Source organism: Actinoplanes philippinensis (genome assembly GCF_900113015.1).
Taxonomy (GTDB): domain Bacteria; phylum Actinomycetota; class Actinomycetes; order Mycobacteriales; family Micromonosporaceae; genus Actinoplanes; species Actinoplanes philippinensis.
On sequence record NZ_FONV01000021.1, the window covers coordinates 57,672 to 111,893 of the forward strand.

At 72.5% G+C, this 54,222-nt stretch carries 62 protein-coding genes, 1 pseudogene and 1 riboswitch (1 of these 64 cut by a window edge); of the genes and pseudogenes, 21 read left to right on the forward strand and 42 right to left on the reverse strand.

The features are described from left to right. From BM290_RS40685 to BM290_RS40700, 4 genes are all read left to right on the forward strand, one after another. Positions 1 to 177, forward strand: partial view of a hypothetical protein gene (locus tag BM290_RS40685; RefSeq protein ID WP_093621322.1) — the final stretch only. The gene continues 345 nt to the left of window position 1, outside the view; only the last 177 of its 522 coding nucleotides appear in the window; its start codon lies off the left edge, out of view; the stop codon is at positions 175 to 177. Positions 178 to 206: 29 nt separating this feature from the next. Continuing rightward, positions 207 to 1,052: a DUF4097 family beta strand repeat-containing protein gene (locus tag BM290_RS40690; protein WP_093621323.1), complete on the forward strand. Its 846-nt coding sequence runs from the start codon at positions 207 to 209 to the stop codon at positions 1,050 to 1,052. Positions 1,053 to 1,132: 80 nt separating this feature from the next. Next, entirely contained in the window at positions 1,133 to 2,101 is a 969-nt protein-coding gene (locus BM290_RS40695) for an ATP-binding cassette domain-containing protein (protein ID WP_093621324.1), read from the forward strand. Next, positions 2,098 to 2,880: an ABC transporter permease gene (locus tag BM290_RS40700; RefSeq protein WP_093621325.1), complete on the forward strand. Its 783-nt coding sequence runs from the start codon at positions 2,098 to 2,100 to the stop codon at positions 2,878 to 2,880. The genes BM290_RS40695 and BM290_RS40700 overlap by 4 nt, the downstream gene beginning before the upstream one ends. Before the next feature lie 49 nt (positions 2,881 to 2,929). Here the strand turns inward: BM290_RS40700 and BM290_RS40705 are convergent, their stop codons facing one another. Continuing rightward, positions 2,930 to 3,292 carry a MerR family transcriptional regulator gene (locus BM290_RS40705; RefSeq protein WP_093621326.1) on the reverse strand — a complete coding sequence of 121 codons (363 nt, stop codon included), beginning with the start codon at positions 3,290 to 3,292 and terminating at the stop codon, positions 2,930 to 2,932. Between the two features lie 289 nt (positions 3,293 to 3,581). On the opposite strand from BM290_RS40705, the gene BM290_RS40710 reads away from it, so the two are divergent. Both BM290_RS40710 and BM290_RS40715 read left to right on the forward strand, forming a co-directional pair. Then, the gene (locus tag BM290_RS40710) at positions 3,582 to 4,502 is read left to right on the forward strand and encodes a hypothetical protein (protein WP_203779559.1); all 921 of its coding nucleotides are present in this window, start codon (positions 3,582 to 3,584) and stop codon (positions 4,500 to 4,502) included. 51 nt (positions 4,503 to 4,553) lie between these two features. Beyond that, positions 4,554 to 5,057, forward strand: a complete 504-nt coding sequence (locus BM290_RS40715; protein ID WP_093621328.1) for a tetratricopeptide repeat protein — start codon at positions 4,554 to 4,556, stop codon at positions 5,055 to 5,057. Between the two features lies 1 nt (position 5,058). On the opposite strand, the gene BM290_RS40720 is transcribed toward BM290_RS40715, so the two are convergent. The 5 genes from BM290_RS40720 to BM290_RS40740 all read right to left on the reverse strand — a co-directional run bounded on the left by BM290_RS40720 (position 5,059) and on the right by BM290_RS40740 (position 7,583). Continuing rightward, positions 5,059 to 5,751: a SprT-like domain-containing protein gene (locus BM290_RS40720; protein ID WP_239143849.1), complete on the reverse strand. Its 693-nt coding sequence runs from the start codon at positions 5,749 to 5,751 to the stop codon at positions 5,059 to 5,061. Positions 5,752 to 6,117: 366 nt separating this feature from the next. Next, positions 6,118 to 6,405 carry an antibiotic biosynthesis monooxygenase gene (locus BM290_RS40725; protein WP_093621330.1) on the reverse strand — a complete coding sequence of 96 codons (288 nt, stop codon included), beginning with the start codon at positions 6,403 to 6,405 and terminating at the stop codon, positions 6,118 to 6,120. A gap of 2 nt (positions 6,406 to 6,407) precedes the next feature. Beyond that, positions 6,408 to 6,881, reverse strand: coding sequence for an SRPBCC domain-containing protein (locus tag BM290_RS40730; protein WP_093621331.1), 474 nt, complete (start codon positions 6,879 to 6,881; stop codon positions 6,408 to 6,410). 2 nt (positions 6,882 to 6,883) lie between these two features. Continuing rightward, complete coding sequence (locus BM290_RS40735) at positions 6,884 to 7,228, reverse strand: ArsR/SmtB family transcription factor (RefSeq protein WP_093621332.1); 345 nt, start codon at positions 7,226 to 7,228, stop codon at positions 6,884 to 6,886. Between the two features lie 4 nt (positions 7,229 to 7,232). Next, on the reverse strand, positions 7,233 to 7,583 hold the full coding sequence (locus tag BM290_RS40740) for a VOC family protein (protein WP_093621333.1): 351 nt from the start codon (positions 7,581 to 7,583) through the stop codon (positions 7,233 to 7,235). A 222-nt stretch (positions 7,584 to 7,805) separates the two neighbouring features. On the opposite strand from BM290_RS40740, the gene BM290_RS40745 reads away from it, so the two are divergent. Beyond that, positions 7,806 to 8,966 (forward strand): pilus assembly protein TadG-related protein, encoded by a 1,161-nt coding sequence (locus BM290_RS40745; protein ID WP_093621334.1) that lies wholly within the window; start codon positions 7,806 to 7,808, stop codon positions 8,964 to 8,966. Positions 8,967 to 9,228: 262 nt separating this feature from the next. Here the strand turns inward: BM290_RS40745 and BM290_RS40750 are convergent, their stop codons facing one another. The 4 genes from BM290_RS40750 to BM290_RS50990 all read right to left on the reverse strand — a co-directional run bounded on the left by BM290_RS40750 (position 9,229) and on the right by BM290_RS50990 (position 12,366). Next, positions 9,229 to 9,606 (reverse strand): PRC-barrel domain-containing protein, encoded by a 378-nt coding sequence (locus tag BM290_RS40750; RefSeq protein ID WP_093621335.1) that lies wholly within the window; start codon positions 9,604 to 9,606, stop codon positions 9,229 to 9,231. A 505-nt stretch (positions 9,607 to 10,111) separates the two neighbouring features. Further along, positions 10,112 to 11,272 carry a chromate efflux transporter gene (gene chrA / locus BM290_RS40755; RefSeq protein ID WP_093621336.1) on the reverse strand — a complete coding sequence of 387 codons (1,161 nt, stop codon included), beginning with the start codon at positions 11,270 to 11,272 and terminating at the stop codon, positions 10,112 to 10,114. Beyond that, positions 11,273 to 11,656: a VOC family protein gene (locus BM290_RS40760; RefSeq protein ID WP_093621337.1), complete on the reverse strand. Its 384-nt coding sequence runs from the start codon at positions 11,654 to 11,656 to the stop codon at positions 11,273 to 11,275. Continuing rightward, a complete protein-coding gene (locus tag BM290_RS50990; protein WP_342352064.1) occupies positions 11,656 to 12,366 on the reverse strand; it encodes an arsenate reductase/protein-tyrosine-phosphatase family protein in 711 nt (236 codons plus the stop codon). Before BM290_RS50990 ends, BM290_RS40760 begins: the two co-directional genes overlap by 1 nt. A gap of 42 nt (positions 12,367 to 12,408) precedes the next feature. On the opposite strand from BM290_RS50990, the gene BM290_RS40770 reads away from it, so the two are divergent. Further along, positions 12,409 to 13,416, forward strand: a complete 1,008-nt coding sequence (locus BM290_RS40770; RefSeq protein WP_093621339.1) for an AraC family transcriptional regulator — start codon at positions 12,409 to 12,411, stop codon at positions 13,414 to 13,416. On the opposite strand, the gene BM290_RS40775 is transcribed toward BM290_RS40770, so the two are convergent. From BM290_RS40775 to BM290_RS40805, 7 genes are all read right to left on the reverse strand, one after another. Then, positions 13,407 to 14,063, reverse strand: coding sequence for a histidine phosphatase family protein (locus BM290_RS40775; RefSeq protein ID WP_093621340.1), 657 nt, complete (start codon positions 14,061 to 14,063; stop codon positions 13,407 to 13,409). The two genes, BM290_RS40770 and BM290_RS40775, sit on opposite strands and share 10 nt — an antisense overlap. Position 14,064: 1 nt before the next feature. After that, positions 14,065 to 15,090 (reverse strand): phosphotransferase family protein, encoded by a 1,026-nt coding sequence (locus BM290_RS40780; protein ID WP_203779557.1) that lies wholly within the window; start codon positions 15,088 to 15,090, stop codon positions 14,065 to 14,067. Next, complete coding sequence (locus BM290_RS40785; protein WP_093621341.1) at positions 15,087 to 15,821, reverse strand: SDR family oxidoreductase; 735 nt, start codon at positions 15,819 to 15,821, stop codon at positions 15,087 to 15,089. Before BM290_RS40785 ends, BM290_RS40780 begins: the two co-directional genes overlap by 4 nt. Further along, the gene (locus BM290_RS40790) at positions 15,814 to 16,587 is read right to left on the reverse strand and encodes an SDR family NAD(P)-dependent oxidoreductase (RefSeq protein ID WP_093621342.1); all 774 of its coding nucleotides are present in this window, start codon (positions 16,585 to 16,587) and stop codon (positions 15,814 to 15,816) included. Before BM290_RS40790 ends, BM290_RS40785 begins: the two co-directional genes overlap by 8 nt. Continuing rightward, positions 16,584 to 17,774: an acyl-CoA dehydrogenase family protein gene (locus BM290_RS40795; protein ID WP_093621343.1), complete on the reverse strand. Its 1,191-nt coding sequence runs from the start codon at positions 17,772 to 17,774 to the stop codon at positions 16,584 to 16,586. Before BM290_RS40795 ends, BM290_RS40790 begins: the two co-directional genes overlap by 4 nt. 113 nt (positions 17,775 to 17,887) lie before the next feature. Next, positions 17,888 to 19,099, reverse strand: a complete 1,212-nt coding sequence (locus BM290_RS40800; RefSeq protein ID WP_093621344.1) for an RNA polymerase sigma factor — start codon at positions 19,097 to 19,099, stop codon at positions 17,888 to 17,890. Next, positions 19,087 to 19,458 carry a YciI family protein gene (locus BM290_RS40805; protein WP_093621345.1) on the reverse strand — a complete coding sequence of 124 codons (372 nt, stop codon included), beginning with the start codon at positions 19,456 to 19,458 and terminating at the stop codon, positions 19,087 to 19,089. Before BM290_RS40805 ends, BM290_RS40800 begins: the two co-directional genes overlap by 13 nt. Before the next feature lie 72 nt (positions 19,459 to 19,530). Here BM290_RS40805 and BM290_RS40810 point away from each other — a divergent pair, with 72 nt between their 5' ends. Next, positions 19,531 to 19,959, forward strand: coding sequence for a YybH family protein (locus BM290_RS40810; protein WP_093621346.1), 429 nt, complete (start codon positions 19,531 to 19,533; stop codon positions 19,957 to 19,959). Between the two features lie 58 nt (positions 19,960 to 20,017). Here BM290_RS40810 and BM290_RS40815 read toward each other — a convergent pair whose 3' ends face one another. From BM290_RS40815 to BM290_RS40830, 4 genes and pseudogenes are all read right to left on the reverse strand, one after another. After that, entirely contained in the window at positions 20,018 to 20,383 is a 366-nt protein-coding gene (locus tag BM290_RS40815) for a helix-turn-helix domain-containing protein (RefSeq protein ID WP_093621347.1), read from the reverse strand. Positions 20,384 to 20,393: 10 nt separating this feature from the next. Continuing rightward, on the reverse strand, positions 20,394 to 21,374 hold the full coding sequence (locus BM290_RS40820) for an alpha/beta hydrolase (RefSeq protein WP_203779555.1): 981 nt from the start codon (positions 21,372 to 21,374) through the stop codon (positions 20,394 to 20,396). Between the two features lie 117 nt (positions 21,375 to 21,491). After that, entirely contained in the window at positions 21,492 to 22,352 is an 861-nt protein-coding gene (locus tag BM290_RS40825) for a hypothetical protein (protein ID WP_093621348.1), read from the reverse strand. Positions 22,353 to 22,426: 74 nt separating this feature from the next. Then, positions 22,427 to 24,739, reverse strand: a pseudogene (locus tag BM290_RS40830) (ATP-dependent Clp protease ATP-binding subunit); the annotation flags it as partial. 211 nt (positions 24,740 to 24,950) lie between these two features. On the opposite strand from BM290_RS40830, the gene BM290_RS40835 reads away from it, so the two are divergent. Continuing rightward, the gene (locus tag BM290_RS40835) at positions 24,951 to 25,679 is read left to right on the forward strand and encodes a hypothetical protein (protein WP_093621349.1); all 729 of its coding nucleotides are present in this window, start codon (positions 24,951 to 24,953) and stop codon (positions 25,677 to 25,679) included. A 3-nt stretch (positions 25,680 to 25,682) separates the two neighbouring features. On the opposite strand, the gene BM290_RS40840 is transcribed toward BM290_RS40835, so the two are convergent. Together BM290_RS40840 and BM290_RS40845 are read right to left on the reverse strand one after the other, a co-directional pair. After that, the gene (locus BM290_RS40840; RefSeq protein WP_093621350.1) at positions 25,683 to 26,348 is read right to left on the reverse strand and encodes a response regulator; all 666 of its coding nucleotides are present in this window, start codon (positions 26,346 to 26,348) and stop codon (positions 25,683 to 25,685) included. Beyond that, positions 26,336 to 27,514 (reverse strand): sensor histidine kinase, encoded by a 1,179-nt coding sequence (locus tag BM290_RS40845; protein WP_239143848.1) that lies wholly within the window; start codon positions 27,512 to 27,514, stop codon positions 26,336 to 26,338. Before BM290_RS40845 ends, BM290_RS40840 begins: the two co-directional genes overlap by 13 nt. A 108-nt stretch (positions 27,515 to 27,622) precedes the next feature. Here BM290_RS40845 and BM290_RS40850 point away from each other — a divergent pair, with 108 nt between their 5' ends. Together BM290_RS40850 and BM290_RS40855 are read left to right on the forward strand one after the other, a co-directional pair. Next, a complete protein-coding gene (locus BM290_RS40850) occupies positions 27,623 to 28,027 on the forward strand; it encodes a DUF6069 family protein (RefSeq protein WP_093621351.1) in 405 nt (134 codons plus the stop codon). Between the two features lie 122 nt (positions 28,028 to 28,149). Further along, positions 28,150 to 28,761, forward strand: coding sequence for a transglycosylase domain-containing protein (locus tag BM290_RS40855; protein ID WP_177320103.1), 612 nt, complete (start codon positions 28,150 to 28,152; stop codon positions 28,759 to 28,761). A gap of 79 nt (positions 28,762 to 28,840) precedes the next feature. On the opposite strand, the gene BM290_RS40860 is transcribed toward BM290_RS40855, so the two are convergent. After that, complete coding sequence (locus BM290_RS40860) at positions 28,841 to 29,725, reverse strand: DNA glycosylase AlkZ-like family protein (RefSeq protein WP_177320104.1); 885 nt, start codon at positions 29,723 to 29,725, stop codon at positions 28,841 to 28,843. Positions 29,726 to 29,739: 14 nt separating this feature from the next. After that, positions 29,740 to 30,228, reverse strand: a complete 489-nt coding sequence (locus BM290_RS40865; protein ID WP_143134120.1) for a hypothetical protein — start codon at positions 30,226 to 30,228, stop codon at positions 29,740 to 29,742. A gap of 6 nt (positions 30,229 to 30,234) precedes the next feature. On the opposite strand from BM290_RS40865, the gene BM290_RS40870 reads away from it, so the two are divergent. Then, a complete protein-coding gene (locus BM290_RS40870) occupies positions 30,235 to 30,600 on the forward strand; it encodes a hypothetical protein (protein ID WP_177320105.1) in 366 nt (121 codons plus the stop codon). A gap of 7 nt (positions 30,601 to 30,607) precedes the next feature. Beyond that, entirely contained in the window at positions 30,608 to 31,009 is a 402-nt protein-coding gene (locus BM290_RS40875; protein WP_143134121.1) for a hypothetical protein, read from the forward strand. Positions 31,010 to 31,171: 162 nt separating this feature from the next. Here BM290_RS40875 and BM290_RS40880 read toward each other — a convergent pair whose 3' ends face one another. The 10 genes from BM290_RS40880 to mgrA form a co-directional block, all read right to left on the reverse strand. Beyond that, positions 31,172 to 31,936: a class I SAM-dependent methyltransferase gene (locus BM290_RS40880; protein ID WP_093621396.1), complete on the reverse strand. Its 765-nt coding sequence runs from the start codon at positions 31,934 to 31,936 to the stop codon at positions 31,172 to 31,174. A gap of 56 nt (positions 31,937 to 31,992) precedes the next feature. Then, positions 31,993 to 32,598 carry an alpha/beta hydrolase gene (locus BM290_RS40885; RefSeq protein ID WP_177320106.1) on the reverse strand — a complete coding sequence of 202 codons (606 nt, stop codon included), beginning with the start codon at positions 32,596 to 32,598 and terminating at the stop codon, positions 31,993 to 31,995. Next, positions 32,595 to 33,236, reverse strand: a complete 642-nt coding sequence (locus BM290_RS40890; protein ID WP_093621356.1) for a nucleotidyl transferase AbiEii/AbiGii toxin family protein — start codon at positions 33,234 to 33,236, stop codon at positions 32,595 to 32,597. The genes BM290_RS40885 and BM290_RS40890 overlap by 4 nt, the downstream gene beginning before the upstream one ends. Before the next feature lie 163 nt (positions 33,237 to 33,399). Beyond that, positions 33,400 to 33,741, reverse strand: coding sequence for a hypothetical protein (locus tag BM290_RS40895; protein ID WP_093621357.1), 342 nt, complete (start codon positions 33,739 to 33,741; stop codon positions 33,400 to 33,402). Positions 33,742 to 33,824: 83 nt separating this feature from the next. Further along, positions 33,825 to 34,919, reverse strand: coding sequence for a hypothetical protein (locus BM290_RS40900; protein WP_218163315.1), 1,095 nt, complete (start codon positions 34,917 to 34,919; stop codon positions 33,825 to 33,827). Next, positions 34,919 to 35,500, reverse strand: a complete 582-nt coding sequence (locus BM290_RS40905) for a pentapeptide repeat-containing protein (RefSeq protein ID WP_177320107.1) — start codon at positions 35,498 to 35,500, stop codon at positions 34,919 to 34,921. Before BM290_RS40905 ends, BM290_RS40900 begins: the two co-directional genes overlap by 1 nt. Before the next feature lie 20 nt (positions 35,501 to 35,520). Then, on the reverse strand, positions 35,521 to 36,537 hold the full coding sequence (locus tag BM290_RS40910) for an aldo/keto reductase (protein ID WP_143134122.1): 1,017 nt from the start codon (positions 36,535 to 36,537) through the stop codon (positions 35,521 to 35,523). Between the two features lie 30 nt (positions 36,538 to 36,567). Beyond that, entirely contained in the window at positions 36,568 to 37,347 is a 780-nt protein-coding gene (locus BM290_RS40915; protein WP_093621358.1) for a nucleotidyltransferase domain-containing protein, read from the reverse strand. Then, positions 37,344 to 38,018: a nucleotidyltransferase domain-containing protein gene (locus BM290_RS40920; RefSeq protein ID WP_093621359.1), complete on the reverse strand. Its 675-nt coding sequence runs from the start codon at positions 38,016 to 38,018 to the stop codon at positions 37,344 to 37,346. The genes BM290_RS40915 and BM290_RS40920 overlap by 4 nt, the downstream gene beginning before the upstream one ends. A gap of 17 nt (positions 38,019 to 38,035) precedes the next feature. Then, on the reverse strand, positions 38,036 to 39,037 hold the full coding sequence (gene mgrA / locus BM290_RS40925; protein WP_373871105.1) for an L-glyceraldehyde 3-phosphate reductase: 1,002 nt from the start codon (positions 39,035 to 39,037) through the stop codon (positions 38,036 to 38,038). 41 nt (positions 39,038 to 39,078) lie between these two features. Beyond that, positions 39,079 to 39,167, forward strand: a riboswitch (glycine riboswitch). 77 nt (positions 39,168 to 39,244) lie between these two features. Between mgrA and gcvP the strand changes: the two genes are divergently transcribed. Next, positions 39,245 to 42,052 carry an aminomethyl-transferring glycine dehydrogenase gene (gcvP, locus tag BM290_RS40930; protein ID WP_093621361.1) on the forward strand — a complete coding sequence of 936 codons (2,808 nt, stop codon included), beginning with the start codon at positions 39,245 to 39,247 and terminating at the stop codon, positions 42,050 to 42,052. Positions 42,053 to 42,165: 113 nt separating this feature from the next. On the opposite strand, the gene BM290_RS40935 is transcribed toward gcvP, so the two are convergent. Then, complete coding sequence (locus tag BM290_RS40935) at positions 42,166 to 42,366, reverse strand: DUF5999 family protein (RefSeq protein WP_093621362.1); 201 nt, start codon at positions 42,364 to 42,366, stop codon at positions 42,166 to 42,168. Positions 42,367 to 42,485: 119 nt separating this feature from the next. Between BM290_RS40935 and BM290_RS40940 the strand changes: the two genes are divergently transcribed. The 4 genes from BM290_RS40940 to BM290_RS40955 all read left to right on the forward strand — a co-directional run bounded on the left by BM290_RS40940 (position 42,486) and on the right by BM290_RS40955 (position 45,805). After that, the gene (locus tag BM290_RS40940) at positions 42,486 to 43,721 is read left to right on the forward strand and encodes a chorismate-binding protein (protein ID WP_093621363.1); all 1,236 of its coding nucleotides are present in this window, start codon (positions 42,486 to 42,488) and stop codon (positions 43,719 to 43,721) included. Positions 43,722 to 43,898: 177 nt separating this feature from the next. Next, the gene (locus tag BM290_RS40945; protein WP_093621398.1) at positions 43,899 to 44,441 is read left to right on the forward strand and encodes a sigma-70 family RNA polymerase sigma factor; all 543 of its coding nucleotides are present in this window, start codon (positions 43,899 to 43,901) and stop codon (positions 44,439 to 44,441) included. Positions 44,442 to 44,462: 21 nt separating this feature from the next. Then, the gene (locus tag BM290_RS40950; RefSeq protein WP_093621364.1) at positions 44,463 to 44,951 is read left to right on the forward strand and encodes a peptide deformylase; all 489 of its coding nucleotides are present in this window, start codon (positions 44,463 to 44,465) and stop codon (positions 44,949 to 44,951) included. Positions 44,952 to 45,208: 257 nt separating this feature from the next. Next, complete coding sequence (locus BM290_RS40955) at positions 45,209 to 45,805, forward strand: class I SAM-dependent methyltransferase (RefSeq protein ID WP_239143847.1); 597 nt, start codon at positions 45,209 to 45,211, stop codon at positions 45,803 to 45,805. A 184-nt stretch (positions 45,806 to 45,989) separates the two neighbouring features. Here the strand turns inward: BM290_RS40955 and BM290_RS40960 are convergent, their stop codons facing one another. The 3 genes from BM290_RS40960 to BM290_RS40970 form a co-directional block, all read right to left on the reverse strand. Beyond that, positions 45,990 to 46,622 (reverse strand): MBL fold metallo-hydrolase, encoded by a 633-nt coding sequence (locus tag BM290_RS40960; protein ID WP_093621365.1) that lies wholly within the window; start codon positions 46,620 to 46,622, stop codon positions 45,990 to 45,992. Between the two features lie 108 nt (positions 46,623 to 46,730). After that, positions 46,731 to 47,000, reverse strand: a complete 270-nt coding sequence (locus tag BM290_RS40965; RefSeq protein ID WP_093621366.1) for a hypothetical protein — start codon at positions 46,998 to 47,000, stop codon at positions 46,731 to 46,733. Between the two features lie 220 nt (positions 47,001 to 47,220). Further along, a complete protein-coding gene (locus BM290_RS40970) occupies positions 47,221 to 47,793 on the reverse strand; it encodes a TetR/AcrR family transcriptional regulator (protein ID WP_093621367.1) in 573 nt (190 codons plus the stop codon). 48 nt (positions 47,794 to 47,841) lie between these two features. Between BM290_RS40970 and BM290_RS40975 the strand changes: the two genes are divergently transcribed. Next, positions 47,842 to 48,687: a Vgb family protein gene (locus BM290_RS40975; protein WP_239143846.1), complete on the forward strand. Its 846-nt coding sequence runs from the start codon at positions 47,842 to 47,844 to the stop codon at positions 48,685 to 48,687. Between the two features lie 174 nt (positions 48,688 to 48,861). Here BM290_RS40975 and BM290_RS40980 read toward each other — a convergent pair whose 3' ends face one another. Next, a complete protein-coding gene (locus tag BM290_RS40980) occupies positions 48,862 to 50,877 on the reverse strand; it encodes a hypothetical protein (protein WP_093621368.1) in 2,016 nt (671 codons plus the stop codon). 105 nt (positions 50,878 to 50,982) lie between these two features. On the opposite strand from BM290_RS40980, the gene BM290_RS40985 reads away from it, so the two are divergent. After that, complete coding sequence (locus tag BM290_RS40985) at positions 50,983 to 52,596, forward strand: tetratricopeptide repeat-containing diguanylate cyclase (protein WP_143134123.1); 1,614 nt, start codon at positions 50,983 to 50,985, stop codon at positions 52,594 to 52,596. Here BM290_RS40985 and BM290_RS40990 read toward each other — a convergent pair. After that, positions 52,586 to 53,824 (reverse strand): RNA polymerase sigma factor, encoded by a 1,239-nt coding sequence (locus BM290_RS40990; RefSeq protein ID WP_093621370.1) that lies wholly within the window; start codon positions 53,822 to 53,824, stop codon positions 52,586 to 52,588. The genes BM290_RS40985 and BM290_RS40990 overlap by 11 nt on opposite strands. Next, positions 53,821 to 54,177 (reverse strand): YciI family protein, encoded by a 357-nt coding sequence (locus tag BM290_RS40995; protein WP_177320108.1) that lies wholly within the window; start codon positions 54,175 to 54,177, stop codon positions 53,821 to 53,823. Before BM290_RS40995 ends, BM290_RS40990 begins: the two co-directional genes overlap by 4 nt. Positions 54,178 to 54,222 lie beyond the last annotated feature (45 nt).

Consider the following 54,222-nt stretch of genomic DNA (forward strand, 5'->3'; position numbering starts at 1 on the left):
CTGCGCCTGCCGGAGCATCTGAAGGGCCGGATCGAGCAGGCCGCCGCCCGTGACGGAGTCTCGATCAACACCTGGCTGATCCGGGCCGCGGCCGCCGCGGCCGACGGTGACCGGCAGCGACCCCCGACCGTGACCCCGACCAGTGGCGCTCAGCGCTTCACCGGCTGGGTTCGCTGACACCCCCCGACTGCGAAACGGAGACCCGCATGCCCTCCTTCGACACCCCCGGCCCCATCTCCGCCGAGATCGACATCCTCGCCGGTGACGTGCGCATCGTCGCGACCGACCGGCCGGACACGGTGGTGCACGTGCGCCCCGCCGACGAGAGCAAGGACCGCGACCGCCGGGCCGCCGAGCAGACCCGAGCCGAGCTGGTCTCCGGCACCCTCACCGTCCGCGGCCCGCGGCACCCCACGCTCGGCGTGTTCGGCAAGGTCGGCGTCATCGACCTGGTCGTCGAGCTGCCGTCGGGTTCCGGGGTGGACGCCAAGGTCGGCGCCGGCGCCATCACCTGCACCGGTGAGCTGGGCGACTGCCGGCTGCGCAGCGGCGCCGGCGACGTACAGGTCGAGCAGGCCGGCAACGTCACCCTGACGACCGGGTTCGGCCTGGTCGCCGCCGAGACGGTGAGCGGTGACGCCAAACTCACCACCGGGTCCGGCAAGCTGCACGTGCGGTCGGTGGCCGGCCCGGCGGTCCTGAAGAACGGCAACGGCCAGAGCTGGGTCGGTCACGCCGCCGGTGAGCTGCGGATCAACTCGGCCAACGGCGACATCATCGCCGACCACGCGGCGGGCGCGCTGACCGCGAACACCGCGAACGGCGACATCCGGATCGGCGAGCTGGTCCGCGGCACCGCCACGCTGCGGACCGCGGCGGGCCGCATCGACATCGGCATCCGGCGGGGCACCGCCGCCCGCCTCGACGTGCACACCACCTACGGCCGTGTCCGCAACGAGATGACCAGCACCGACGGCCCCGCCGAGACCGACGAGCAGGCCGAGGTCCGGGCCCGCACCAGCTTCGGCGACATCCTGATCCACCGAGCCTGACCCTTCCCTCCCACCCCGGCCGCGCCGTCTCCCGGCGCGTCCGGCGATGGATCCTGCCCGGAAACCGCCTGGAGGCACCGATGTCCACCACTCTTCTCGCCCGGCCCGCCGTCTCGGTGGCCGGCCTGCGCAAGACCTTCGGCACCAGGACCGTCCTCGACGGCATCGACCTGACCGTCACCGAGGGCACCGTGTTCGCGCTGCTCGGCCCGAACGGCGCCGGCAAGACCACCATGGTCCGGATCCTCGCCACCCTGCTGGCGGCGGACGGCGGCTCGGTCCGGGTCGCCGGACACGACCTGGTCCGCGAGGCGGACGCGGTGCGGGCGGCGATCGGCCTCACCGGACAGTTCGCGGCGGTCGACAAACTCCTGACGGTACGGGAGAACCTGCGCCTGATGGCCGACCTGAACCGGCTGGGCCGTGCCGGGGGACGACGAAGAGTCGACCATCTCATCCAGCGGTTCGACCTCGCCGAGTCGGCCGCCAAGCCGGTGTCCCTGCTCTCCGGCGGCCAGCAGCGCCGCGTCGACCTCGCGATGACCCTGGTCGGCAGCCCCCGGCTGATCTTCCTGGACGAGCCGACCACCGGGCTCGACCCGCGCAGCCGGGTGGAGATGTGGCGGATCGTCCGCGAGCTGGTCGCCGACGGCGTGACCGTCTTCCTCACCACGCAGTACCTGGAGGAGGCGGATCAGCTGGCCGACCGGATCGCCGTGCTCGACCACGGCCGGATCGTCGCCGAGGGCACACCCGACGAGCTCAAGCGCCGCATCCCGGGCGGCCACCTGGTGCTCCGGTTCGCCGAGCCGGGCGCTCTGCGTACCGCCGCATCGGTCCTGAATGTCACCCACAGTGATGAGAGCGCCCTGACCCTTCAGGTGCCGAGCGACGGCGGCGTGGCCGACCTGCGAGCCGTGCTGGCGACCCTCGACGGGGTGCACGTCACTCCCGACCACCTGACCGTTCACACACCCGATCTGGACGACGTGTTCTTCGCCTTCACCGGCGGCCCCGCGAGCACCGGCACCGACGAGGAGACCCGATGACCACCCTGGCGCACACCCTGAGTGACTCCGGCACCATGTTCCGCCGGCAGCTGCTGCACCTGCGGCGCTATCCGTCGCTGACGATCATGCTGATCGGCCTGCCGGTGATCTTCCTGCTGCTGTTCGTGTACGTGTTCGGCGGCGCGGTCGGCGCCGGGCTGGGCGGCGGCCGGGACGCCTACGTCGACTACCTGACCCCCGGAATCCTGCTGTTCACCGTGGCCGGGGCGGTCGCCGGCACCGCGATCTCGGTGGCCATGGACATGACCGAGGGCATCGTGGACCGGTTCCGCAGCATGGCGATCGCCCGGGCGTCGGTGCTGACCGGGCACGTCCTCGGCAGTCTCGTGCAGATCTTCATCGCGGTGTTCGTGGTGCTCGGCGTGGCGCTGCTGATCGGCTTCCGGCCGACCGCGACCCCACTGGAGTGGCTGGCCGTGGCCGGGGTGCTGGCCGCCACCGCGTTCGCCCTGACCTGGCTGGCCGTGGCGCTCGGCATCGTCGCCGACAGCGTGGAGACGGCCAGCAACACCCCGATGTTCCTGAGCCTGCTGCCGTTCCTGGGCAGCGGCTTCGTCCCCACCGACACGATGCCCTCCGGCCTGCGGGTGTTCGCCGAGTACCAGCCGTTCACCCCGATCATCGAGACCCTGCGCGGCCTGCTGCTCGGCACCGGCGTGGGCACCAGCGCCTACCTCGCCCTGGCCTGGTGCGCCGTGATCTCGGGGCTGTCCTACGTGTGGGCCAAGCGCACATACAACAAGCGCGCCGCCCGCTGACCCGGCGCCCCGGTCCGGCCGTCACCCGTGACGGCCGGACCGGGGCGTTTCAGCGGGTACGGGCGGCCAGCCTGTCGCGGAGACGGGTCAGGCGGGCGATCTCGGCGTTGAGCGTGGCTATCCGGCGGGAGGCGACTCCGGCCGGCTTGGCGCAGGGGGCGGGTTTGCCGTACCCCGGAGATCTGTCGCTCTCCAGAAGGTGCAGGCGGTCGGCGCAGTCCCGCAGATCGGCGACGGTCAGGCCCAGGCCGAGCAGTTGCCGGATGACGCGCAGCCGGGTCACGTCCCGCGGGCCGTAGACCCGCTGCCCGGTGACGGTCCGCTGCGGTGGCGGGAGCAGCCCGTTCGCCTCGTAGAACCGCAGCGCCCGGGGTGTGGTTCCGGCCGCCGCAGCGGCGTCGCCGATCCGCATGTGTCCTCCTCAAACGGCCACGATCACCGTGCCGAGATGACGTCCGGTAAGGACATCGTGCAACTTGCGCGGCGAATGCGCGATCCCTTGGACGCAAGTTGCAGGAAACGATATGACCCCGTCTTGCAGCCATCCGGAGAAACGTTCTATCCACTCGGAACGGAGCGGACCGTCGCCGTGTGCCGCATCCGGTCATCGGGATCCGGCGGGGCGGTGGACCCTGACCGGTACGTCACGGCAAGCGTGAATTCGCTTGTCGGCGGCGGGACGGCGGCCCAGCATGGTCGGCATGCCGTCGCCGCTGCAGGGTGGGCTGCCACCGTCCGGAACGCTGACCGGGCCCGTCCTGGAGATCGCCTGTGACGAGTCCGGGTTCTCCGGCGCGAACCTGCTGCGTTCGACCGAGCCGGTGATCACGCACGCGAGTGTGGACCTGTCGGCGGCCGAGGCCGCCGACCTGATCGGCGCGCTGGGGCTGTCGCCGGGCGAGGTGAAGTCGGGCTGGTTCCTGCGGCGGCCGGACGCCTCCTCCGCGCTGGAACGGCTGCTCGCCGGACTGCGCGGCCGGGCCCACGTGCACCGGATCGACAAGGAGTTCTTCCTGGTCACCCAGGTCGTCGAGCTGCTTCTGGGACGGCCGTCCTATCGGTCTTTCACCCGGGATCCCCGGCCCGAGGCGGACGACCTGTTCCAGGCGCGGTCGGCCGGCGAGGACTGGGCGGTGTTCCTGGACGCGTTCGCCGAGATGGTGCGGACCCGGCGGCGCTCGCCCGGCCGTTCCGGCGCCGGGCGGTTCCTGCGCGCCCGTGACACGCTGGCCCGGGCCGGTGGCCCGGCGGGCGCCGTGCTCGACCGGATCAGCGAGGCCCGGGTCGCGGCCGTCGTGTCCCGTCTGGACGCCGGCGACCGGACGATCCCGCCGCCGCTGGAGCCGATGATCGCCGCGCTGGCCGCCACGATCCGGCACTGGAGCGACGGGCAGCGGCCGATCCTGGTGATCCACGACGAGCAGAGCGCCCTCACCGCTGCCCGGCTGACCCGCCTGCAGCGGGCGCTGGCCGACGGCGACGGGCGGTCGCCGCTGGCCGGGCTGGTGATGGCCGATTCCCGTGCCGACCCCCGGGTGCAGCTGGCGGACCTGCTGGCCGGCGTGGCCCGCCGGATGCCGGGGACGCTGGAGTCCTCCGGCTGGCTCCCGGCGCCGCGCTGACCCCGGCCGAGGCGCCGCCGCCCGGACCGCCGGGCATGACACCATCGGCCGGTGACGACGGAACCCTACGACGGCCGGCTGGCCCGCGCGGTCGCACTGCGGACCGGCGGCCGGGCGGACGAGGCCCGGGAACTACTGCTGGCCTTGCGGGCCGAGTTCCCCGACGACGCGGTCGTCGCCTACCAGACGGCGTGGACGCATGACGTGCTCGATCGGGAGGCGGAGGCGGTCGCGCACTACCGGGCGGCGATCGCCGGGGACCTGCCGGAGGCCGACCTGCGGGACGCGCTGCTCGGGCTGGGCAGCACGTTGCGGGCCCTCGGCCGGGACGACGAGGCCGCCGAGGTGTTCGCGCACGGTGTGGCCCGGTTCCCGGAGTACCGGCCGTTGCGGGTGTTCCGGGCCATGCTCCGGTACAACACCGGGGACGCGCGGGAGGCCGTCGCCGATCTGCTGCGGCTGCTCGCCGACACCACCGAGGACCCGGACGTCCGGCAGTACCGGCGGGCGATCAGCGCGTACGCCGATGATCTGGATCGGTCCTGGCTGGGGTGACTCAGGCGGGCTCGGCCATCGGGAACGGCACGTTGAGCAGGCCCGCCTTCGTCTGCACCTGGTAACGCGACCGGCCCCGCTTCACGATGGTGCCGGCCAGCCCGCCGTACTTGCCGCGACCGGTCAGCCGGACCCGGGCGCCGACCGGCAGCTCCACCACCGGCGCGACGGCGACCGGCGCGGAGCTGAGCCGGGCCAGCTCCTGGGCGTACCGCGGATGCATCGGCGCCGCCGCCCCGTTTCGTGTCCAGGAGAACAGCGCCGACCTGTCGAACGACGGCGAGCAGCGCGAACACGACCGCACCCGGACCGGGCGGCGATGCACCGTGGTCCGATGGCCGGCCGGGCAGACGCCCTCCCAGACGCCCTCGACCCGGGGCACGTCCTCCGGCACGCAGCGGGTCCCGGAACACCCGATCCGCACGGCGATCGCCCGCCACACCCGGTCGTGCCCGTGCCCCGGGCCGGCCAGGGCGTGCGCGATCTCGTGCAGCACCGTCTCGGTCACCTGGTCCGGTGAATACAGCCGGATCAACGGCCGGGACAGCCCGATCTCCTGCACCGCCAGGCGGCAGATCCCGGCGCGCGTCTTCGCATCGTCGAAGGTGAGGGCCCAATCCTCGAGGCCGTGCCGGGTCATCAGGTTGTCCGCGAGTTCCCGCGCTTCGTTCAGGTCCACAGCGCGCCGCTCCACGTCGTCACCCCCCTATCATGACGTGCCCGCCCGGCGGGGTCTCCCACGGCTTCGGTGATCACGCGCAGTGTCGCCCCATCGGACGGCGCGTGGGGTCGCTGCCGCGGTGTACCGTCCCTCCAGTGGAGAATCGGGCGCCCGCGTGACCTCGTGTCGTGGCTTCTTCCGGCGCTGACGGTCGTCCTGGCCGCGGCCTTCGTGCCGGCGCCGCCCCCGGCCGGCGGTTCCCGCGTTGTTCGCGCTGGCCTGGTGACGGCGAACGTGCAGGGCGCCGTGGCGCCGCTCGCCTCCCTGCGGTCGTCGCGCCGGCGAACGCGACCACCGCCCCGGCCCTGCCGGCCTTCCTGGACGGCGGCTGGTGACCCGCTACGCCACCTGGGGGAACGCGGCCAGCGAGTGCGCCTGACGCTCCCACTCGGCGAACGGGACGTCGGCGATCGCCGCGCCCAGGGTCGCCATCCCCGCCTGCATGGCCTCCATCGACGACCAGACCGAGATGGCGATGATCCGGCCACCCTCGGGGTCCTCGAAACCGCCGATCTCCTCCAGCCCGGCGACCCCCGACGACGCGGCCCGCAGCCGCCCCATCGCGGCGATGATGTCGTCCCGGTGCTCCGGTTTCGGGTAGTGCACCGCCTGCGCGAGAATTCGCATGATCAAACCCCTTCCACGTGTTGCACGAAGATCTCCAGAATGCGTTTCCAGCCGGCCTCGTAGCCGCCGGACACCGAGGTGGCGCCGGCCAGCTGCTCCTCGGTCAGCCGGTCCCAGCCGCGGTGCTCCAGCGCGACCCGGGTCAGCGCCGGCGCCAGCGCGGTGAACGTGAGCTCCACCTCGGTGACGGCCGGCAGGATCGTCCAGGTCATGCCGAAGCGCTCCGGCGGGGCCCAGACGATCACCTCGCCCCAGCCGACCTGGGAGCCGTCGGCCCACGTCTCGTAGACCCGGCCGCCGAGCTCACGCTCGACCGTCACCGACACCACCCGCTCCTGGCCGAGCGAATGCGGGCGGGCCGGCCACCAGACGCCGATGTCACGGACGAACACCTCGAACGTGTGCTCCCGGCCACTGCGGACCAGCGTCGACTGCCGGATCGGGGGCCGCCGCAACGGCCGGACGTTGTCGCTCATGCTCAGGCCACGTCCGTCCGCTCGTCCCCGGCGGCCTCCGCCTCGACCAGGCGTCGCCCCACGTCGAGCGCGTCACTCCACATCGCATCGAGGAACTCCCGCAGACCGTCCAGCCCCTCGGGCCGGGCCCGGTACATCCGCCGGGTCCCGGCTCGCCGCTCGCTGACCAGCCCCGCCTCGCGGAGCACGGTCAGGTGCTGACTGATCGCGGTACGAGTCACGTCGAACGCCGCGGCTATCTCCCCGGCCGCCAGCTCGTCGGTGGCGACCAGGCGCAGGATCGCGCGTCGTCGCGGCTCCGCCAGCGCCCGGAAGGCGTCGTCGGTCTCGGACTCGTCCTCGAACATCAGCTCATCCCCACAAACCCACCGGGTTGCCGTCCGGATCGGCGAACACCGCGAACCGGCCGTAGTCGCCGGGCAGGTCGGCCGGCTCGACCAGTGTCGTCCCGCCGAGCGCGACCGCCTGCTCCAGAGTCTTCTCCAGGTCGTCGACCTGTACGTAGATCTTCACACCGGCCTCGCCCGGGGACTCGGCGGGCCCGATGCCACCGCCGATCGCGCCGTCCCCGGCGCCGGTGTCGACCAGGGCGTAGCCACCGTCCTGGTCGGTGGCCGACCAGCCGAACAGGCCGGTGTAGAAGCCGCGCGCCCGCTCCGCGTCGGTGCTGATGATCTCGAAGAACGCCACTGGACGGCCCATCGCCGTACCCCCTTGTCCTGGATGTCGCCCGACCGGCCGGCCGGGTGCCGCTAACGTTAGCGATTGCTAACGTTAGCGTCAACTGACAAAAGGTTCGGGCCGTCGGTCCGCCGAGGGCGTCAGGCGTGATCCGGGAAGCGCCGGCACTCCCTGGCGGTGGCCTGGAGTGGTGGAAACCCGGAGGTGATCCGGGCGAATGCCGGAAACGGGTATTTTGCCGCTATGGGACGGGAGGGCGACGAGGGCGCCATCGCGGTTGTCGCGGCCATGATGAGCGCCGTCCTGATCTTCGGGGTCGGCGCCGTCGTCATCGACGTCGGGCTGCTCTACGCCGAGAAGGAACAGTTGCAGAGCGGCGCCGACTTCGCGTCGTGGAAGGTCGCGCAGGCCTGCATCGCCGACCCGGCCGGGTGCACCAGCGCCGGGCAGGCCGCGAACGCCCGCCTCTACGCCGAGAAGAACGCCAAGGACACCCGCGCCGACGCCCAGGTCTGCGTCAACAACCAGAACTGCCCGGTCTGGGGCACCACCACGACGTGCCCGCCGCAACCGGCGATCACCGGGACCTACGACACCGCGGAGGTACGCACCAGCACCCGCAACACCGACGACACGCGGCTCGTACCCCCCGTCTTCGCCCACGCCCTGACCGGCGGCGCCTATCAGGGCCGGCAGATGGGGGCCTGCGCGCGCGTCGTGTGGGGAGTGCCGGCCACCGCGAACGCCCTCGCGATGGGCATCTCCAAGTGCGACTGGGACCGGATGACCAGCGGCGGCAAGAAGTTCTACGCCCTGCCCGGCCTGGACCCGCTGCTGCAGCAGACCGGCCTCTACTCGATGCTCGGCCTGCAGCCGCCGGTCGACAACGCGGTCGCCATCAGCAACCCGCTGCTGTCCTGGTGCAACAACCCGCTAGACCTCACCTCGTCCAGCGGCTACGCGTGGCTGTCGTCGGTCGGCGACTGCCACCTCTCCGTGTCCACCTCGACCACCGGCGTGCAGACCTGGGTGACCGCGCCCGCCCTCAACCTGCTCTCCGCGATCACCTGCACCGGCGAACTCGCCGACGCCCGCGCCTCCGGCCGGCCCGTCATGGTGCCGATCTTCGACAGCGCGGTCGGCGCCACCAACCTGCTGCCCGCGTCGTACCGGATCGTGGGGTTCGCGCCGTTCGTCGTCACCGGGTACACCACGCTGCTCGGCACGCTCACCAGCGTGCCGTCGATCCTCACCAACACGGTGCCCGGCATCGCCTCGACCCTGTGCGGGCTGCAGCGTTGCGTGTACGGCTACTTCACCAAGTCGATCATCCCCGAGCACATGCCGACGAAGTTCGGCACCACGAAGAACTTCGGCCTGACCGTGATCGGCCGCACCGGTTGACGCCCTCAGCGTCGGCCGCTTTCGGCCGGCCGCTCTCGGCCGGTCCCTCCTGGTCGGCCGCTTCTGGCCGGCTCCTCTTGGTTGGCCGCTTTCGACTGGTTGCTTTTGGTCGGCTCCTCTTGGTTGGCTGCTTTCGACTGGTTGCTTTTGGCCGGCCGCTCCTGGTCGGCCCCTTATGACCGCCGTTTTTGATTGGCGGCTCTGGTCGGCCAATTTCTGGTCGGAAGCTTGTGATTGGCAGCTTCTGATTGTTCGTTTTCGGTCACCCGATGGAACGGCGGCCGGGCAAGCGGGGCCGGAGAACCCGGACGTTCTCGGTGCCGAGCCACAGCAGGCCGTAGTGTTCGCAGAGCCGCCGCACGTCGCCGGGAGTCAGTGAGCCATCGACGGATGACTCGACCGCCGGGGCGTCCTTGATCGTGGCCCTGTCGAACGGCACCACCAGCCGATCCCCGTCGAGGTGAGCGCCCTCCAGCGGAACAATCGACTCGGTACGGCCGAACAGTCCGGTCCGGACACCGGCCCACGCCGGCCGGCCGGCGTCGTCCTGCCGGACCCGTCCTACGGTGCCGATCCGGTCGCCGTCCCGGTCATGGACGTCGAGGCCGGTCAGCAGGCTCATCTGCGCGATGGTGATCATGGGAGCCTCCTTCGGGGGTACGTGAGGATGGCTACCCTTGGGCATTTCCGGTCATGCGGTGCAAACCGGTGAATGAACAATCCTTCACCCGCCCTCGTGAATTCACTCCCTCGCCGGTGCACGGCCGGCCCCGCTCGGGGTTCGGCCCGCGCGCGGGAACCGCCGGCCCGGGTAACCGAGCCGCCCCGGGGAGACCGGGCTGGCATCCCGGCCTGACCGGCCCGCGCCTGACCGGCCCGCGTTGGGCTTGGTCCGCGCAGGACTTGGCCCACGTTCGGTTCGCGCCCGGTTCGGCTCGCGCCCGGCCCAACCCGCGCCCGGCACGAGCGGCTCGGCCTGCGCCCGCCTGGCCCGCGATCGGCTCGGCCCGCAGACTGCGGCCTGGCTTGCACGGCCAGCCTGGCTTGCATGGCTTGGCCGTTTGAGGAGGGGCCGACCCGAGGAGGTGTCCGTGGTCGGCGCGGTTGCCGGCCATGGTTCTCGGGCGTGTGCCTGCCGGGGTGGATCAGTGGGGGAGTGGGCCGCCGGCCAGCACGATTGCCACTCCGGCTGTGGCGGCGGCCAGCAGGGTCAGGACCGGGCCGCGGCGTAGGGCCAGGGTGAGGAGGGCGGCGCCGGTGAGGATCGCGTATTGCCAGGGTTCGGTCAGGGCCCGGGCCAGTGGCACCGCGGAGCCGAGGATCGCGCCGATCGCGGCGGGGCCGGCGCCGTCCAGGAAGGCGCGGACGTATCGGTTGCCGCGCAGGCGGTCGAAGCGGTCGGCGCCGAGCAGGATGAACGTGAACGACGGGCTGAAAGCGACCGCCGCGGCGAGCAGGCCGCCGCCGAGTCCGGCCGCGGCGTAGCCGACGACGGCGACGGTGTGCACGACCGGGCCGGGCGTGATCTGGCCCAGCGCCACCGCGTTGAGGAACTCGGCCGCGGTCATCCAGTGGTGCTGATCGACGGCGTCGGCCTGCATCAACGGGATGATCACGAAGCCGCCACCGTAGGAGAGGGCGCCCACCTTCAGCGCCGTCCAGGCGAGCGCGGCCAGCACTCCGCCGCCGGCCCCGGCCGCCGCCAGCATCGGCAGTGCCGTGGCGCGCGGCGACGGTCCGGACGGCGCCCGCTGGGCGAGCACCTCGGCGATCCCGCAGGCCACCAGCAGGACGACCAGCCACGGGCCGATGGTGCCGGCCGCGACCGCGCCGAGCACCAGGTACGCCGACCAGCGCAGTCGGCTGCTCCGCTGCGGGGCGCGCTGCCAGCCGGGCGGCATGAGGCTCCACCCGGCCTGCAGGGCGATCGCCGCGACGGCCGCGCCCGCGCCCGCGCCGGCGGCCCGTACCCAGGCCGGCGGGTCGCCGAGGAACAGCGCCGCCAGCGCCAGGATCGCGACCAGTCCGGGCAGGATGAACGCGGCCCCACCGGCCAGCGCGCCGGCCCGGCCGCGGACCCGCCACGCGCAGTAGATCGCGAGTTGTGTCGACGACGGGCCGGGCAGCAGGTTGCAGGCGGCCACCGCGTCCTCGAACTCGCGGGCGTCCAGCCAGCGGCGGTCGTCGACGCACAACTTGCGCAGCAGCGCGATGTGCGCGGGCGGCCCGCCGAAGCCGATGCAGCCGATCCGGCCCCACTGGGCGAGCACGGTCCCGAGGCCGGCCTGCGGCGTCGTGACGGTCACTCAGGCACCGGCCGGTTGGAACAGCTCGACCGGGTTGCCGGCCGGGTCGTCGAGGACGATCTGGCGGCCGCCCGGGCCGGTGACCACGTCGTTGCGGAACGGGACGCCGGCCGCGCGCAGGCGGGCCACCTCGGTGTCGAGGTCGGTGACGATCAGGTGGATCCGGTTCCAGCCGCCGGGGTGCGGGACGCGGCCGTCCGGCATGGGGCGGCCGGCCGAGCTGGCCGGGCCGGAGAGCAGCAGTCGCAGGTTGCCGCGGCGCACGTCGGCGAACGCGGGCAGGACCGTGGTGATCGGCTCGAACCCCAGGTGGGTGGTGTAGAAGTCGATCGCGGACTGGACGTCGTCCACCAGGTAGCGGACGTGCACGGTGCTGTCGGTCATCACTCCTCCAGGAGGGTGTGGACGAAGAACCCGATCCGCTCGGTGAGCTGGTCGGCGAGACGGTCGAAGTCGGGAGCCGCCACGGGCTCGGGAATGCTCCAGTGCGCCTGGCGCGGGGCGTCGAACGCGGGACACACCTCCTTCACCCGGTCGCACAGCGTGATCACGTGGTCGAAACGCTCGCCGGTCAGCCGGGACACGTGCGTGGGGCCGGTCTCCGGCGGTGGGATCCCGCGTGCGGCGAGAGCGCGTACGGCGTACCCCTGAAGGGGTTTGGGGGTGACGCCCGCGCTGTGGACCTGGACCGAGCCGCCCGCCCGGTGTCGCAGGATCGCCTCGGCCATCGGTGATCGTGCGCTGTTGCCGGTGCACAGGAAGAGCACCCGGGCACGACCCGGGCGGGCCGGCGACGGTGAGCGCAGCCGCAGCGCCGGATGCAGGGCCGCGCCGGCGCCGGTGAGCAGCGCCGAGCAGCGGGCCAGGTGCAGCGTGTAGTAGGTGTCGCGGCCGTCGGCGCTGCTGCGGCGGGCGGTGACCAGCTCGGCGCGCCGCAGCTTGCCGAGGTGGTAGGAGATCAGGTTCTGTGGGTGGCCGAGCCGGGCGGTCAGCTCGTGGACGGCCAGGTCGGTGCGGGCGAGCTCGCTCAGCAGCCGCCACCGCACCGGATGGCCGGCCGCGGTGAGGAACGCCGGAGGCGCGTCGGTCCCCATGCCCGCACAATACATCAAATCGATTTGATGTATTGTGCCGACGTGTCATTGGTGAGGTCGGCCGGGCTCCAGCGGTTCCGGCAGACCGTGGAGGCGCTCGGCGGCGACGCGGATCTGTTCGCGCGTCAGGCCGGCCTGCCACCCGGCGCCCTCGACACCGACGAGCTGCTGGTCGAGGACACCGCGATCGCCGCCGTCCTGGAGACCGCTGCGGCCGCGCTGCGCTGCCCCGACCTCGGCCTGCGCGTCGCCTCGGCGCAGGAGATGAGCCTGCTCGGCCCGCTGGCCGTGGCGATCCAGAACTCGCCGTCGGTGGCCGACGCGATCGAGTGCACCTCGCGGTACATGTTCGTGCACGCCCGTGACCTGTCGCTGTCCGTGGTGCCCGACCCCGACGGTGTCGCCGGGGTGACCGGGCTGCGCTACGCGTTCCGGGCGTGGGTCCGGCCGCTGCCGCAAGCCACCGAGATGACCGTGCTGTTCCTGCACCGGGTCGTCGGGTTCCTGGTCGGTGGTGGGTACGGTCTGCGGTCGGTGGACCTGCCCCACCGGCCGGTCGCCCCGGTCGCCCGCTACACCGAGGCGTTCGGCGCGACGGTGCGGTTCGGCCGGCCCGCGGCGGTGCTGCGGGTGCCGACCAGCCTGATGCGGCAGCCGCTCGCCGGGGTCGACGCCACGCTGCGCGGGCTGGCGCTGGCGTTCCTGTCGCGACAGTCGCCCGGCCCGCGGACCGGCCCGGCCGCCCGGGTGCGCGCGGTGGTGTCGCAGTCGCTCGGCACCGGCCCGACCGAGCTGGCCGATGTGGCGCGGGCGCTGGCCGTGCATCCGCGTACCTTGCAGCGGCAGCTCGTCGCGGAGGGGCAGGGGTTCACCGAGATCGTCGACGACGTCCGCCGGGCCCGTGCCCGTGCCTACCTGACCACCACCGACATGCCGCTGGCGCAGGTCAGCCGGCTGCTGGGGTTCGCCGAGCAGGCGGTGCTCAGCCGGTGCGCCCGCCGCTGGTGGGGGATGAGCCCGACGGCGGTCCGCAGGCGGGCTCAGCGGTAGGTGAGCAGCCGCGGGTCGGCCTCGACGTGGGTGTGCTCGTTGAACGTCGACAGCGACAGGCCCCGGCTCCCGGCGATGACCTTGGTGACGCCGGTGTTGACCGACACCCGGTTCAGGGCCGCCCAGCCGGTCGACGAGCCGGTGGTGAGCAGGCTGGCGGCCATCGCGATCGGCCCGCCCGAGGTGAGCACGGCCACGTCACCGTGCTCGGACATCAGCTTCCGCGTGCTCGCCAGGGCGGTGGTGACGCGGTCCTGGAAGGCGGCGAACGATTCGGCGTACTCGGTGTCGTGCTCGCCGGAGGCCCACCGGGCCGTCGCCACCTCGAAGAGCCGCTGGAAATCCCAGGGGGTGATCGAACTCCGGGCGTCCGGCTGGTGGATCTCCAGCACGTGGTGGAAGTCGAACTCGTTCCAGTCCGGGTCGGTCACCGTCTCGACCGGTTCCTTCAGGCCGTCGAGCAGCCCGGCCGCGGTCTCGGCGTGCCGGCGCATGGCGCCCTGGACCAGCACGGCGGGCCGGATCCCACGCTCCGCGAAAGACCGTCCGAGGGTACGGGCCTGCTCGTGCCCGATCGCCGAGAGCGCGTCGTAGTCGTCGGCGCCGAACGACGCCTGGCCGTGCCGGATCAGCAGGAGACGGGGCACGTCAGTCCTTTCCGCGGATGATGCGCAGGCAGCGGCGCTCCAGCATCAGGCTGGCGATCCAGAAGTGCCGGAACGCGGGGTTGCGGGTCTGCCGATGGTGGTACCGGTAATAGATCTGCTGCACGATACCGGCGAGCCGGAACAGCCCGAAAACCTCGTGGAACGCGGTCATCCGCAGCCCGGTCCGCGCGTGGTAGTGCTCGATCACCTCGCGGCGGGTGAGCATGCCCGGCGTGTGTGTCGGCTGCCGCCGGAACGCCCGGAACAGCGGCCCGTCGTCGGCCTGCACCCAGTACGCGAGAGCGCTGCCCAGATCCATCAGCGGGTCGCCGAGGGTGGCCATCTCCCAGTCGAGCAGCGCCACCGGCCGGGCCGGATCGTCCGGGTCGAAGACCACGTTGTCGAACCGGAAGTCGTTGTGGATCAGGCAGATCCGCTGCTCGGCCGGCTGGTTCGCCTCCAGCCAGCGGATCACCTTCGCGAACGAGCCGACATTGCGGGTACGGGCCGCCCGGTACCGCTCCGACCAGCCGGACACCTGCCGGGCCACGTAGCCGGCGCCCTTGCCCAGGGTGTCCAGCCCGGCCGCGGCCGGGTCGATGCCGTGCAGGTCGATCAGCAGGTCGACGACCCCGGTGCAGAGCCGGCGCACCTGCTCCGGGGGCAGGTCGACGCCGAGTTCCCGCCGCGGGATGTGCCCGTGGACGCGTTCCATCACGTAGAACGGCGAGCCGATCACCGACTCGTCCTCGCACAGCGCGACCATCCCCGGCACGTACGGGAAGACCGGCGCCAGAGCGGACTGGATCCGGTACTCACGGGACATGTCGTGGGCGGTCGCCGCCTTCCGGCCCCGCGGCGGGCGGCGCAGGATGAGGTCCTTCTCCCCGGCGCCGCGGTGCAGCAGATAGGTCAGGTTGGACGCGCCGCCGGAGAACTGTCGTACCTCCGGCGTGGCGTCCAGACCCAGCCAGGCGGTCACCGCGCCGACATCGAAGGCGTCCTCCGCGCGGACCGGACCGGTCACGCCAGCCGCCGGACGACGGAGAGGGGGAGCAGCCGCATCGCCGCGCCGATCGGCACCCACGGCCACGCCGGGACGTAGGCCTTGGCCTTCCGCTTCTCGATCGCGGCGACCATCGCCCGGACACCGGTCACCGTGTCGACCATGAAGGGGGTCTTCTGCCGGACGTGCTCGTTCATCTCCGACCTGATGTATCCGGGGTAGATCACCGACACGTCGACCCCGGGGATCCGCTCCGACCGCAGACCCTCGGCCAGCGCGGCGACACCCGCCTTCGTCGCCGCGTAGGTGGTCATCGACCGGCGCATGCCCCGCAGCGCCGACATCGACGAGATGATCACCAGGTGGCCGCGCTGCTGCGCCCGGAAGATCTCCAGCGCCGCCTCCGTCTGGGCCAGCGCGCCGAGGAAGTTGACCCGTGCCGTCTCCCGGTTGGCGTCCGGCCGCCCGGTGCCCAGCGGCGCGCCCTTGCCGAGGCCGGCGTTGACGACCACCCGGTCGATGCGGCCCAGCTCGGCGGCGAACTCGCGGAAGACGGTGAAGACGGCATCGTCGTCGGTGACGTCGAGCGGCCTCACCACCACCCGGGTGGGCAGCTCGGCGGCCAGCTTCGCCAGGCGGTCGACGCGGCGGGCGCACAGGGCCAGGTCGTAACCCAGGGCCGCGAACTGCCGGGCCATCTCCTCACCGAGACCCGCGCTGGCCCCGGTGATCAGGACGACACCCCTACTCATGCGGCGCCTCGGCCCGTTCCTCGCGGCGGGTCTTGGCACCGAGAGCGAACATCCGCCGGTCGTAGAGGAACCGGGCGAAACGTTTCGCACGATAGGCGGTCCGCGCGTCCGAGTCCGGCAGGATCAGGAACTTGCGGGCGTCCACGTCGTGCACCACCCGGGCGGCGATCTCGTCGGCGCCCCGGCGCGCCCCGTTGATCAGCCGGATCGCGCCCTGCTCCATCTGCGGGTCGTCCCCCGAGAGCGACTGCGCCAGATTGGTACGGAAGAACGAGGGGCACACCACCGACACGGTGACACCCCACGGCCCCAACTCGTACCGCAGCGACTCGGAGAGCGCCACCACGGCCGCCTTGCTCGCGTTGTAGCTGCTCATCGACGGCGGGTGCATCAGCCCGGCGGCCGACGCCACGTTCACGATGTGACCCGACCCCTGCTCCTTGAACAGCGGCGTGAACGTCCGGCACCCGGTGACCGCGCCGAGCACGTTGACCGTCAGGACCCGCTGCCAGTGCTCGGCGCTGAGCCGGTCGATGCGCCCGCCGGCGGCGATGCCCGCGTTGTTGACCAGGATGTCGAGGCCGCCGAAATCGTCACGCACCCGCTCCAGCGCCGCCGCCCAGTCGGCCTCCGAGGTGATGTCGAGACGCTGGTCGACGCCCTCGGTGACGTCGGTGACCAGCACCCGGTCGCCGCGGGCCTGGAAACGGGCGGCCAGCGCGGCGCCCAGGCCGGAGGCGCCACCGGTGATCAGGACACGTTTCATCGGGCAGCTCCATGCTCGGCGAGTTCGATACGGGCTATCAGACCACGGTGCACCTCGTCCGGCCCGTCGGCGATCCGCACCGCGCGGGCCGCCGTCCACGCCGCCGCGAGCGGGAAGTCGCTGGACAGCCCGGCCCCGCCGTGGATCTGCATGGCGAAGTCGATCACCTGCTGGGCGACGTTCGGGGCGGCGACCTTGATCTGGCTGACCTCGGAGAGCGCCGCCAGCGGGCCGCCGGTGTCGAGTTTCCAGGCCGCGTGCTGGATCAGCAGCCGGGTCGAGTTGATCGCGATCCGCGCGTCGGCGACCCGTTCCCGGTTCCCGCCCAGGTTCATGACCGGCTTGCCGAACGCGGTCCGGGCCAGGCCCCGCTCGCACGCCAGATGCAGGGCCCGCTCGGCGAGACCGATCATCCGCATCGCGTGGTGCACCCGCCCCGGCCCGAGCCGGCCCTGCGCGATCGCGAACGCCTGACCCGGACCGGCGATGATGTTCGCGGCCGGAACCCGTACCCCGGTGAACGACACCTCGCCGTGCCCGAACGGCTCGTCCAGGAACCCCATGGTGTCCAGCATCCGTTCGACAGTCACACCGGGCGTGTCGATCGGCACGAGCACCATCGAATGCCGGGCGTGCCGGTGCGCCTCCGGGTCGGTCAGGCCCATCACGATCAGCACCCGGCAGTCCGGATGCCCGACCCCGGTGGTCCACCACTTGCGGCCGTCCAGCACCACCCCGTCACCGTCGAGCACCGCAGTGAGCTGCATGTTTGTGGCGTCCGACGAGGCCACGCCCGGCTCGGTCATGGCGAAGCCGCTGCGGATCACGCCGTCCCGCAGCGGGGTCAGCCACTGCTCCTGCTGCGCCGGCGTGCCGTATCTGGCGAGCACCTCCATGTTCCCGGTGTCGGGAGCGTTGCAGTTGAACACGTACGGCGCCAGGAACGACCAGCCCGTGGCCTCCGCGATCGGCGCGTAGTCGACATTGCTCAGCTCCTCGAACAGGTTCCACAGCCCCCGCTCCCGCGCTCGTCGCTGCAGCTCACGCACCTCGTCCGGGACCCGCCACTCGACCGGCGCGCCGGCCGGGCGCCGCAGCCGCCGCTCCACCGGCTCGATCTCCGCGGCGATGAACTCACGCACCGCCGCGGTCAGCTCCGCGGCCCGCGCCGAAGGGGAGAAATCCATGCCCACACGCTAAAACCCGGCCTCCGGCCGAACTTGATCCAAAGCGACAATCATTTGATCCGGTACGACACCAGACGCGCTGAGCCGCACGGCATGGCGACACTCTCGCCCAGTCAGCGCAGGCGGGCCGCCCGGGACTCCAGGTAGCGCTGCTCGGGGCGGCTCAGGGTCAGCCGTGCGGCCAGGCGGTACTGCTCGCAGGCGCCGGTGCGGTCGCCGAACTGCTCCAGCAGATGGGCGCGGACCGCGGCGGTGCGGTGGTGACGCGACAGGACCGGATCGCCGGCGACCCGGTCCAGGGCGGTCAGAGCCGCTTCCGGGCCGTCGACCATGGCGGTGGCGACGATCCGGTTCAGGGTGACCATCGGGCTGGGGGCGAGCGCGTGCAGCATCCCGTACAGAAGGAGGATCTGCGGCCAATCGGTCTCCTCGGGCCGCGCCGCCTCGTCGTGGATCGCGGCGATCGCGGCCTGCAGCTGGAAGGGCCCGATCGGGGCCTGCGCCAGGGTCCCGGTGACGATCGCGACGCCTTCGGCGATCATGCCGGCGTCCCATCGGCCGCGGTCCTGCTCGGCGAGCGGGATCAGGGCGCCGTCCGGGCCGGTACGCGCGGGCCGCCGCGCGTCGGTGAGCAGCATCAACGCCAGCAGCCCGGCGGTCTCCCCGTCGTCGGGCAGCCGCCGGCGCAACTGTCGGGTCAGCCGGATCGCCTCCCGGGTCAGCTCCACCCGGTTCAGCTCGTCGCCGGCGCTGGCCGTGTAGCCCTCGTTGAAGATGAGGTAGAGCACGTGCCGGACCGCGGTGAGACGCTCGGCCGGCACCGCCATCTCGAACCGGGCGCCCGCGTCCCGGATCCGCTGCTTGGCCCGGCTGATCCGCTGGCCCACGGTGGCCTCCGGCAGCAGCAGCGCCCGCGCGATCTCCGCCGTGGTCAGCCCGCCGACCGCCCGCAGGGTGAGCGTGATCTGCGCCGGCACGGTCAGCGCCGGATGGCAGCAGAGCAGCAGCAACGCCAGCTCGTCGTCGCCGCGGACCGCAGGCGGCGGCTCCTGCCCGGCCGCCTCCTCCCGGCGCCGGCGGGCCGTCTCGTTGCGCAGCATCTCCACCCGGCGGCGGCTCGCCACCGTGATCAGCCAGCTCCGCGGCCGGTCCGGGACGCCGGTCTCCGGCCACTGCCGGGCCGCCGCGATCAGCGCCTCCTGCACGGCGTCCTCGCAGGCCTCGAAGTCGCCGTAGCGGCGCGCCACCACCGCCAGGACCTGCGGCACGCACTCCCGCAGCAGCTCCGGCAGAGCGGCCGTCCCGCCGGCGCTCAGATCTCCCATGTGCTCATGTCGAGGACCGGACGGACCTCGACCCGGGTGTACGCGGCGTCCGGCGCCTTCGCGGCCCACGTCACCGCCTCGTCGAGATCCGCCACGTCGATCAGGTAGAAGCCGGCCAGATGCTCCTTGACCTCCGCGTACGGCCCGTCGGAGGTGATCGTCTCGCCGTCGCGCACCGACACCTGGGTGGCCAGCGCCGGATCACCCAGCCCCTCGCTCACCACCAGCACCCCGGCCTGCCGCATCTGTTCGGTCAGCCGCAGATGCCCGAGCCCGAAGTCGGTGCGCTGCTGCTCGGTGAGCGTCTCCCAGACGGCCAGGGACTGCGGGTTCGACTGGATCAGGATCAGATACTTCACGATGGGCTCCTACTCTCGTGACCTCTTCGTCCCGGGTGTCGAAACCGCGGCGGCCGGTTTCGACACCCGGGCATGAACGAGATCCAGGAAGTCATCGAACGCAAGGCCGCGCTGCTGGAGACCGGCGACGCCAAGGCCGTCCTGTCCCACTATGCGCCCGGTTTCGTCGAGTACAACCTCGCCCCGCCGCTGCGCCGGCCCGGCGACGGCCGGGACCCGTCCCGGCTGGAGGCCTGGATGGACACCTTCGAGGCGCCGCCCCGCCGCGAGGTGACCCGGCTGGAGATCACCACCGACGGTGACGTGGCCTTCGCGACCAGCATCGACTGCCTGAGCGCGGCCCCGCGCGGCGCGGCCGAACGGTTCCACCTGTGGTTCCGGGTGACGCTCGGCCTGCGCCGCATCGACGGCCGGTGGCTGGTCACCCACGAACACGAGTCGGTCCCCTTCGAGATGGACGGCTCCTTCCAGGCGTCGACCGGCCTGACCCCCACCGACTGACAGGGCGGTCGTCACCGGTGTCTCGCGGAGGTGGAGATACCGGTGACGGCCCCGACGATCACCGGCTGACCGGGTTGCGGTGCAGGCGCCGCAGAACCAGGGCCAGGTGGGCGCGGAACACGCCGGCCGGGTCGCGCAGGCTCCAGCCGAGCAGGTGCTCGGCCTGCACGACCCGGTCCTGCAGCGTCGAATGGTGCAGCCGCAGGCGGGCGGCGGCGGCCCGCAGGCTCGGCGTGGTGGTGATCGCGTGCACTGTCGACGGCAGCCACGGGGCGGCGGGCTGGTCCAGCATCCGGACGTCCGGCAGAGCACCGGGTTCGGGCACGTGCCTCAGCTCGACCAGCCCGTCGAAGTAGGCGATCACCTGGACCGCCGCGCTGGCGTCCGCATCCAGCGCGGCGAGGCGTACCGCGAGGTCCTTCATGGCGCCGAGGTCAGGCGTTCAGCAGACGGTTCAGCCACCGGAACCGGGCCCGCCGCGCATCCTGCGAGATCACCGCGGCCGGCGCCATCATGTCGAACCCGTGGAACGCACCCGGCCACACGTGCAGCTCGGCCCGCCCACCGGCCTGCCAGATCCGGCTCGCGTAGGCGACGTCCTCGTCCCGGAACGTCTCCGCGCTGCCCACGTCGATGAACGCGGGCGGCAGATTCCCCAGGTCGGCGGCGCGGGCCGGCGCCGCGTAGGGCGAGACGTCCGGCCCGCCGGCCGCATCACCGAGCAGCGCGCCCCAGCCGGTCCGGTTGGCGGTGCGATCCCACACCCCCAAACCCTCCATCTGTACGGCCGAAGCACTCTCGTTGCGATCATCGAGCATCGGGCAGATCAGCAGCTGGCCGAGCAACTCCGGCCCGCCCAGGTCCCGGGCCATCAGCGCCAGCGCCGCCGCCAGCCCACCACCGGCGCTGCCACCGGCGACGATCAGCCGCCCCGGGTCGAACCCGAGTTCCCCGGCGTGCGCCGCGGTCCACAGCAGCCCCGCGTAGCAGTCGTTCACCGGCCCCGGATGCGGTGTCTCGGGCGCGAGACGGTACTCCACCGACACCACGGCCAGCCCGAACTCCTCGGCGAGGTCGAGCATCAGATCGATCCCGGCCCGGTTGTCGCCGAGGATCATCCCGCCGCCGTGCGTGTGATAGAGACACCCGGCCGCCTCGGCGACGCCGGCCGGCCGGCAGATCAGCAGCGACCCGTCCGGATCCCCGTCGAGCCCCGGCACGGCCCGCTCCTCGACGGTGAACCTCCCGTCCCGCCGCAGATCGTCGTCACTGATCGTCTCCATCCCGGCGGTCCCCTGCCGCAGGATCGGGATCATCTCGGGCGTGAGCGAGGGCGGAAGCTGATCCCCGAGCGCGGCGAGCGCCGCCCCGAGCTCGGCATCGAACGGGGGAGGAGAGGGCACCACAGCGGTCACGAACGGCCTCCTAGGGTCACCACCGGATGAACGGTTTCTCCAGAATGACCCGCCACCCGACAGCGATCGAGCGCCACGCGGCGGAATCCCCCCGCCATCCGGCGGGTCGACACGCTGTCAGGCCTCCGCAGCCGGGGCCGGGGGCTCGTCCTCGCCGGCGCCGCTCAGGAGCAGGGCCAGCATGCTGAGGAAGATGGCGACCGCCACGCACGTCAGGAACTGCAGCGGCGTCAGCGGGAGGGCGCCGAGCACGTCGACGTCGCTGACGTCCGGGACGGCCGCCTTCTCGGCGAGGTAGCCGATGCCCACGAAAGCGGCGGCGATGACGACGAACGTGATGATCGCGCTGCTCGCGTGTTTGAAGCCGTGCCGGAACAGCGCTCGGACGATGGCGCCCAGCGCGAACAGGATCAGCACTCCGGTGGCGGCGAGCATGCCGTACACCAGCTGGGTCAGGCGGTTGCCGGACGCCTGGCCGGCGCCGGACGGCTCCACGGTGAGTTTCACCGGCACGTCGATGATGGTCTGCTCGTTGCGGAACGTGCCCAGACCGCCGACCGGGTGGACGACCGTTCCGGTGATCTTGCCGTCCAGGACGGTCGGCGCGGTCACCTCCGGTACGAAGTAGCGGCCGGTGGCGGTCTTGTCGTCGGAGATGTCCCGCCGGTTCGTGCGGATCTCGTCGCCCCAGGTCTGCGGCTTCGGCTGCATCAGGATGATCGGCTGCTGACCGGTGAAGGTCAGCGTCATCCCGTCCGGGGACGCCCACAACCCGCTGACCGCGCTCGGCATCCGTACGCCGAGGCTCAGCGCCTCGCCGGACGATGTCGTGACCGTGATCGCCTGTTTGTTGTCGACAACATACAGGTGATCACTGGCGTACTTGCGGGCCACCGGGGTGTAGGCGACGAATCCGGCGACCAGGGCGAGGCCGGCGAGAACCCAGACGACGGTGATCAGCTTGGAGAGAACACGCACCGGGGCAGCATAGGCGGCATCGCCACCGGTCACTGTCCCGCGGCCACCGCACCCCGGAACACGAGACGGCCGTCCTCGCAGTCCACGACGACGGTCCGGCCGGGGCGCAGGTCGTTGAAGAGGATCTGCTCGGACAGGGTGTCCTCCAGTTCACGCTGGATGGTCCGGCGCAGCGGGCGGGCGCCCAGCACCGGGTCGAAGCCCTTGGCCGCGAGGTACGCGCGGGCGCCGTCGGTGAGTTCCAGGGTGATGTCCCGGTTCCTGAGCTGGGTCTGGATGCGGGCGGTGAAGATGTCGACGATCCGCAGGATCTGCGGCTCGCGCAGCTGGTGGAAGACGATCGTGTCGTCGAGGCGGTTGAGCAGCTCCGGCCGGAAGTGCTGTTTCAGCTCGTCACCGACCCGGGACTTCATCTGCTCGTACGCCGCGGGCTGCGCCGCCGAGGCCTGGAACCCGATCGTACGGCCCACCTCACGGGTGCCGAGGTTGGTGGTGAGGATGACGACGGTGTTCTTGAAGTCGACGACCCGGCCCTGCCCGTCAGTGAGCCGGCCGTCCTCCAGGATCTGCAGCAGCGTGTTGAACACGTCCGGGTGCGCCTTCTCGATCTCGTCGAAGAGCACCACCGAGAACGGCTTGCGGCGTACCTTCTCGGTCAGCTGCCCGCCCTCGTCGTGGCCGACGTACCCGGGTGGCGCGCCGACCAGCCGGGACATGGTGTGCCGGTCGTGGAACTCGGACATGTCGAGCTGGATCAGCGCGTCCTCGGAGTCGAACAGGAACGCGGCCAGCGCCCGGCACAGCTCGGTCTTGCCGACCCCGGACGGCCCGGCGAAGACGAACGACCCGGCCGGTCGTCTCGGATCCTTCAACCCCGCGCGGGTACGCCGGATCGCCCGCGACACGGCACGCACGGCGTCGTCCTGCCCGATGACCCGGCGGTGCAGCTCGTCCTCCATGGCCGCCAGACGTGACGACTCCTCCTCGGTGAGCCGGTGCACGGGGATGCCGGTCCAGTGGCCGAGCACCTCGGCGATCTGCTCGTCGCCGATCTCCGCGGGCGGCTGTCCCTCGCCGGTGGTCAGCCGCTTCTCCCGGTCGCGCAGCCGGGCCGCCAGCTCGAAGTCCTGCGCGTCGATCGCGGCTTCCTTCTCCTGCCGCAGCGCGGCCACCCGCGGGTCGGAGGCGCGGGCCGTCGCGCGGATCCGCATCCGGGCGCCGGCCTCGTCGATCAGGTCGATCGCCTTGTCCGGCAGGAACCGGTCGGAGATGTACCGGTCGGCCAGGGTCGCCGCGGCCACCAGCGCCGCATCGGTGAACGACACCCGGTGATGCGCCTCGTAGAAGTCGCGCAGTCCCTTGAGGATCTCGATGGTGTGCGCCAGCGTCGGCTCGCCCACGTCGATCTTCTGCAGGCGCCGTTCGAGCGGCTTGTCCTTCTCGATGATCCGGTACTCGGCGATCGTGGTGGCCCCGACCAGCTGGAACTCGCCGCGGGCCAGCGCCGGCTTGAGCAGCGACGCGGCGTCGATGGCCCCCTCGGCGGCGCCCGCCCCGACCAGGGTGTGGATCTCGTCGATGAACAGGATCACGTCGCCTCTGGTGCGTACCTCCTTGAGGATCTTCTTCAGACGCTCCTCGAAGTCGCCGCGGTAGCGGGAGCCGGCCACCAGGGAACCCATGTCCAGGGTGTACAGCTGCTTGCCCCGCAGCGTCTCCGGCACGTCGCCGCTGACGATCGCCTGCGCGAGCCCTTCGACGGCCGCGGTCTTGCCGACGCCCGGCTCGCCGATCAGCACCGGATTGTTCTTGCGGCGCCGCGACAGCACCTGCACGACCCGCTCGATCTCCGGCTCCCGGCCGATCACCGGGTCGAGCCGGCCGTCGCGGGCCTTCCTGGTGAGGTTGTCGCCGTACTGGTCGAGGATGGTCTCCTTGACCGGCTCGGCGACGGTGGCCGGCGTGCTCCCGGCAAGCTGCCGGATCACCCGCTGCCGCACCGTCTCCCGGTCGGCGCCCAGCTTGACGAGCACCTGCGCGGCGACGCCCTCGCCCTCGCGGAGCAGCCCGAGCAGCAGATGCTCGGTGCCGATGTAGTTGTGGCCCAGTTGCAGCGCCTCCCGCAGCGACAGCTCGAGGACCTTCTTGGCCCGCGGTGTGAACGGGATGTGCTGCCCGCCGGGAGTCCCGTGGCCCTGGCCGACGACCTCCTCGACCGCGCGCCGGATCGCCTCCGGGGAGAGCCCGAAAGCCGCGACGCCCTCACCCTCCTGGGCCAGCCCGAGCAGCAGATGCTCGGTGCCGATGTGGTGGTGGTCGAGAATCCGGGCCTCTTCCTGGGCCAGGACGACGACTCGACGGGCACGGTCGGTGAACCGTTCGAACACGATGATCACGTCCTCGGACGCGAAGCCCCACGCACTCCGCCGAGAACAGTCCTCGCACGACACGAGGACAGGCTGAAGTCGGGTGCGCTGAGTCTGAGCCTCTTGGCGTGGGGCGGCGCCCGCGTGGGGGACGTCGCTACGCTCGTGCAGGCGCGCTGCTTCTGCGAATGTACAACGGAAACCGCACCCACGATGTGTCCGGGAGGCCCCCATGACCGGTACCCGCACCCGCCGGCCCGTCCCCGACCGCGCCCGTAAACGGGCCATCCGAGCGCTCGCCGCCCAGCTGGGGGTCTCCTACTCGGTGGCGGCACGGCTGCTCGCCGACGACCATCGCGCCTGGATTTTCGCTGCCCGCGAACAGCGCACGTTCCACGCCCGGGTGACGGATACCCGACTCGCCGTGGACCTCCCGCTGGGCCGGGCCGCGCATCTGGTCCGCCGGTTCCCGCCGATGCGGTCGTTCGGGCCGCTCTACGCGGGCGAGGCGCGCGAGACCGTCCTCGGCATGCTGTACGCCGTGGTCCTGCACGACTCGCCCGAGCTGCTGCCGCCCGCCGAGGAGCTGGCCTGGGCCGCCGAGCTCGGCGAGGAGTCGGCCGTCGACATCACCTGCGCCGCCGTCGACCGGGCCGCCCGCCTGCTGCTCGACGCCGACCGCTGGCGGCTGTGGGCCCGCGTCGACGCGGCGCTCGCCGTCTGGGAGCCGGGCGCGGACCGCCGGCTGCGGGACGCGGCGATCACCCTGGGCCGGGTGCTGCGGTCGACCAGCCTGCGCGGCTCGGTCGACGGTGCCCGGCACATCCTGGACGCGGTGCTCGTCGAGCCGTACGAGGGGGACCCGCCCGGCGCCCGGGTCAGCGTCGACGGCCGCACCCGCACGGTCACCGGCGTCCGCTGGGAGCGCACCGGGCCGCCCGCCGGTTACGACCTCGGCTAGCGCCTAGGCCAGCCCCGCGTCGTGGGCGAGCAGGGCGATCTGGGTCCGGTTGTCGAGCCCCAGCTTGGTCAGGATGTGCGACACGTGGCTCTTCACCGTGGCCAGGGTCATGTCCAGCTCGGCGCCGATCTCGGCGTTGCCGTGCCCCCGGCCGATCGCGACGACCACGTCCCGCTCGCGGGGGCTCAGCGTGGCCAGGGTGGCCCGGGCCTGGGCGTAGGCTCCCGCCTGCACGGCCACCCGGTCCATCAGCCGGCGGGTGATCCGTGGGGACAGGATCGGCTCGCCCGCCGCGACCTGGCGCACCGCCTCGGCGATCCGGGCCGGCGGGGTGTCCTTGAGCAGGAACCCGCTGGCCCCGGCCCGTAGCGCGTGCAGGATGTTCTCGTCGGTGTCGAAGGTGGTCAGCACGATCACCTCGGGCGGCCGAGGCCGGGCGCGCAGGCGTCGGGTGGCGGTGATCCCGTCGACGCGGGGCATCCGCACGTCCATCAGCACCACGTCGGGCGCGTGCGCGTCGAGGGCGGCGGGCACCTGGTCGCCGTCGGACGCCTCACCGACGACGGCGATGCCGGGCGCGCCGTCGAGCATCATCGTCAGCCCGGCACGCACCAGCGCGTCGTCGTCGACGACGAGCACACGTACCGGCCGGCTGGTCACGCCGGCCATGGTATCGACGCGTGCAGACGGAACTCGCCGTCGGCCCGCTCATGGTCGAGCGTCCCGCCGGCCAGGTGCACCCGCTCGGTGAGCCCGACCAGCCCCGCCCCGCCGGACGGCAGCGTGCCGCCGGCCGCCAGACGGTTGCGCACGTCGACCTCGAGACCCGCGCCCGGGCCGCCGCTGACCGTCACCCGGACGGCCTGCCCGGCGGCATGCTTGCGGGCGTTCGTCAGTCCTTCCTGCACCACCCGGTACGCCGTCCGCGCGACAGCGGGCGGCGCGCCCGCCGGATCGTCCACCGCCTCCCGCAGCAGCACCTCGGTCCCCGCCTCCCGCGACTCGGCCACCAGCCGCGGCACGTCGGCGAGCACCGGCTGCGGATGCACCCCGTCGCCGCCGTCGTCCTCCCGCAGCAGGCTGATCACCTCCCGCAGCTCCTCCAGCGCCTGATGCACCCCGCTGCGCACCACCCCGGCCGCCCGCGACATCTGCTCCGGCGGCGCGTCCGGCCGGAACTCCATCGCCCCCGCGAACGTCGCCAGCAGCGACAACCGGTGCGCCAGCACGTCGTGCATCTCCCGGGCGATCTGCCGGCGCTCCAGCATCCGCGCCTCCGCGACCCGGCGGCCCTGCTCGGCCTCGGCCCGCTGCGCCCGCTCCTGGAGGGTGCGGATCAGCGCCTCCCGGGCCCGCGCCCACAGACCCCAGCCGAGCAGCGCGCCGTAGGCGATCGTCACCAGGGCCAGCCACCAGCCGTACGACATGCCGCCGTTGACCCGCCACGCCCCCTGCACCGCGTGCGCCGCGATCCCGCCGCCTGCCACCACGACCGCCGCTGTCCGGTCCCGCCGCCGCGCCACCTGCAGCGCGCCCATCGTCGCCGGCGGCGTCACCGCGGGCGACAGCACGGCCAGGACGGTCAGCGCCGCCGTCCCGCCGACCGGCCACCACACCAGCAGCGGCGTCAGCAGCCAGGCCAGCACACCGGCGCCGACGTCGAGCAGCAGCAGCGGATCGCCGGGGTCGCTGCTCCACCGCCCGAGAACGGTCGCCACGATCAGCAGACCGGACCCGCCCAGCAGCGCCGCGACCCCCCACCCGTTCCTGAACCCGCCGATCCCGTCGGCGCGGCCCACCCCGTAGGCCCGGGCCCGGCCTCTGATCCCGTTCACCCGGCGAGGCTAACCATCGATCGCCGGTCGCCGACACCATCCAAAGTTGGTGGCGCCCCGTCTTCGGCCCGATGTGGGCGCCCGCCCCGGTCGGCCACGCTGATGCCCATGACGACGAACACGCATCAGCGCCTCCACTCCACCACCACCGGCCGGGCGATCACCGTCGCGGCGGGCGCCACGAGCGCGCTGCTCCTCTGGTCGGTCGACACCTGGGGCGGCATCGAGCTCGCGGTCCGCCAGGGCGACACGGTCCAGCACGTCGGCGCGGTCGCGGTTGTCACCGCCGCGCTCGTCGCCGGCGCCGCCGCCTGGGCGCTGCTCGCCCTCCTGGAACGCTCGGCGCGCAGACCGGCCCGGACCTTCCGGATCATCGCGTCGGCGGTGCTGCTGCTCTCCCTCGCCGGCCCGATGGCCGGCATCGGCCTCGGCGTCCGCCTCGCTCTGCTCGGCCTTCATCTGACCGTCGGCGCCGCGTTGATCATCGGGTTGCCGGGCCGTCACTGCCGATGACAACCCCGCGGCGGTACGGTCCACGCGCCCCGCTCACACGCAGGAGGCATCCTCGCCGGCCGGCCGTCACAGCAGGTGACGCCGGTCTTGGCGCGACCACGCCGTGCCCCTATGGTGTGTCGATGACGATCGCCGATCTTGCCCAGCCCACCTCCGCCCCGGCTCCGCGGCCGGGGCGTCGCGGCCACAGTGTGGTCATCGGCGTGTCGATCGCGCTGCTGCTCGGGGCCGGCGGCGTCACCGGAGCCACCTACTACTACGACAGCGTGCCCCTGGCCGAGAGCACCGTCACCCACCCGGTGGTCACGGTGGCCGAGCTGCCGCCCGCGGTGGCCAACGCGTTCGTCGCCGCCGTCGACCCCGGCTTCTACTCCTCCGACGACTCGCCGCTCACCCGCCGCTACGTGGAGATCGCCGCCGGCGCCGAGCCGGGCCTGCGGACGCGGATCATGGCGAGGAAGGCGGAGTCCGCGTACCCCAAGGAGGAGATCCTGGAGCGCTTCCTCAACCGCGCCGACTACGGCCGCGGCGCGATCGGCCTGGTCACCGCCGCCCGCACGTACTTCCAGAAGGCGCCCGCCCAGCTGTCCGTCCCCGAGGCGGCCCTGCTCGCGGTGCAGCTCGACCCGGACCACCCGGCGCCGAAGGACGGCTGGGAGCAGATCCTGGACACCATGGTCGACCGAGGCTGGCTGAGCCCCGGCGCCCGCGACACCTTCACCTACCCCGCCTGAGCCCTCGCCGACATCCGCCCCGGTCCGCGCCGTCTCGACCGGACACCTTGCTCACCTCCTCACCTCGGCGGCGAGCCGTTCAGACGGTCACCACGATCAGCTCGGCGGTCTTGACGAGGCGGTGTGCCTCAGCGGCCAATGCGGTCTCCGGCACCGGCCCGGCCTCGGCGAACAGGCCGACCGTCAGGGCTTCTCCGTCCCGTTCCCAGGTGCCGGCGACCCTGCCCCGGGCGACCACGACCGGTGAGATCCAGCCGCCGGTCCGGCTGATCAGGGCCCGCCGGTGCGGCGCGATGAGGTGCTCGTCGCCGGTGCCGGGGCCGAGCACGTACTGGTCGAACGCCGGCAGCAGCCGGACCGTCGGCATCGACGTGGCGGCCGCGATGTCGTCCAGGTCGGCGGTGCGGGCGTAGGCGCGCCGCCCGTCGACCGACACCTCGGTGATGACTCCCGACCGGGCCAGATCCGCGAACCAGCCCCGCAACGACGCCCGTTTCGACGCGCCCCGGATCAGCCACTGGTCGAACGTCTCCATCGTGGCCGGCCCATACGCGCCCAGATACGCCGGAACGATCCGCGCCGCCGCCTCCTCCGGCGCGGGCAGCCCCGCCCAGTCGCCGAACCACGTCCCCGGGCTGGTGAACGTGACCCGGTTGCCGTCGCCCGGCCCGTGACAGATCAGCCCCTGCCAGGCCAGCGGTTTGAGCACGGTGCCCCAGCCGGACCCGAGCAGCTCGCCCAGCGACTCGTCCCGCGTCACCCGGAGGATCTCCGCCGCCAGCTCCTCGCGGCCGAGGACCCGCCCGGGCAGGATCTCCCGAACCGCGTCCGCGAGGGCGCCGACCTGATCCACGGTCGCGAACGTCCGCTGCCACGCCCCCTTCTCCCACGTGCGCGCCGCGGCCATCAGACTCAGGCAGGCCGCCGCGTCCCCGGCGGTGAGCAGGTGCAACGTGCCCCGCATCGCCCACACCTTCATCAACTCACGCCGCTCCGGGCCGCCTCCCCGGTATCCGTGGCGGACGACCCGAGCCGCGCCGCGATGGCCTGCTCGGCGGCCGACGCCACCTGCGCCTGCACACCGCACAGCCGCGCGACGACCGCGCCCGCCGAGTCCGCGCCGGCCGATCCCGCGCCGGCCGATCCCGCGCGGGCCGAGTCCGCGCCGGCCGAGTCCGCGTCGGTCGATCCCCCGCCGGCCGAGTCGGTGCTGGCCGCCTCCGTGCTCGCCGTGCCGGTGCCCGTCGACGCCGCGCCGGCCGATCCCGCGTCGGCCGATCCCGCGCCGGCCGCCTCCGTGCTCGCCGTGCCGGTGACCGTCGACGCCGCGCCGGTTGAGTCCGCGTCCGGCCCGCTGAGGAACTGCCGGCTCATCCGCCAGGCCAGTACCTGATCGAGGGTGAAGTCCACAGTGCATTCTCGCGCACGGTAATCGGCTGGCGGGTCCCGTCCCGGCTCGACGATCATGGGGCGGTGCAGACAGAGGAGACGGTGACGTTGTGGCGGCCGACCGGGCCGCAGGAGCTGGCGCTGGTCGAGGAGTCGGGCCGGCGTGCCTGGCCGCCGCGGCTCCCCGATCAGCCGATCTTCTACCCGGTGCTGAACGAGGAGTACGCCACCATGATCGCCCGGGACTGGAACGTCCCGGCGTCCGGCGTCGGCTACGTGACCCGGTTCGCGGTGCGCCGCTCGTTCCTCGACCGGTACGAGGTGCACCAGGTCGGCGGCCGCACCATCCTCGAGTACTGGATCCCGGCCGAGGACCTGGACGAGTTCAACGCGAACATCGTCGGCACGATCGAGGTGGTGGCCGAGTTCCGCGGTCCGGATGCGGCATGATCGCTGCGTGAGCACGATCATCGAGTTCTTCCTCGCGGCCGATCGCGAGACGGCGGCCGCGGCTGTCGAGGCGGGGCCCGGCGGCGACGCTCTGACGTACGGCAACTTCGATGCCCTGCTGTCGATCGAGGAGTGGGAGAGCCTCCTGACCGGACGTGAGTTCGACGACGTGGAGGGTCCGGAGCCACTCGGTGACGACGACGGCGCCCTCGTGCTGATCTTCCCGGCGGTGCTGACCGAGGCGCTGGCCGGGGACGTCACCGGAGTCGCCGGCCGCTGGCTGGAGCTGCGGGCGGAGGAGGGCGAGCAGATCGACGAGGACCTCGGCGCGGAGATCGTCGCCGAGGTCGCGGCCCTCGCCGTCCGGGCCCGCCGGACCGGGGAACTGCTCTGCTGCCGGGCCTGCTGAGCGGTCCGAACACGTCAGCGCTGATGGCAGGACATACGAAACACGCCGTCGGCCGTGGTCCGGGCCGGTCAGCGCTGATCAGGGCGTGCGGCGTACGCCGTCGGCCGTGGTCCGGGCCGGTCAGCGCTGATCAGGGCGTGCGGCGTACGCCGTCGGCCGTGGTCAGGGCCGGACAGCGCTGATCAGGACGGTGTGCCGGCGGATGTGGAACACACCGTCGGCCGCGATCCGGGCCTCGATCAACTTGCGGGCGGCGGCCTCCTCGGCGGCGGTCAGCGGCTCGGCGGCGATGCTGGCCAGGAACGCGAGCACCGGCTCGGGCGACGGGACCTCGATGGCGCCGGGGTAACGCTCGGTGGTGACGGCGTCGAAATGGTCGGCCATCCACAGCGGGACGGTCTCGGCGGTGACATCATGCCGGGCGGCCGACAGGACCAGGTCGGGGCGCCCGATCGCCGGGCCGAGCGCGGTGATCTCGGTGTGGTGGTCGCGGCCGTTGACGGCGACGAGGATCCGGCCGCCCGGGCGCAGCACCCGGGCGAACCCGGCCAGCGCCGCCCGAGGATCGTCAAGGTGGTAGAGCATGTGGTTGGCGATCAGCGTGTCGAACGAGGCGGCGGGGAACGGCAGCTCAGCCGCGTCGCACTGGAGCACCGTGGCGCCGTCGACCGCACGCAGGCGCTCACACATGACGGGCGAGAAATCGGTCAGCGTCAGCCGCATGCCGCCGCGGTCCACGCGGGACCACAGCGCACCCGTGCCGGCCCCGACCTCCAGCACGTCACCGCCGGCCGGCAGCCGGGCGGCCACGAACGTGAACCAGTCCTCCGGGTTCGTCCGATAGGTGTGCAGCGCCATCCGGGCGGTCAGGTTCGCCGCGGTCGTCGCATACTGCTGGACGGCCCGCGCCGAGGGGGAGACGGTCACCGCCGGAGCATAGCGGTCCATCGGCGGTGACGGATCGCTTCAGCCCGGCGGCCGCGTCAAAGGCCTCGGGGGTACGCCGCCTCGCGCCGACTCTCGAGAACGGTGAGAACTGCGGTCGGGGAGGTTTCCGAGCGTACGAGATCAAGGAAGTTCTCGATGTTCGTCCCGATGGTCTCCAGGACGTTCGTGTAGTCGCGGATCGGGCCGGGAACGCGCAGGGCGTGGTCGGCGCCGGGGATCTCCAGGCAGGGCTTGCCGGTGGCGCGGGCCGCGGACGTGTCCCAGAACGTGTCGGCGGTGCCCCCGACGAGCAGGGCGGGCGCCGGGTTCGCGGTGATCGCGGCGGCGACCGACGGGTCGGTCAGCAGCGGGGTGAGCCAGATCGCCGGCAGCCGCCGTTCCGCGGCGAAGGCGGCGGCGCGTGTGCCGAGCGACTTCGCAATGAGCACCGGCTGCGTCGACGCGTCGATCCGGTGCAGGGCGGCCTCGGCGTGCACCCGCACGAACGGCTCCGGGTCGATGTCCAGCAGACCCTCCGGCGCCAGCCAGGTGACATGCTCGACGGCGTCGCCGCGCCCGGTGAGGACGGCGTCGGCCAGGTCGAACAGCGTGCCCGCGGTCGAGTAGAGGCGGCCCGGCAGCAGGATCCCGGTGAGTCTCACGTGCGCGGCCAGCCCTTCAGACGGTTGCGGAGTTCGGCGATCGCCGCCCGGTCCAGACCGTAGAGCGCGAACCGGGCGTCGTCGAGCCGGTCCAGGTAGCGGCCGGCGTCGGCGAGGTCCTCCGGGTCCAGCGCCGGGTCGGCGGCGTGCGCCAGCTCCAGGACCCGGTCGAGCGGGTAGCGTTCCAGCGCCGATGCCACATCGATGTAGTCGCGCACCTCCCGCCGGTTGACCAGGGCGGCGACCTTGGTGGCGACCAGGTCGTCGAGGTGCATGACCGGGCCCACGTCCATCACCACCGGCGCGCGGTGCCGATCCAGGCGGCACAGCGTCAGGCGCAGCGCCCGGTGCTCGCCGGCCACCAGGAACTCCTGGATGTCGGCGTCCATGCCGGCGAACAGCTCGTCGGCCTCCTCCCGGACCACCCGGTACCCGGCCGCGGTCAGCGCCGACGTGACCTCCCCGGCGGCGGCCGCCACCCCACCGGCCGTGTCGGTGAACAGGTCGATGTCCTCCGTCGGCCGCGCCACCAGCCCGTTCACCAGCCAGGCGACCCCGCCGCCCAGGACGAACCCGTGTTTGTCGGCGACCGCCAGGGCGATGCGGGCCACCTCCCGGTAGAAGTCGTCGACGCTCACCCGGCAAGGTTGACACACTGCCCGGCCGCCCGACGCACAGGACGCGCCTCACCGGCCGCCGGACGCACAGGACGTGCTGCACCGGCCGCCGGACGCACAGGACGCGCTGGACCGGCCGCCGCCGGGGTGACGCCGCTCGTGCGGCCCGCGTCGTGAATGCGCGTCAGGCGGCGGTGCGCAGTCGTAGCCGGGGGTGGCGGGCCTCCCAGGCGGCGCGGACGCCGCGGGGCAGGTTGAGCTCCGGCCACACCCGCACCAGGGTGGCCCCGTCGAGGTGGTGGCGCAGCTCGTCGATGCGGATGGCCTCGCGGAGCACATTCTCATACATCCACAGGAGCATGGTGTGCTGGCTCAGGTCGAACGCCCGCTGCGGATGCCACCACAGGCGCAACGGCAACTCGGCGAACCCGCTCGTCGGCCCGCACAACTCGCCGAGCGTCCCCGCCACGACCACGGGCCGGTGCGGCCGGGCGAGGTGTGTAACGGGGGCGGCACTCACAGACATGCCATCAGCGTAAACCGGCACAGCGTGCCGAAGGCAAACGCCTGGACTCCCAGGACGGTCCACCGGGTGTGATCGAGGTGGTTTCAGGCGCCGACGGCACGGATCGGGTGGTCGAAGGAAGCGGGACAGTGCAGGATGTTGAGGTCCCAGCCGCGGCCGATGCACACCCCCGTGACGTAACAGTCGGCGTCGGCGGGGTCCTGGGGTGGGCGCCAGCTCCGGCCGTCGCCCCACTCGGCGGAGGCGGCGGCCAGCAGCAGACGCATCGGCGTGCCGCACTCGGCGCAGTGCCACTCCCAGATGTCCGACACCGAGCCGCACGCGAAGCCGCCGGCCTTCCACCCGGGGGACAGGGACAGGTCGTACTCGTAGAGGGGTTCGGCCTGATCGTCGTCCCAGGCGGTGATCCGCTCGGCCAGGGAATCGGGCAGGAGCTCCTGAGGTGGATACTCGACCACCTGATCCGGGTGCACCGCGCAGACCGTCGGGAGATATTCGTTACGGACCACCGGCGGCTCGGGTGGCACGACCGGCGGGCCGGTGACGTCGGCGGAGCGCCGCCAGTGGACCTGCACCCGTGGGTTGTGATGCTCGTCGGGATGGTCGAGGGGGCACCACAGCACCTGGAGCAGGTCGCAGTCGTCCGGCCCGGCGAAATCCGGAATGTCGCGACGATACAGCTGAGCCACCGGAACCAGTGGGATCGGCTGGTCGACCAGGTCATGGGGCTCGGAGAAGTCCCAGCCGGGCAGGGCGTCGCGCTCCTCGGCGGTGAGGTCACGACCCCGTGCGGCGGCGAGGATCGCGCGGCTGCGGTGGACCGTCGCCGGCGTCTGCAGCCGGTGCACGTAGTGCCTGCCACCGTCGTGGCAGAACGGCCACGGCTCGTCGGCCGGCCACAGCAGCGGCCCGCCGACCGAGGTGTCCGTGACGCCCGGCGCACCGGGCCGCGGATGCAGCCGGGTGGCCGTGGTCGCGAAACCGCGCAGATCGGGAAAGATCGCCCCGATGTCCACCGGCCGTGACGGCGTGGTGAAGGCGCCGATCGGTGGCGCGGAGCCGACGGTGCCGGCCTGCCACGGTGGGGTCGAGTGGCCGCGGGGCTGCGGCGCGGTGGAGTGGCCGCGGGGCTGCGGCGCGGTGGAGTGGCCGCGGGGCCGCGGCGGGGTCGCGGTCATCAGGCGTCGCGGATCTGCAGGCCCAGGGACATCGCGAGCACGATGGCCTGGTCGGCGGTGATGACGGCGTCGCGGAGCTCGAGAGTGCGTGGGTCGAAGGCGTGCAGGTCGGTGCCGCGCAGGTCGCAGCCGGTGAAGTCGGCGCCGGTCAGCTGCGCGGCGGACAGATCGAGGCCGCGCATCGTGCCGTTGCGGGCCCGGACGGCGGTCAGGTCGGCCTCGCGCATGCGGACACCGGTGAACGTGGCGCTGCCCAGATCGGCGCGGGGCAGCACGGTGAACGACCAGTCGCCGCCGTCGACAGTGGTGAGGTCGAAGCTGCAGCCCTCGAAGCTGCTGCCGACCGCCTTGCAGTTGGTGAACGTGGCGTCGAAGAAGTTGCAGTTGACGAACCGGCAGTTGAGGAACGCCACGTCGACGGCCTGGGCGCAGTTGAACCGGCCGTCGCGGAAGACGCACTCGGAGAACTCGACGCCCTCCAGGTCGGTCTCGCACAGGTCCAGCCCGGAGAACTGGACCTGCTCGTGTCGCCGCTGCGTGCCGGCCCCGGCGTCCCAGTCGCGGGTGCTGATCGTCTTCACGGCCGCAGCCTAGCCACCACCTACGACAATTCCCGGCGACTCCGCGGTGACCTGGCCAGATACGCGTGCGGGTAGGGCAGGGGCTGCTCGCCGGCGGCGGTCAGCCGGTCGAGGTGTTTGTCGTCGAGGCTCCAGCCGGTCGCGCCGAGATTGTCGGTGAGCTGGTCGACGGTGCGGGCGCCGATGATCGGGGCGGTCACGCCGGGTCGTTGCAGCAGCCAGCGCAGCGCCACCTGGGCGGGGTGACGGTCGATGGTGGCGGCGACGTCGAGCAGGGCGTCGGTGACGCGCCAGACGCGCTCGTCGACGCTGTCCTCCCAGTTGCCGAGCCACGGCTGCTTGTCGCCGTCCCACCGGCTGCCGGCCGGCGCCGAGGTCATGCCGCGCCGGTACTTGCCGGTGAGCCAGCCGCCGCGCATCGGCGACCAGGGGATGATGCCGACGTTCTCGTTGCGGCAGACGGGGACGAACTCGGTCTCGATCTCCCGGTCGATGAGGTTGTAGAGCGGCTGCGCGGCCACGAACGGCTCCCAGCCGCGGAACCGGGCGACGTCCACCGACTTCTGCAGCTGCCACGCCGCGTAGTTGGACACCCCGAGATGCCGGACCTTCCCGGTACGCACGAGCGTGTCGAGCGTCGACAGGGTCTCCTCGACGGGTGTCGTCTCGTCGAAGCAGTGCAGCTGATAGAGGTCGATGTGGTCGGTGCCGAGCCGGCGCAGGCTGGCCTCCACGGCGGAGATCAGGTGCTTGCGCCCGGCGCCGTGGTCGTTGCCGGCGTCGCCGGTCGCCCAGAACCCCTTGGTCGCGATGACCAGCGAGTCCCGCCGCTGCCGGGCGAGCCAGCGCCCGATGATCTCCTCGGAGGCGCCGCCCGCATAAACGTCGGCGGTGTCGATGAAGTCACCGCCCGCCTCGACATAGCGGTCGAGGATCGCATGGGAGGTGGTCTCGTCGGACTCGTTGCCGAACGTCATCGTTCCGAGGCACAGCTCACTGACGCGAAGTCCGCTGCCCCCGACATACCGGTACTCCATGGCGTAGATCCTTTCAGTACGCCCGAAGATTCACCACCGTGACACGGAGGTTGCCGGCGACGGTTGAGCGAGGCGGGTGCGGACCACCAAGTCGTGCAGTGCGTCCACGGCCGCCGGGTCGGCGTACCCCGGAAGCGGGCTGTTGTCCCTGGCCTCCTCGAGGTCGGCGCGCAGCGCCGGGATGTCGGCGGCGAGGTGGGCCGCCGCCCGTGCCGGTAACGGACCGTGTTCGGCTTCGTGTTTGGCGGCGATGAGTTCCGGCACGTAGGCGATCGTGTCGCCGAGCACGCGGAGGTCGCACTCGAGTTCCCCGGTGCGCATCAGGTGGATGCCGGTGAGCAGCACGCGCAGGGTGTAGAGAGCGGGCTTGAGCTGCCCGATCCGGTGGTAGAGGCGTTCCTGGCCGGCGGCGAAACCGAGGTAGTGGTGGGCGTGGTTGCTGGTGATCAGCCGGGGCGCCAGCGATGTGAGCTCCTGGTGGATGTCGCTGGTGACGACCACGAGCGGTGACAGCAGCTGTTCCAGAACGTACCCGTTGCGGCTGTTCAGCAGTTTCGCGAATTTCAGCAGGTCGTGGCTGACGATGTCCAGTTCGACGCCGTCGCGGACGCTGTCGTGCTCGATCGTGTCGGGGCCGGTGCGCAGGCCGACGACCTCGTGCGGCGGCAGCGCGTGCGAGGCGCGCAGGTCGAGGTCGGAGTCGACGGAGGCGAACCCGTACAGGTGGGCGCCGCTCACGGTGGCGAAGATCAGCGGATACGGCAGGGCGGTGGCGGCGTCGGCGGCCCACTCCGGCACGACGGTGGTCATCGGAGGTTCCTTTCTCGTACGGCTACCAGCACCCGGTCGACAGCGGCCCGGTCCGGGGCCGGGGGGAGCGACGTGGCGGCGGCCGCCCCGGCGAGCTCCTCCTGGAGCCGCCCGGCCCACGCGGACACCTCGTCCCAGGGGCGTTCGCCGCGTTTGATCGACAGCAGCTCCTCGCGGTGGTCGGAGACGTCGACGAGCACCTCGCCGGTGCGCAGGACATGAACTCCGGCCATCAGTAGCCGTACCATGTGCATGGCCTGTTTGAAGTTGATCTGCCCGGTTCTCTCGTGCCGGTTGGCGACCTTGGCGAGCTGGTCGCGGGCGTAACTGCCGTAGGTCTCGGCGACCCGCCGGGACAGGAAGGCGCCGCGGACGCCGGTCAGCAGGCGGCCGTCGTCGGTGATCGACTCGACGAGCGGTGACCACAGCACTTCGAGGACCGTCGGGTTGGCCTGCAGGGCGAGCGCGCAGAACCGTTCGATCTCCCACGAGAACTGCTCCTCGGCCGGCCCGTCCAGGTGGGTGGGCGGCTTGTCGAGGGTCCAGAAGTCGCGGGTCGGCGCCACGAACACGCCTCGCCGGTCGTGGTCGGATCCGGGCCCGTGGAGTCCGTAGGCGCGTGATCCGACCACGACCGCGAGGGCCGTGTGCCGTTCAACCAGCTCGATCATGAGCCAGGAGGATACGGTCAGAGATCAAGGACGGTCGCGTCGATTTCGTCCAGCTCACTCTGGTCGAGCGTGAGGTTGCCGAGCGCGGCCACGTTGTTCTCCAGCTGCTGCACGCTGGACGCGCCGATGATCAGGCTGGTCATCCGCGGGTCGCGCAGCGCCCAGGCCAGCGCCAGCTGGGCGAGGGTCTGGCCGCGCCGCTTGGCGACATCGTCGAGCGCGTGCAGCCGGGCGAGGGTCTTGTTGTCCAGGGCGCTCTCGTTGAGGAACACGCTGGTACGGATCCGCGAGTCGTCCGGGATGCCGGTCAGGTAGCGGTCGGTGAGCAGGCCCTGCTGCAGGGGGCTGAACGCGATGCAGCCGGCGCCGGCCGCCTCCAGGGTGTCGAGGAGCCGGTCGTGCTCGATCCACCGGTTGAGGATCGAGTAGGACGGCTGATGGATCAGCAGCGGGGTGCCCAGCTCGCGCAGGATGTCGGCGGCGCGGGCGGCCTGCTCGCTCTTGTAGTTGCTGATGCCGACGTAGAGGGCCTTGCCGGAGCGGACGATCGCGTCGAGCGCGGTCATCGTCTCCTCGAGCGGGGTCTCCGGGTCGGGCCGGTGGTGGTAGAAGACGTCGACGTACTCCAGGCCCATCCGCTTCAGGGACTGGTCCAGCGACGACACCAGGTACTTGCGGGAGCCCCAGTCGCCGTACGGGCCGTCCCACATGGTGTAGCCGGCCTTGGTCGAGATGATCAGCTCGTCGCGGTGGCCGGCGAGATCGGCGGCCAGGATGCGCCCGAAGTTGGTCTCGGCGCTGCCCGGTGGGGGCCCGTAGTTGTTGGCCAGGTCGAAGTGCGTCACCCCGAGGTCGAAGGCGCGGCGCACGATGTCGCGCTGCCGGTCGGCGGGCCGGCCGTCACCGAAGTTGTGCCAGAGGCCCAGGCTGATGGCGGGAAGCTTGAGACCGCTGCGACCAGCACGCCGGTAGATCATGTCGGCGTAGCGGTCGGCGGCAGGGAAGTACGTCACAGGCACACCCTAGGACTCCCGATCTTCCCCATGGCCGCTGGTAGGTTGGTCGCAGCGCGGGAGAGTCCGCTGACGCGGCGCCGAAGAGGCAAATCCTCCCCGGAAACTTTCAGGCACAAGGGACCGCGCAGGTTGGCAACTCTGAAGTGCCCGCAAGATGGGTATGACAGAGGGGGAGGTTGCTTCTCGACCTTCTCACGCCAGGAGTCGCCCATGACGTCCCCGTTCGTTTCCCGGCACATCGGCCCGGACGCCGACGAGCAGACCACGATGCTGAAGGCGATCGGCTACGGCTCGGTCGAGCAGCTGATGGACGCCGCGATCCCCGAGTCGATCCGCTTCCACGGTGATCTCGATCTCCCGGCCGGGATCTCCGAGGAGCAGACGATCGCCGAGCTGCGGTCGATCGCCGACCGTAACGTGCTCGCCACCCCGATGATCGGCCTCGGCTACTACAACACCGTCACGCCCGCGGTGATCAAGCGGAACGTACTGGAGAACCCGGCGTGGTACACGGCGTACACGCCGTATCAGCCGGAGATCAGCCAGGGCCGTCTGGAGGCGCTGCTCAACTTCCAGACCATGGTCACCGACCTGACCGGCCTGACCACGGCGAACGCGTCGATGCTCGACGAGGCCACGGCGGTCGCCGAGGCGATGACGCTGGCCCGGCGTTCCTCCAAGAGCAAGAGCAACGTGTACGCGGTGGACGCCGACACCTTCCCGCAGACACTGTCGGTGCTGCGGACCCGCGCCGAACCGCTCGGCATCGACGTGGTTCTCGTCGACGTCGAGGGCGGCGAGCTGCCGGAGGAGTTCTTCGGCCTGCACCTGCAGTATCCGGGCGCCTCCGGTGCCGTGCGTGACCACGCCGCCCTGGTCGAGGCCGCGCACGCCAAGGGCGCCCTGGTCACGGTCGCGGCCGACCTGCTGGCCCTCACACTGCTGCGCGCCCCGGGCGAGATCGGTGCCGACATCGCCGCCGGGACCACCCAGCGCTTCGGCGTACCGCTGGGCTTCGGTGGCCCGCACGCCGGATATCTGGCCGTGCGCGCCGGCCTGGAGCGGTCGCTGCCCGGCCGTCTGGTCGGCGTCTCCAAGGACGCCGACGGCGACCAGGCCTACCGGCTCGCGTTGCAGACCCGGGAGCAGCACATCCGCCGGGAGAAGGCGACCTCGAACATCTGCACCGCACAGGTGCTGCTGGCCGTGATGGCGAGCATGTATGCGGTGTACCACGGCCCGGCCGGTCTGCGGGGCATCGCGAAGCGGGTGCACGGGCACGCGCTGACCCTGGCCGGCTCGCTGACCGCCGCCGGGATCCCGCTGACCTCGGGCGCGTTCTTCGACACGGTCACCGCCGTCGTGCCGGGCCGCGCGGCGGAGATCGTCGAGGCGGCCGCCGCCGACGGTGTCGACCTGCTCCAGGTGGACGCCGACCGGGTGTCGATCTCCGCCGACGAGACCACCACCGACGCGCACGTGGCGACCGTGCTGGCCGCTTTCGGGGCCGGGGTGTCCGCCCCGGCCGAGTGCGGCGCCCGCCCGCTCGCCCGGACGTCGGATTACCTGACGCACCCGGTGTTCAACACCCACCACTCCGAGACGAGCATGCTGCGCTACCTGCGCAAGCTCTCCGACCGTGACTACGCGCTCGACCGCGGCATGATCCCGCTGGGCTCGTGCACGATGAAGCTGAACGCCACCACCGAGATGGAGGCGGTCACCTGGCCGGAGTTCGCGAACATCCACCCGTTCGCGCCGTCCTCGCAGACCGAGGGCTACGAGCACCTGGTCGCGCAGCTGGAGGCGTGGCTCGCCGAGATCACCGGTTACGACGCGGTCAGCGTCCAGCCGAACGCGGGGTCGCAGGGTGAGCTGGCCGGTCTGCTGGCGATCCGTGGCTACCACCGTTCCCGTGGTGAGGCGCACCGAGACGTGTGCCTGATCCCGTCGTCGGCGCACGGCACCAACGCGGCGAGCGCGGTCATGGCCGGCATGCGGGTCGTCGTGGTCGCCTGTGACGCCGACGGCAACGTCGATCTCACCGATCTGGACGCGAAGATCGCGAAGCACCGTGACCAGCTGTCGGCGATCATGGTGACCTACCCGTCCACCCACGGCGTCTACGAGCAGAGCATCGCCGACCTCTGCGCGAAGGTGCACGAGGCGGGCGGCCAGGTGTATGTCGACGGCGCGAACCTGAACGCGCTGGTCGGCTACGCCCGCCCGGGGAAGTTCGGGGCCGACGTGTCCCACCTCAACCTGCACAAGACGTTCTGCATCCCGCACGGTGGCGGCGGTCCCGGGGTGGGCCCGGTCGCGGTCGGCGCGCATCTGGCCGAGTTCCTGCCGGGTGACCCGCTGCAGCAGGGTGATCACCACGCGGTGTCGGCGGCGGCGCACGGGTCCGCGGGCATTCTGCCGATCTCGTGGGCGTACATCCGGATGATGGGCCCGGACGGTCTGGCGGCGGCGACCGCGTCGGCGGTGCTGGCGGCCAACTATGTCGCGGCGCGGCTGCGCGAGCACTACCCGGTGCTGTATGCGGGGGAGAACGGCCTGGTCGCGCACGAGTGCATCCTCGACCTGCGCCCGATCACCAAGGCCACCGGCGTCAGCGTGGACGATGTGGCGAAGCGGCTGATCGACTACGGTTTCCACGCGCCGACGATGTCGTTCCCGGTCGCCGGCACCCTGATGGTGGAGCCGACCGAGAGTGAGGACCTCGCGGAGCTGGACCGTTTCATCGCCGCGATGATCGCCATCAAGGGCGAGATCGACAAGGTCGCGGCGGGGGAGTGGCCGGCGGGCGACAACCCGCTCGCCAACGCGCCGCACACGGCGTCGTCGGTCACGGCGGACGAGTGGACCCACCCGTATTCACGCTCCGTGGCCGGTTTCCCGGAGGGCGTGGACCGGACGGCGAAGTACTGGCCGCCGGTTCGGCGTATCGACGGGGCCTTCGGCGACCGGAATCTGGTGTGTTCCTGCCCGTCGCCGGAAGCTTTCGAGGACTGAGCCGTCTAGGCCCCAGTTTTTCCCGTTGCGCAGGTCGCGGTCGTCGGTGATCGCGGCCTGCGCTGCTTCCGTGGTTCTCGATTGACTACGCTGCGTCGCGTGTCGTGGGGGTTTCAGGCTGCCAGGGCGTGCACGGCCGGACCGCGGTGCGGCTCGATCGTGGTGCCGTCGGGCAGCAGCTCACCGGTGTCCTCGAAGACGATCACGCCGTTGCAGAGCAGGCTCCATCCCTGCTCCTGGAAGGTCGCGATGATGCGAGCGGCCTCACGGTCGGTGGCGTCGGCTGGGGGGCACGTGATCAGGTGCTGGCACATCGTTTTACTCCGGTTGGGGGCTGTGTGAAGGTTCACAATTGCGGTGACGAACGTTACCTCACATCGAACGACACTGGTTCAACCCGGTGACGGCGTCGGCGCGCGGATCCTCGGCTCCCATGCTCCACGCCGGAGCGGTCGTCGACCACTGTCCGCTACCTCCGATCGGCCGTCCGCCGGGTGCTCCGGCCGGCTGCCACGCTCGTCACCACGCGTTAAGCGCCTTTCGATGGCATCAGGGTGATCCCGGTGACCCTGCCGAGCTTGTGGCGGACTTCCTCGCCGACAACGGACTAACGGTGCGTAGCCTCGGCCGAACGGGTGACAAATACCAGACGATCGGCGATGGCGAGATCTGTGGGGCATCACTCTACGTATCGGCCGATGCCGGGGCCGTGATGGCAGGTGGTGTCATCGGATCGCGCTCTCCAGTGCCCGGCATTCCTGATGTATACGCCGTTGTTTACCGACATGCCCGTGATGTCACACCGACCGGTGACATGTCCGGTGACCCCTGGAACCCTGACCAGAGCAGCCCCGGGCCGTGGAGCCTCGGGCCGTGGCGGGAGAGCTGGACGCCCGAGCGGCACGCCGCCGCCGTCGACGAGGTCCGGGCCGCCATCGCCCGCGGTGACGTCTACCAGGTCAACGTCGTCGGGCACGCGTCCGCGCCGTACACCGGCGACCCCGGCCCCGCCCTGCGCCGCGTCGCCGCGCTCGCCGGCGCCCGCTACGGCGGGATCCTGGCCGGCGACGGCTGGGCCATCGCCACCGCCTCCCCGGAGACCCTCGTCGAGGTCCGGGACGGGCGGATCGTCACCCGCCCGATCAAGGGCACCCGCCCCGCCACCGCCGCCGGCCGCCGGGAACTGCTCGCCTCCGCCAAGGAACGCGCCGAGCACGTGATGATCGTCGACCTGGAACGCAACGACCTGGCCCGTCTCCCGGGGACCGGGCCGGTGCGGGTGGACGAGCTGTTCGCCGTACGCGAATGGGCCGGTCTGTGGCAGGCGGAGTCGGTGGTGTCCGCGAGCCTCGACCCCGGTGTGGGCCTGGCCGGCCTGCTGCGGGCCGTCTGTCCCGGCGGCAGCGTCACCGGCGCCCCCAAACTGGCCGCCCTCGCCGCGATCGCCGCCCTCGAACCGGTCGGCCGGGGCGTCAGCATGGGCGCGCTGGGCTGGATCGGTCACGACCACCTCGATCTGGGCCTGACCATCCGCACCGTCGCCCTCGACGGCGCCCGCGCCCACGTGTGGGCCGGCGGCGGCATCACCATCGACAGCGAGCCCGCCGCCGAAGTGGAGGAAGCCGCGGCCAAGACCGGTCCGGTCCGCGCGGCCCTCCGGGGTCAATGACCTGCACAGCGTGCTCATAGCGATCTCCGAGCCGTCTCTACCGAATGCGTGCCACTGTCGGCATCCGCCCCCGCGGACGGGGGTCGAGCGCGTACGTTGACGTCCGCGCGGCACCGAGACGGTCCACAGTGGCACCCCTGCGTGCACCGTGGCTGGCACAGAGACGAGATCGCGGACATGCTTGAACTCCTCGAACCCCCGGTCACCCCGATACGGGCGACCATCCGTCCGGTCCGGCCGGACTTCGCGGGTTTCGCCCACGCGACCACCGCCCGCCTGCACAGCAGCGCCTTCCAGCTCTGCCGCGACTGGCACCTCGCTCAGGACCTCACCCAGACCACGCTGACCAAGCTGTTCCTGAGCTGGGAGCGCGCCGTCGACAGCGACAACCTGGTGGCGTACGCCCAGAAGGTCCTGCTCCGGGTCTATCTCGACCACCGGCGCCGCCGCAGCTCCACCGAGACCGTCCCGGGTGAACTGCGCGAACCCGTCTACTCGATCAGCCCCGAACTGCGGCTCACCCTGCTCGGCGCCCTGTCCCGGCTGCCCGTGCGGGACCGCGCCATCGTCCTGCTGCGCTACTTCGCCGACCACAGCGTGGAACAGGTCGCCCAGGAACTGGACGTGCCGATCACCGTGGTCAAGTCGCAGACCCGCCGCTCGCTGATCAAACTACGCCACATGCTGCGCACCGAGCGGCCCACGCTGTTCGCCACGTAACGACCGGTTAGCCTCTGGGACATGACAGTACGGCCCATTCGGCTTTTCGGTGACCCGGTCCTGCGTACGCCCGCCGACGAGGTGACCGACTTCGGCCCGCAATTGCGTGAGCTGGTCCGCGACCTCGAGGACACCGTCCGCGAGCCCGGCCGCGCCGGCGTCGCCGCGCCGCAGATCGGCGTCAGCCTGCGCGTCTTCTCCTACAACGTCGGAGGTGTCGTCGGCCACCTCGTCAACCCGGTCCTCAGCGGCCACGCCGGCGAACAGACCGACGAGGAGGGCTGCCTGTCCCTGCCCGGCCTCGGCTACGAGACCACGCGCTACGACACTGTCGTGGCGACCGGTTTCGACCAGCACGGCGAGCCCCTCGTCATCGAGGGCGCCGGCTTCCTGGCCCGCGCCCTGCAACACGAGACCGACCACCTCGACGGCCGCCTCTATGTCGACACCCTCACCGGCGACGTCCGCCGCCAGGCCCTCCGCGAGATGCGCCGGGTCGTGCCCCGATGACCCCGTCGCCCACCGCCGGCCCGTCCCCCGAGCCGCCGCCGTCCCCCGCCCCGCCCGGCTCGCCCTCCACTTCGCCTTCCACCTCGCCTTCCGGGCCGGCTTCCGACTCGCCCTCTGGCCTGCCTTCCGGGGCATCTCCCGGATCGGCTTCTGGCTCGCTTTCTGGGCCGGCCTCTGGCTCGCCCTCGGCGGGCGATGCCCGCCGGTTCGCCGCCGCCTCGCTCGCGGCCGGCGATCCCACCGGCTGGTTCGAGCAGTTGTACGCCGAATCGCGCGCCGGCCAGGCCGAGGTCCCATGGGATCTGCCCTCGCCGAGCGCCCATCTCCGGGCGCTGGATCTGCCGGCCGGCGAGGGCCGCCAGGCGCTCGTCGTCGGGTGCGGCCCCGGCCGGGACGCCGAGTACCTTGCCGGACTCGGTTACCGGGTGACGGCTTTCGACATCTCCGGGACCGCCATCGACCTGGCCCGCGAACGGCACCCCGGCACAGCCGTGAACTACCTGGTCGCCGACCTGCTCGACCCGCCCGCCGACTGGAGGCACGCTTTCCACCTGGTTCTGGAGAGCAACAACGTCCAGGCGCTGCCCGCGCCGATCCGCGCCGCGGCGATCCCCACGGTCGGCACGTTCGTGGCGCCCGGTGGCACTCTGGTCGTCCTGGCCGCCGCGACCACGCGCATCGACAGCGACGGCGCCGGCCCGCCATGGCCGCTGACCCGGGCCGAGATCGAGGCCTTCGGCGGCGACGGCCTGCACACACTGTCCATCGACCAGGTCGCCGCCGCCGGAACCACCCTGCCCACCCGATGGAAGGCCATCTTCACCCGCGCCGCCCACCAGCAGGCGGCCCGATGACCGGCTGCGGCCGCACCGCGTGGCGGGCCGGCCGGTGCCGCCCCGCCACCGATGGACGACACGCCGCTGGACTCGTCGCGGGACGGTGACAGCGGTGTTCGCGCGGACGGGGCGCCCGGTGCGTGCGGCCCGGGAAGGGCATCGGTCGTGCTCTCGAACGAGCACCAGCGGCCGGCGCGAGGAGTTACAGGGTGACCGACTCGCCGAGGGGGATCCGGGCGTAGTCGGTGCCTCCCTTGTGCTCCATCCATGCGTCGAAGTTGCCGTAGCCGACGTCTGTCGACAGGGCACGGTCGTGAATCGGGAACGCCCGGTCCGGGGCGACCGCACGGGTCATCTCGATCGCCTCCCGATGGCGGCCCCACGGCGCCGCGGCCGGGACCAGCAGCGTGTGGACCGCGATGTCGGGGACGAAGTAGGAGTCCCCCGGGTGGTAGACGCCGTCGATCACATATCCGAGATTGGGGCAGCCCGGGAGACCGTCGTAGATCTCGGCGTGCCTGCCGCCGACCGCGGTGACCGGGAAACCGGCGGCCTCGAACACGTCACCGGCGGCCACCACGGTCACCACGTCGCCGATGCCGGCCTCGTCGGCGAGGGTCCGCACCGACGCCGGGCCGTGGATGCGCAGCGGGCGGACGCCGGCCAGCGCCACGATGCGCTCCAGATCCACGTGGTCGTCGTGCTCGTGCGTGACAAGGATGTCGGTGACCCCCTCGAACGCCTCGTCCTCGGCCAGTTCTCCCGGATCGACCAGCAGCCGCCGGTCGCCGTCCTCCAGGCGGACACAGGCGTGCGTGAACTTGATCAGTCGCATACGCCGCACTCTATGCGCCGGGAGATCCCGGGTGGCCCGGTCCTGCTCGGCGGGCGTGCGCTCCAGGGACCACGGCGGTCGACCTCGGGGAACGTCGTCTCATCCTGGTCAGGAACGGCGGACCAGCCAGAACGCGGCGGCCAGGAGGACGGCGGCGTGGGCGGTGAAGCCCGCCGCCTCGATGGCCTGAAAGGTCCAGAAGCTGCTGTCCGGGTGGTATTCGGTCCAGTGCCGCAGACCGTGGTCGATCTTGAAGCTCTCCACCCGGGTGTCGGAGCTGTACAGCGAGTCGGCGCCACCGTGGGCCTGACGGATGACGGCAGCCTCCTCGCTGTCGCTGAGGCGATGGTCGGCCGCGTCGACCCGGCTGTTCCGCACGACACCATCGGTGTCGGGGAGCCGTGCGGCGCCTGTGCCGACCTGCGGAGCGGTGATGCGTACCAGCGGCGCCCGGTGGTGAGTGCGCAGGAATCCTCGAGCGGCAGGCGCGCCGCCGGGAAGGTGGCGAGCCAGGGCGCCATGGCGACGGTGGTGCGCCACAGCGGCGCACCGGCGAAGACGCCCACGGCGTAGGCGAACAGGTGGCGGCCGGAGGGTGTCAGCCGGCGGCCGCCGCGCCCACCCGGGCGTAGCGCTCGGCGAGGTCGCCGGCGGCCGGCGAGCGCAGCAGCGCCAGCTCGTAGAAGACCGGCGCGCAGGCGGCGATCAGCACGGTGCGCGGGTCGGCGCCGGGAGCGGCGCGCTCGACGACGACGGCCGCCGTCGCGAACCGGTCCTCCCAGAAGTCGCGCAGCGCCCGGGCCGCCGCCGGTGAGCGGAACGACGCCGTGATCAGGGCGCCGGTGATCGACGGATGCTCGGTGAGAGCGGCGACGATCTGCCGGTTGATCTCGGTCAGGTCGCCCAGCAGCGAACCGGTGTCGGGCGGCTGCCACGGCTGCTCGCGGGCGGCGTCGAAGGAGTCGGCGAGCAGGGCGCCGGTGTCGCGCCAGCGCCGGTAGACGGTGGTCCGGTGCACGCCCGAACGGGCCGCGACCGCGTCCACGGTGAGCGCGTCGAAACCGCCCTCCAGCAGCAGTGATGCGACGGCGTCGAGGACCTGCGCGCGGGTGCGGGCGGTGCGGCCGCCGGGCCGGGCGGCTCCGGGAGGCGCTTGCGGATACGGGTCCATCTGGTTAATGCTACAGATGTTGCTTTAGTCGGAGAACGGAGGTCCGTGATGACCGAGGTGACACTTCCGCCGGGATGGGCGCCCTATGCGGTGGCCGGTGACCCCCGCGGCACGCTCTGGACGACGATCCTCGATCCGCCGGCGCTGGCGTGGGTGACCGCCGGCGGCGTCCGGCACGAGCCGCTCGACGGCCGCCCGATGCTGCTGGCCGTCGCCTCCGACGGCGCCGTCTGGTGCACCCGGAGTGACGACCGCCTGGTCCGGCGTGATCCCGGCGGCGCCCACACGGTGTTCGAGACGCCGGCCGGCGCCACGCCCTACGGCATCGCGCCCGCCGACGGCGGGGGAGTGTGGTTCACCGCTCCGGGGCTGAACAGGATCGGTCATGTCACGCTCGCCGGCGACCTCACCATGATCGACTTGCCGGTGCCGGACGCACGGGCGGCGATGATCACCGTGGACACCGGTGGAATCGTCTGGGTCGCGCTCAACGGCGCCGGGGCGCTCGCCCGGCTCTCCGGCGGCACGCTGGAGATCGTGGAGCTGCCGGGTGGCCGGGCGCCCGCCGCGCCGGTCGGCATCGCCGCGTCGAAGGCCGGTGTCTGGTATGCGGACATCGCCGGAGGCTGCGCCGGGCTCGTCGATTCGTCCGGCGCGGTCCGGCAGATCACCTTCGACGACCCCGCCTGCCGGCCGCATGCGGTGGCGGCCGACCCCGGCGGCGGTTGCTGGGTCACGCTGTGGGGCTCCGGCGATCTGGCCCGGATCAGCGCCGGCGGCGACGTCACGCTGCACCGGCTGCCCGGCCGGGAGCCGCACGGCCTGTGGGTCACCACCGACCGCGTGTGGGTGGCGATGGAGAGCGGCGCCCTGGTGTCCGTCGACCGGACGTAGCCGAAGCCGTCCCCGGCGGCCAGGCCGTCCCGTCGTCTCATGTCGGCTGAATCGGGCCGGCTGGAACGGCGAGATCGGGCTGGCTGAATCCGGTCGGCTGGACAGGGTTGACAGCGAGATCGGCCCGGCTGGACCGAGCCGGCTGGACCGGGGCGAACAGCGAGATCGGCCCGATCAGGCCGGCGTGACCAGGTGGCGGCAGGACGCCAGCAACTGCTCGTCCTCGGTCACCTGGGCGCTCGACCACGTGTTCTCCGAGACGTTGTGGCGCCGGTCGGCGGTGAGCTCAGCCCGGAACAGCGGTTCCAGCGCCGCCGCCGGACGGCCCGCGGCGGCCGCGGCGATCGCCGGCCTGGTGCGTGCGTTGCCGTGCCAGGCGGCGGTCAGCACCGGCGCGACGCGGTCCAGGTCGCCGGTGAGCCGCCAGAGCGCGAGAGCGGCCCGTGCCGGGGTCCACCAGTGCCGGTCCGGTGGCGCGTCCAGGTAGGTGGCGACCAGCGCCGCGGCCGGTGCGGCGTCGGCGCCCATCGCGGCGATCTCCTCGAACGCTTCGCGGGCGGCCGGACCGTCCAGGTGCGCGGTCAGCCGGGCCAGGGCGCCCGGCCAACGGTCGATACGCCACAGCGCCCCGGCCGCCGCCACCGCCAGACGCGGATCGTCACCGCCCGCCGCCGCGCGCAGTGCCGGCAGGGCCGCCCGCGCGGCGGGGCCGATGCGGCCGAGTGTGGTCGCCGACCAGTCCCGCAACGGGGACGCGAGCAGGTACGGCACGGCCGGCGCCGCGTCCGCTCGGAAGGCCCGCAGCGCGGTCTGGAACGCGTACCACTCGGTCGGCGGCCGTTCACCGGCTGCCACCACCGGGAGGTACGGGACGATCGCGGCGGTGAGCCGCCCGGCGTGGCCGGGGTAGCGGGCCAGCGCGTACCCGATGTCCTTGGGCCGTTGCGGCAGGGTCAGCCCGGTCAGCAGCAGCGGCAGGGCGCGCTCGTCGCCGAAACCGGCGAGGATCTCGAGGTACGGATGCAGCCCCGGCAGGTCGGCCGAGTACCGGACGGTCCACTCGGGCAGCCCGTCACGCCACGGCTGCGCGTCGATGAGAGCCAGCCGCCCGGCGACCGTCTCGACCGCGGGCGCGGCCACCGGGCCCCAGCTTTTCAGCATGCTCGCGGCCCATCCCGCCACCTGCGGCGGCCGTGCCAGGAGCGCGGCGATCCGGGTCACCACCTCCCGGTAGTCCCCGCGCCACCCTTCGATCAGTTTGTTCGCGGCGAACAGCGCGTCACCGGCCAGGTCGTCGTGGACCGACGCGAGCAGCGGCGTGACGATGGCGATGCGTTCGGCCACGCGCGGGCCGAGCGGGTCGGTCAGGTCCTCGATCATGCGGGTGCAGTGCGGCGCCCGGCGGCCCTCGTCGCTCTGCTCGCGCATCACCCGCAGCGAACCGATCAGCGTGTCGGTCTCGAACCCGGCCGGCCCGGCGGCGGGACCCTCCTCGGCGTAGGCGCGTTCGATGAGTTCCGGCACCCCGTCGAGCGGCGCCCGGTACGGGTCGTTGCGCGCCACCGCGATCAGGGCGGCCAGCGCTGTCGACGCGGGCGCGGACCCGGCCAGCTCCAGCAGACGCCCGATCGTGGCGTCGTCCAGGGGCAGGCTGCCCAGGGCCTCGAACAGGCCGGTCCGGACCTTCAGGTCGGTCTCGCTGCCGAGCAGGCCGAGCAGCAGCCCGGCCGGGTCGGGCACCGCGGGCGCCACGGCGACGAGAAGTTGCGGGGCGACGGCCCGGACCTCCGGATCGGCGTCGTCGGCGAGGCGCAGCAGCACCGGCGCCGCGGCCACGGCGAGCGCGTGGGCCCGCACGGCATGACGGCGCATCACGACCGCCTCGTCGTCGAGGGCCGGCTCCTCCGGCCAGTCGCCGACCTGCACGATGCTGGTGAGCAGTTCCACGATGCCGTCCCGGCCGGGCAGTCCCGGCACGGCCAGGGCTTCGAGCAGGTACGGCACCACGGCCACCGTCGAGTCGTACACGTCGCCCTGGTGGTGGACCGCGCCGTACATGGCGTCGAGGGACTCCTCCCGAACCGCCGGATCGGCGTCGACGAGCCCCCGCACCCAGCCCGGCACGTCCTCGGCCGACCCGTAGGCGTGCGTGAGTGATTCCCAGTCGATGTCATCGAGCCCCGCGAACACGCCACGACCCTAGATCACCGGCCGGCGCCTCCGGATGGCGCACGCGGGAAAGCCTCCGGAGGTCGAAGTCCTTGGCTTCCCGGGCAGTCTGCCGATAATGGGCAGGTGAACGGATCATTGAGCACCGGCTCGATCCCGTCCGCGGCGCGACCGGCCACCGTACCCCGGCCGGACCGCTCCCCGGCCGCCGTCGCCGCGGAGATCCAGTCCCTGGAGTTCCGGTTCGGCATCGACGGCGCCCACGTGCTGGCCCGCGCCGCCGAGCTCGCCGCCGAGGCCCGTGGCCTGGGCGAACACGCCCTGACCCGGTGGGCCCGCCTGCTCGAGGCCAACATGCTGCGCCGCAACGGCGACCTGGCGGCGGCCGCCGGCATCTGCTCCGAGGTCAACGCGTGGGCCCAGCAGCACCGGCACCGGCCGCTGCTGGCCCGCAGCCACCAGCAGCTGTCGATCGTCCACGACAATCTCGGCGACATCGCCGCCGGCCTCGAACACGCCGTCCGGGCGGTGGAGGCGCTCGACGACGACGCGTCGCCCCGGGCCCGCGGCGTCATCCTGCTGCGGCTCGCCGACGTCCTCGCGCAGGGCGGCTCGATCGAGGCGGCCCGCACCCGATACGGCCACGCCGAGCAGGTGGCCGTCACCGCCGAGGACGTCGACCTGCACCTGGTGGTGCTCAACAATCTGGCGTACGCCGAACACCTCTCCGGCGACCACGAGCGCGCCTGGGCGGCCGTGCAGCGCCTGCGCGCCGTCACCGAGGCCGCGGGCGGGCAGCTCTCCGCCGACGCCCTCGACACGATGGCGATGATCCAGGTGGGCCGCGGCCGGTACGCGGAGGCCGCCGAGATCGCCCGCGGCAACGTCGAGGCCTACCGGATCGCCGGCCCCGACGACGCCGACGGCCTCGCCGAATACCTGCTGACCCTGGCGATCGCCCAGCGGCATCTCGGCGAGACCGCCGCCGCGCAGGCGAGCCTGGACCGCTGCACCGCGTTGTGCCACGAGCGTGAGCTGGCCGGCGTCGAGGTCCGGGTCCTGCAGGAGCAGGCCGAACTGCACGCGGCGTGCGGCGACACCGGCCGGGCGTTCACCGTCCACAAGCGGTTCCACCAGGCCGAGCGGGAGCTCCACTCGCAGCAGCGTGACGCCCAGGCCCGGGCCCGGCACGCCGTCTTCGAGACCGCCGAGGCCCGCCGCGAGGCCGAGCGGTTCCGTGAACAGGCCCGCCGTGACCCGCTGACCGGCCTGCCCAACCGCCGCTACGTCGACGAGACCCTGCCCGGTGTGCTGGCCGGCGGCCCCGTGGTGGTCGCGCTCGTCGACCTGGACCACTTCAAACGGGTCAACGACGTCTGCTCCCACGAGATCGGCGACCGCGTCCTCGTCGCCCTGGCCGACCTGCTGCTCGCGGCCGCCCGTCCGGCCCGCTTCGCCGCCCGCCCCGCCGGGTTCGCGGCCCGCCTCGGCGGCGAGGAGTTCCTGCTGGTGCTGCCCGGCTGCGGCGCCGGCGAGGCCGCGCCGGTGCTGGAGGAGTTCCGGCGGGCCGTGCAGGACCACCCGTGGCAGCCGCTGACCGGCGACCTGCCGGTGACGGTCAGCGTCGGCGCCGCCGAGTCCGGCCCCCGCGACACCCAGAGAACCGTCCTCGGCGCTGCCGACAAGTTGCTCTACCAGGCCAAACACGAGGGTCGGAACAGGTGCGTCATCAGCCGATGACGCGACGGACCCGGTCCAGGCGGTCGGCCAGGTAGGTCCGTTCCACCGCGTTGGCGGTCAGTGCCAGCGCCTCCTCGTAGGCGAGGGCGGCCTCCGGCAGCCGGTCCAGACGGCGCAGGAAATCGGCGCGGGCGGCGCTCAGATACGGGTACGTCGCCAGCGCCGGCTCGCCGAGCAGCGGCTCCAGCGCGTCCAGACCGGCCTGCGGACCGTCGCGCATGCCGACGGCGGCGGCCCGGTTGAGGTCCACCACCGGGGACGGCCACATCGAGCGGAGTACGCCGTACAGCGCCACGATCTCGTCCCAGTCGGTGTCCGCCCAGCGGGGGGCCTCGGCGTGCACCGCGGCGACAGCGGCCTCGACCGCATACCGGGTCGGGGCGCCCCGGCGCAGCGAGTCCGCCAGCAGCGCTGTGCCCTCGGCGATCAGCGTGGCGTCCCACAGCGCACGGTCCTGCTCGGCCAGCAGCCGCAACCGGCCGTCCGGGCCGACCCGGGCCGCTGCCCGCGCCTCGTTCAGCAGCAGCAGCGCCAGGAGCCCGCCGACCGCGGTGTCGGCCGGCATCAGCAGGTGCAGCATCCGCGCCAGATCGATCGCGGACCGGCACAGGTCCCGGCGCAGCAGCTGCTCGCCGTCCGGGGCGGTGTGCCCGGTCGTGAAGATCAGGTGCACCACCTGCAGGACCGCGTCGACCCGGGCGCCGAGCTGATCGGCCGGCGGCACCCGGTACGGGATCCGCGCCGTCGCGATCTTCCGTTTCGCGCGCGTGATCCGGGCCGCCATGGTCGCCTCCCGCACCAGGAACGCCCGCGCCACCTCGGCCGTCGACAGGCCGCTGACCAGCCGCAACGTCAGCGCCACCCGGGCCGCCCGATCGAGCGCCGGATGACAGCAGGTGAAGATCAGCCGGAGGCGGTCGTCGGCGGCCGTGGCGTCCTCCGGGCCGGGCAGGCTCTCGTCGGTGACCAGCAGCGGCAGCGCCCGGCGGAACCGTGCCTCCCGGCGCAGCACGTCACGGGCCCGGTTGCGGGCCACCTCGGTCAGCCAGGCGCCCGGCCGGTCCGGCACACCGGAGAGCGCCCAGACCCGCAACGCCTGGGCGTAGGCGTCCTGGGCGCACTCCTCGGCGAGATCCAGATCGCGGGTCAGCAGCGCCGTCGTCGCCACGATCCGGGCCCACTCCCGGCGGTGCGCCTCGGCGACCGCCGCGACCGCCTCGTCGCTCACCCGCGCGACACGACGGGCCGGATCTCCACGGCGCTGTGCGTCGCCCGTACCTCCGGAAGCAGCGACACCAGCCGGATCACCTCGTCGAGGTCGTCGGCTTCCAGCAGGTAGAACCCGCCGAGCCCCTCCTTGGTGTCCAGGAACGGCCCGTCGGTGATGACCGGCTCGTCAGCGACACCGCCGCGCACGGTGGTGGCCGTCGGCGCCGGCTCCAGCTGCTCCCCGCCGACCACCCGGGATCCGGCCGCCTCCCGGAACGCCGCGTGTGCCGCGTGGTGCGCCGCCCACTCCTCGGCGGTCATCGCCTCCCACTGCGCGGCGTCACCGTGGATCAGCAGCATGTACTTCGCCATGTGAATTCGTCCTCTCTCGGGTGAGGACCGGAACGTGGCCCTCAA

Excerpts from the sequence above, each read along its gene's own strand:
- BM290_RS40920 (WP_093621359.1), bottom strand. The coding sequence starts at position 38,018 with ATGATCGAGCTGGTTGAACGGCACACGGCCCTCGCGGTCGTGGTCGGA.
- BM290_RS40690 (WP_093621323.1), top strand. The coding sequence starts at position 207 with ATGCCCTCCTTCGACACCCCCGGCCCCATCTCCGCCGAGATCGACATC.
- BM290_RS40850 (WP_093621351.1), top strand. The coding sequence starts at position 27,623 with ATGACGACGAACACGCATCAGCGCCTCCACTCCACCACCACCGGCCGG.
- BM290_RS40935 (WP_093621362.1), bottom strand. The coding sequence starts at position 42,366 with ATGTGCCAGCACCTGATCACGTGCCCCCCAGCCGACGCCACCGACCGT.
- BM290_RS40745 (WP_093621334.1), top strand. The coding sequence starts at position 7,806 with ATGGGACGGGAGGGCGACGAGGGCGCCATCGCGGTTGTCGCGGCCATG.
- BM290_RS40910 (WP_143134122.1), bottom strand. The coding sequence starts at position 36,537 with ATGGAGTACCGGTATGTCGGGGGCAGCGGACTTCGCGTCAGTGAGCTG.
- BM290_RS40795 (WP_093621343.1), bottom strand. The coding sequence starts at position 17,774 with ATGGATTTCTCCCCTTCGGCGCGGGCCGCGGAGCTGACCGCGGCGGTG.
- BM290_RS40835 (WP_093621349.1), top strand. The coding sequence starts at position 24,951 with ATGACCGGTACCCGCACCCGCCGGCCCGTCCCCGACCGCGCCCGTAAA.
- BM290_RS40710 (WP_203779559.1), top strand. The coding sequence starts at position 3,582 with ATGCCGTCGCCGCTGCAGGGTGGGCTGCCACCGTCCGGAACGCTGACC.
- gcvP (WP_093621361.1), top strand. The coding sequence starts at position 39,245 with ATGACGTCCCCGTTCGTTTCCCGGCACATCGGCCCGGACGCCGACGAG.
- BM290_RS40790 (WP_093621342.1), bottom strand. The coding sequence starts at position 16,587 with ATGAAACGTGTCCTGATCACCGGTGGCGCCTCCGGCCTGGGCGCCGCG.
- BM290_RS40730 (WP_093621331.1), bottom strand. The coding sequence starts at position 6,881 with ATGAGCGACAACGTCCGGCCGTTGCGGCGGCCCCCGATCCGGCAGTCG.
- BM290_RS40705 (WP_093621326.1), bottom strand. The coding sequence starts at position 3,292 with ATGCGGATCGGCGACGCCGCTGCGGCGGCCGGAACCACACCCCGGGCG.
- BM290_RS40960 (WP_093621365.1), bottom strand. The coding sequence starts at position 46,622 with ATGCGACTGATCAAGTTCACGCACGCCTGTGTCCGCCTGGAGGACGGC.
- BM290_RS40810 (WP_093621346.1), top strand. The coding sequence starts at position 19,531 with ATGAACGAGATCCAGGAAGTCATCGAACGCAAGGCCGCGCTGCTGGAG.
- BM290_RS40800 (WP_093621344.1), bottom strand. The coding sequence starts at position 19,099 with ATGGGAGATCTGAGCGCCGGCGGGACGGCCGCTCTGCCGGAGCTGCTG.
- BM290_RS50990 (WP_342352064.1), bottom strand. The coding sequence starts at position 12,366 with ATGGGGACCGACGCGCCTCCGGCGTTCCTCACCGCGGCCGGCCATCCG.
- BM290_RS40740 (WP_093621333.1), bottom strand. The coding sequence starts at position 7,583 with ATGGGCCGTCCAGTGGCGTTCTTCGAGATCATCAGCACCGACGCGGAG.
- BM290_RS40815 (WP_093621347.1), bottom strand. The coding sequence starts at position 20,383 with ATGAAGGACCTCGCGGTACGCCTCGCCGCGCTGGATGCGGACGCCAGC.
- BM290_RS40695 (WP_093621324.1), top strand. The coding sequence starts at position 1,133 with ATGTCCACCACTCTTCTCGCCCGGCCCGCCGTCTCGGTGGCCGGCCTG.
- BM290_RS40725 (WP_093621330.1), bottom strand. The coding sequence starts at position 6,405 with ATGCGAATTCTCGCGCAGGCGGTGCACTACCCGAAACCGGAGCACCGG.
- BM290_RS40900 (WP_218163315.1), bottom strand. The coding sequence starts at position 34,919 with ATGACCGCGACCCCGCCGCGGCCCCGCGGCCACTCCACCGCGCCGCAG.
- BM290_RS40945 (WP_093621398.1), top strand. The coding sequence starts at position 43,899 with ATGCTTGAACTCCTCGAACCCCCGGTCACCCCGATACGGGCGACCATC.
- BM290_RS40970 (WP_093621367.1), bottom strand. The coding sequence starts at position 47,793 with ATGGACCCGTATCCGCAAGCGCCTCCCGGAGCCGCCCGGCCCGGCGGC.
- BM290_RS40700 (WP_093621325.1), top strand. The coding sequence starts at position 2,098 with ATGACCACCCTGGCGCACACCCTGAGTGACTCCGGCACCATGTTCCGC.
- BM290_RS40975 (WP_239143846.1), top strand. The coding sequence starts at position 47,842 with ATGACCGAGGTGACACTTCCGCCGGGATGGGCGCCCTATGCGGTGGCC.
- BM290_RS40735 (WP_093621332.1), bottom strand. The coding sequence starts at position 7,228 with ATGTTCGAGGACGAGTCCGAGACCGACGACGCCTTCCGGGCGCTGGCG.
- BM290_RS40995 (WP_177320108.1), bottom strand. The coding sequence starts at position 54,177 with ATGGCGAAGTACATGCTGCTGATCCACGGTGACGCCGCGCAGTGGGAG.
- BM290_RS40950 (WP_093621364.1), top strand. The coding sequence starts at position 44,463 with ATGACAGTACGGCCCATTCGGCTTTTCGGTGACCCGGTCCTGCGTACG.
- BM290_RS40750 (WP_093621335.1), bottom strand. The coding sequence starts at position 9,606 with ATGATCACCATCGCGCAGATGAGCCTGCTGACCGGCCTCGACGTCCAT.
- BM290_RS40785 (WP_093621341.1), bottom strand. The coding sequence starts at position 15,821 with ATGAGTAGGGGTGTCGTCCTGATCACCGGGGCCAGCGCGGGTCTCGGT.
- BM290_RS40865 (WP_143134120.1), bottom strand. The coding sequence starts at position 30,228 with ATGATCGTCGAGCCGGGACGGGACCCGCCAGCCGATTACCGTGCGCGA.
- BM290_RS40895 (WP_093621357.1), bottom strand. The coding sequence starts at position 33,741 with ATGTCTGTGAGTGCCGCCCCCGTTACACACCTCGCCCGGCCGCACCGG.
- BM290_RS40840 (WP_093621350.1), bottom strand. The coding sequence starts at position 26,348 with ATGGCCGGCGTGACCAGCCGGCCGGTACGTGTGCTCGTCGTCGACGAC.
- BM290_RS40855 (WP_177320103.1), top strand. The coding sequence starts at position 28,150 with ATGACGATCGCCGATCTTGCCCAGCCCACCTCCGCCCCGGCTCCGCGG.
- BM290_RS40915 (WP_093621358.1), bottom strand. The coding sequence starts at position 37,347 with ATGACCACCGTCGTGCCGGAGTGGGCCGCCGACGCCGCCACCGCCCTG.
- BM290_RS40760 (WP_093621337.1), bottom strand. The coding sequence starts at position 11,656 with ATGACCGACAGCACCGTGCACGTCCGCTACCTGGTGGACGACGTCCAG.
- BM290_RS40860 (WP_177320104.1), bottom strand. The coding sequence starts at position 29,725 with ATGCGGGGCACGTTGCACCTGCTCACCGCCGGGGACGCGGCGGCCTGC.
- BM290_RS40940 (WP_093621363.1), top strand. The coding sequence starts at position 42,486 with ATGCTCCACGCCGGAGCGGTCGTCGACCACTGTCCGCTACCTCCGATC.